Annotated in this window: 44 protein-coding genes and 1 riboswitch (1 of these 45 only partly in view); of the genes, 28 read left to right on the top strand and 16 right to left on the bottom strand. The window is 72.0% G+C overall.

Translation table 11 applies throughout. The features are described from left to right. The 3 genes from ACZ6CV_RS08125 to groL all read left to right on the top strand — a co-directional run. A protein-coding gene (locus tag ACZ6CV_RS08125; RefSeq protein WP_469250089.1) for a polysaccharide deacetylase family protein crosses the window boundary here: on the top strand, window positions 1-361 show its end. Its footprint begins 563 nt before the window's first position; 361 of the gene's 924 nt are visible here — the last part of the coding sequence; its start codon lies off the left edge, out of view; the stop codon is at window positions 359-361. A 627-nt stretch (window positions 362-988) separates the two neighbouring features. Then, window positions 989-1,297 (top strand): co-chaperone GroES, encoded by a 309-nt coding sequence (gene groES / locus ACZ6CV_RS08120; protein WP_006347174.1) that lies wholly within the window; start codon window positions 989-991, stop codon window positions 1,295-1,297. A 139-nt stretch (window positions 1,298-1,436) separates the two neighbouring features. Beyond that, window positions 1,437-3,065, top strand: a complete 1,629-nt coding sequence (gene groL, locus ACZ6CV_RS08115; protein WP_362363515.1) for a chaperonin GroEL — start codon at window positions 1,437-1,439, stop codon at window positions 3,063-3,065. Window positions 3,066-3,311: 246 nt separating this feature from the next. On the opposite strand, the gene ACZ6CV_RS08110 is transcribed toward groL, so the two are convergent. Together ACZ6CV_RS08110 and ACZ6CV_RS08105 are read right to left on the bottom strand one after the other, a co-directional pair. After that, window positions 3,312-4,085 carry an SDR family NAD(P)-dependent oxidoreductase gene (locus tag ACZ6CV_RS08110; protein WP_469250088.1) on the bottom strand — a complete coding sequence of 258 codons (774 nt, stop codon included), beginning with the start codon at window positions 4,083-4,085 and terminating at the stop codon, window positions 3,312-3,314. A 139-nt stretch (window positions 4,086-4,224) separates the two neighbouring features. Beyond that, entirely contained in the window at window positions 4,225-4,908 is a 684-nt protein-coding gene (locus ACZ6CV_RS08105; protein ID WP_469250087.1) for an MOSC domain-containing protein, read from the bottom strand. 91 nt (window positions 4,909-4,999) lie between these two features. Here ACZ6CV_RS08105 and ACZ6CV_RS08100 point away from each other — a divergent pair, with 91 nt between their 5' ends. Further along, a complete protein-coding gene (locus ACZ6CV_RS08100) occupies window positions 5,000-5,896 on the top strand; it encodes a LysR family transcriptional regulator (protein WP_362363523.1) in 897 nt (298 codons plus the stop codon). Window positions 5,897-5,946: 50 nt separating this feature from the next. Here the strand turns inward: ACZ6CV_RS08100 and ACZ6CV_RS08095 are convergent, their stop codons facing one another. After that, window positions 5,947-6,354 (bottom strand): WhiB family transcriptional regulator, encoded by a 408-nt coding sequence (locus tag ACZ6CV_RS08095; RefSeq protein ID WP_469250086.1) that lies wholly within the window; start codon window positions 6,352-6,354, stop codon window positions 5,947-5,949. Between the two features lie 389 nt (window positions 6,355-6,743). Here ACZ6CV_RS08095 and ACZ6CV_RS08090 point away from each other — a divergent pair, with 389 nt between their 5' ends. The 4 genes from ACZ6CV_RS08090 (at window position 6,744) to ACZ6CV_RS08075 (ending at window position 11,069) form a co-directional block, all read left to right on the top strand. Further along, window positions 6,744-7,355: a response regulator transcription factor gene (locus ACZ6CV_RS08090; RefSeq protein ID WP_003948568.1), complete on the top strand. Its 612-nt coding sequence runs from the start codon at window positions 6,744-6,746 to the stop codon at window positions 7,353-7,355. A 245-nt stretch (window positions 7,356-7,600) separates the two neighbouring features. Then, window positions 7,601-8,176 (top strand): sigma-70 family RNA polymerase sigma factor, encoded by a 576-nt coding sequence (locus ACZ6CV_RS08085; protein ID WP_055563244.1) that lies wholly within the window; start codon window positions 7,601-7,603, stop codon window positions 8,174-8,176. Between the two features lie 150 nt (window positions 8,177-8,326). After that, window positions 8,327-9,832 carry an IMP dehydrogenase gene (gene guaB, locus ACZ6CV_RS08080; RefSeq protein ID WP_469250085.1) on the top strand — a complete coding sequence of 502 codons (1,506 nt, stop codon included), beginning with the start codon at window positions 8,327-8,329 and terminating at the stop codon, window positions 9,830-9,832. 112 nt (window positions 9,833-9,944) lie between these two features. Continuing rightward, the gene (locus ACZ6CV_RS08075) at window positions 9,945-11,069 is read left to right on the top strand and encodes a GuaB3 family IMP dehydrogenase-related protein (protein ID WP_362363532.1); all 1,125 of its coding nucleotides are present in this window, start codon (window positions 9,945-9,947) and stop codon (window positions 11,067-11,069) included. Window positions 11,070-11,135: 66 nt separating this feature from the next. Here ACZ6CV_RS08075 and ACZ6CV_RS08070 read toward each other — a convergent pair whose 3' ends face one another. Continuing rightward, window positions 11,136-12,389, bottom strand: a complete 1,254-nt coding sequence (locus ACZ6CV_RS08070; RefSeq protein ID WP_362363535.1) for a nucleotide sugar dehydrogenase — start codon at window positions 12,387-12,389, stop codon at window positions 11,136-11,138. Window positions 12,390-12,616: 227 nt separating this feature from the next. Here ACZ6CV_RS08070 and ACZ6CV_RS08065 point away from each other — a divergent pair, with 227 nt between their 5' ends. The 8 genes from ACZ6CV_RS08065 to ACZ6CV_RS08030 all read left to right on the top strand — a co-directional run bounded on the left by ACZ6CV_RS08065 (window position 12,617) and on the right by ACZ6CV_RS08030 (window position 29,277). Beyond that, complete coding sequence (locus ACZ6CV_RS08065; RefSeq protein WP_362363538.1) at window positions 12,617-14,326, top strand: glycerol-3-phosphate dehydrogenase/oxidase; 1,710 nt, start codon at window positions 12,617-12,619, stop codon at window positions 14,324-14,326. Window positions 14,327-14,794: 468 nt separating this feature from the next. After that, a complete protein-coding gene (locus ACZ6CV_RS08060) occupies window positions 14,795-16,828 on the top strand; it encodes a protein kinase domain-containing protein (protein WP_469250084.1) in 2,034 nt (677 codons plus the stop codon). Window positions 16,829-16,957: 129 nt separating this feature from the next. Then, complete coding sequence (locus tag ACZ6CV_RS08055; protein WP_469250083.1) at window positions 16,958-19,954, top strand: protein kinase; 2,997 nt, start codon at window positions 16,958-16,960, stop codon at window positions 19,952-19,954. 132 nt (window positions 19,955-20,086) lie between these two features. Continuing rightward, on the top strand, window positions 20,087-21,826 hold the full coding sequence (locus ACZ6CV_RS08050) for a serine/threonine-protein kinase (RefSeq protein WP_469250310.1): 1,740 nt from the start codon (window positions 20,087-20,089) through the stop codon (window positions 21,824-21,826). 128 nt (window positions 21,827-21,954) lie between these two features. Beyond that, the gene (locus tag ACZ6CV_RS08045) at window positions 21,955-23,796 is read left to right on the top strand and encodes a serine/threonine-protein kinase (RefSeq protein WP_469250082.1); all 1,842 of its coding nucleotides are present in this window, start codon (window positions 21,955-21,957) and stop codon (window positions 23,794-23,796) included. 144 nt (window positions 23,797-23,940) lie between these two features. After that, complete coding sequence (locus tag ACZ6CV_RS08040) at window positions 23,941-25,653, top strand: serine/threonine-protein kinase (RefSeq protein ID WP_469250081.1); 1,713 nt, start codon at window positions 23,941-23,943, stop codon at window positions 25,651-25,653. A 144-nt stretch (window positions 25,654-25,797) separates the two neighbouring features. After that, complete coding sequence (locus ACZ6CV_RS08035) at window positions 25,798-27,414, top strand: succinic semialdehyde dehydrogenase (RefSeq protein WP_469250080.1); 1,617 nt, start codon at window positions 25,798-25,800, stop codon at window positions 27,412-27,414. 45 nt (window positions 27,415-27,459) lie between these two features. Continuing rightward, a complete protein-coding gene (locus ACZ6CV_RS08030; RefSeq protein WP_469250079.1) occupies window positions 27,460-29,277 on the top strand; it encodes a GMC family oxidoreductase N-terminal domain-containing protein in 1,818 nt (605 codons plus the stop codon). 97 nt (window positions 29,278-29,374) lie between these two features. Here the strand turns inward: ACZ6CV_RS08030 and ACZ6CV_RS08025 are convergent, their stop codons facing one another. Continuing rightward, window positions 29,375-30,406 carry an LPXTG cell wall anchor domain-containing protein gene (locus ACZ6CV_RS08025; RefSeq protein ID WP_469250078.1) on the bottom strand — a complete coding sequence of 344 codons (1,032 nt, stop codon included), beginning with the start codon at window positions 30,404-30,406 and terminating at the stop codon, window positions 29,375-29,377. Window positions 30,407-30,657: 251 nt separating this feature from the next. Between ACZ6CV_RS08025 and ACZ6CV_RS08020 the strand changes: the two genes are divergently transcribed. From ACZ6CV_RS08020 to ACZ6CV_RS08010, 3 genes are all read left to right on the top strand, one after another. Further along, window positions 30,658-31,023, top strand: a complete 366-nt coding sequence (locus tag ACZ6CV_RS08020; RefSeq protein ID WP_469250077.1) for a hypothetical protein — start codon at window positions 30,658-30,660, stop codon at window positions 31,021-31,023. A gap of 189 nt (window positions 31,024-31,212) precedes the next feature. After that, entirely contained in the window at window positions 31,213-31,995 is a 783-nt protein-coding gene (locus tag ACZ6CV_RS08015; RefSeq protein WP_469250076.1) for a hypothetical protein, read from the top strand. A 243-nt stretch (window positions 31,996-32,238) separates the two neighbouring features. Then, window positions 32,239-32,988, top strand: coding sequence for a hypothetical protein (locus tag ACZ6CV_RS08010; RefSeq protein ID WP_469250075.1), 750 nt, complete (start codon window positions 32,239-32,241; stop codon window positions 32,986-32,988). A gap of 812 nt (window positions 32,989-33,800) precedes the next feature. Here ACZ6CV_RS08010 and ACZ6CV_RS08005 read toward each other — a convergent pair. Then, window positions 33,801-34,118 (bottom strand): chorismate mutase, encoded by a 318-nt coding sequence (locus tag ACZ6CV_RS08005; protein WP_469250074.1) that lies wholly within the window; start codon window positions 34,116-34,118, stop codon window positions 33,801-33,803. A 491-nt stretch (window positions 34,119-34,609) separates the two neighbouring features. On the opposite strand from ACZ6CV_RS08005, the gene guaA reads away from it, so the two are divergent. After that, window positions 34,610-36,190: a glutamine-hydrolyzing GMP synthase gene (guaA, locus tag ACZ6CV_RS08000; RefSeq protein ID WP_469250073.1), complete on the top strand. Its 1,581-nt coding sequence runs from the start codon at window positions 34,610-34,612 to the stop codon at window positions 36,188-36,190. Window positions 36,191-36,276: 86 nt separating this feature from the next. Here the strand turns inward: guaA and ACZ6CV_RS07995 are convergent, their stop codons facing one another. Continuing rightward, window positions 36,277-36,756 (bottom strand): pyridoxamine 5'-phosphate oxidase family protein, encoded by a 480-nt coding sequence (locus tag ACZ6CV_RS07995; protein WP_469250072.1) that lies wholly within the window; start codon window positions 36,754-36,756, stop codon window positions 36,277-36,279. Between the two features lie 118 nt (window positions 36,757-36,874). Between ACZ6CV_RS07995 and ACZ6CV_RS07990 the strand changes: the two genes are divergently transcribed. The 3 genes from ACZ6CV_RS07990 (at window position 36,875) to ACZ6CV_RS07980 (ending at window position 39,805) form a co-directional block, all read left to right on the top strand. Further along, a complete protein-coding gene (locus ACZ6CV_RS07990) occupies window positions 36,875-37,660 on the top strand; it encodes a class II aldolase/adducin family protein (protein WP_469250071.1) in 786 nt (261 codons plus the stop codon). Between the two features lie 196 nt (window positions 37,661-37,856). After that, complete coding sequence (locus tag ACZ6CV_RS07985) at window positions 37,857-39,122, top strand: hypothetical protein (RefSeq protein ID WP_469250309.1); 1,266 nt, start codon at window positions 37,857-37,859, stop codon at window positions 39,120-39,122. A gap of 158 nt (window positions 39,123-39,280) precedes the next feature. Continuing rightward, window positions 39,281-39,805, top strand: coding sequence for a DoxX family protein (locus tag ACZ6CV_RS07980; protein ID WP_469250070.1), 525 nt, complete (start codon window positions 39,281-39,283; stop codon window positions 39,803-39,805). Here the strand turns inward: ACZ6CV_RS07980 and ACZ6CV_RS07975 are convergent, their stop codons facing one another. Continuing rightward, window positions 39,806-40,048 carry a hypothetical protein gene (locus ACZ6CV_RS07975; RefSeq protein WP_469250069.1) on the bottom strand — a complete coding sequence of 81 codons (243 nt, stop codon included), beginning with the start codon at window positions 40,046-40,048 and terminating at the stop codon, window positions 39,806-39,808. It abuts the gene before it with no gap. Continuing rightward, complete coding sequence (locus tag ACZ6CV_RS07970; RefSeq protein WP_469250068.1) at window positions 40,035-41,411, bottom strand: PspC domain-containing protein; 1,377 nt, start codon at window positions 41,409-41,411, stop codon at window positions 40,035-40,037. Before ACZ6CV_RS07970 ends, ACZ6CV_RS07975 begins: the two co-directional genes overlap by 14 nt. A gap of 184 nt (window positions 41,412-41,595) precedes the next feature. On the opposite strand from ACZ6CV_RS07970, the gene ACZ6CV_RS07965 reads away from it, so the two are divergent. Together ACZ6CV_RS07965 and ACZ6CV_RS07960 are read left to right on the top strand one after the other, a co-directional pair. Then, window positions 41,596-42,885 carry a PspC domain-containing protein gene (locus tag ACZ6CV_RS07965; RefSeq protein WP_469250067.1) on the top strand — a complete coding sequence of 430 codons (1,290 nt, stop codon included), beginning with the start codon at window positions 41,596-41,598 and terminating at the stop codon, window positions 42,883-42,885. Beyond that, the gene (locus ACZ6CV_RS07960; RefSeq protein ID WP_469250066.1) at window positions 42,882-43,613 is read left to right on the top strand and encodes a LuxR C-terminal-related transcriptional regulator; all 732 of its coding nucleotides are present in this window, start codon (window positions 42,882-42,884) and stop codon (window positions 43,611-43,613) included. Before ACZ6CV_RS07965 ends, ACZ6CV_RS07960 begins: the two co-directional genes overlap by 4 nt. Before the next feature lie 33 nt (window positions 43,614-43,646). Here ACZ6CV_RS07960 and ACZ6CV_RS07955 read toward each other — a convergent pair whose 3' ends face one another. Both ACZ6CV_RS07955 and ACZ6CV_RS07950 read right to left on the bottom strand, forming a co-directional pair. Continuing rightward, window positions 43,647-44,285 carry a hypothetical protein gene (locus ACZ6CV_RS07955; protein WP_469250065.1) on the bottom strand — a complete coding sequence of 213 codons (639 nt, stop codon included), beginning with the start codon at window positions 44,283-44,285 and terminating at the stop codon, window positions 43,647-43,649. A gap of 162 nt (window positions 44,286-44,447) precedes the next feature. Continuing rightward, a complete protein-coding gene (locus tag ACZ6CV_RS07950; protein ID WP_469250064.1) occupies window positions 44,448-45,494 on the bottom strand; it encodes a C40 family peptidase in 1,047 nt (348 codons plus the stop codon). 344 nt (window positions 45,495-45,838) lie between these two features. On the opposite strand from ACZ6CV_RS07950, the gene ACZ6CV_RS07945 reads away from it, so the two are divergent. Then, a complete protein-coding gene (locus tag ACZ6CV_RS07945) occupies window positions 45,839-46,192 on the top strand; it encodes a hypothetical protein (RefSeq protein ID WP_469250063.1) in 354 nt (117 codons plus the stop codon). A 77-nt stretch (window positions 46,193-46,269) separates the two neighbouring features. Here ACZ6CV_RS07945 and ACZ6CV_RS07940 read toward each other — a convergent pair whose 3' ends face one another. Then, on the bottom strand, window positions 46,270-47,517 hold the full coding sequence (locus ACZ6CV_RS07940; protein ID WP_469250062.1) for a C40 family peptidase: 1,248 nt from the start codon (window positions 47,515-47,517) through the stop codon (window positions 46,270-46,272). Window positions 47,518-47,525: 8 nt separating this feature from the next. Beyond that, window positions 47,526-47,682: riboswitch (cyclic di-AMP (ydaO/yuaA leader) on the bottom strand. A gap of 282 nt (window positions 47,683-47,964) precedes the next feature. Here ACZ6CV_RS07940 and pcrA point away from each other — a divergent pair. Then, window positions 47,965-50,517 (top strand): DNA helicase PcrA, encoded by a 2,553-nt coding sequence (gene pcrA, locus ACZ6CV_RS07935; protein ID WP_469250061.1) that lies wholly within the window; start codon window positions 47,965-47,967, stop codon window positions 50,515-50,517. 67 nt (window positions 50,518-50,584) lie between these two features. On the opposite strand, the gene ACZ6CV_RS07930 is transcribed toward pcrA, so the two are convergent. Together ACZ6CV_RS07930 and ACZ6CV_RS07925 are read right to left on the bottom strand one after the other, a co-directional pair. Then, window positions 50,585-52,168 carry a M23 family metallopeptidase gene (locus tag ACZ6CV_RS07930; protein WP_469250060.1) on the bottom strand — a complete coding sequence of 528 codons (1,584 nt, stop codon included), beginning with the start codon at window positions 52,166-52,168 and terminating at the stop codon, window positions 50,585-50,587. Between the two features lie 533 nt (window positions 52,169-52,701). Beyond that, the gene (locus tag ACZ6CV_RS07925; RefSeq protein ID WP_469250059.1) at window positions 52,702-53,640 is read right to left on the bottom strand and encodes an esterase/lipase family protein; all 939 of its coding nucleotides are present in this window, start codon (window positions 53,638-53,640) and stop codon (window positions 52,702-52,704) included. Window positions 53,641-54,106: 466 nt separating this feature from the next. On the opposite strand from ACZ6CV_RS07925, the gene ACZ6CV_RS07920 reads away from it, so the two are divergent. Next, window positions 54,107-54,523: a cobalamin B12-binding domain-containing protein gene (locus ACZ6CV_RS07920; protein ID WP_355804221.1), complete on the top strand. Its 417-nt coding sequence runs from the start codon at window positions 54,107-54,109 to the stop codon at window positions 54,521-54,523. A 270-nt stretch (window positions 54,524-54,793) separates the two neighbouring features. Here the strand turns inward: ACZ6CV_RS07920 and ACZ6CV_RS07915 are convergent, their stop codons facing one another. Both ACZ6CV_RS07915 and ACZ6CV_RS07910 read right to left on the bottom strand, forming a co-directional pair. Further along, on the bottom strand, window positions 54,794-55,564 hold the full coding sequence (locus ACZ6CV_RS07915; RefSeq protein ID WP_469250058.1) for a polysaccharide deacetylase family protein: 771 nt from the start codon (window positions 55,562-55,564) through the stop codon (window positions 54,794-54,796). A 90-nt stretch (window positions 55,565-55,654) separates the two neighbouring features. Next, the gene (locus ACZ6CV_RS07910) at window positions 55,655-57,595 is read right to left on the bottom strand and encodes a DUF5691 domain-containing protein (RefSeq protein WP_469250057.1); all 1,941 of its coding nucleotides are present in this window, start codon (window positions 57,593-57,595) and stop codon (window positions 55,655-55,657) included. Between the last annotated feature and the right edge of the window lie 76 nt (window positions 57,596-57,671).

Raw genomic sequence — 57,671 nt, 5'->3', positions numbered from 1 at the left:
GCCCGGACTCTCGTACGAGGACCAGCGCCACGAGATCTGCGACATGCAGAACGTCATCCAGAAGCACTACGGCAAGCGGCCCGAACTCTTCCGCCCGCCGTACGGCAACTACAACCGGGACACGCTGCGCGCCGCCAAGTCCTGCGGCGTCAAGGCGGTGCCGCTGTGGGCGTCGGAGGCCTTCAGCGACCACATGGAGTGGCGCGAGTGGGACAAGGACCTGCACCCCGGCGACATCATCCTCACGCACTTCCGGGGACGTGAGGACTGGAAGGGCACGATGCCCGACATGGTCCGCCGGGTCATGAAGACGGTCACGGACCGGGGCTACGCGGTGGCCCGCCTGGAGGACTACCTGTGACCCCCCGGGCGCGAGCGCGCCGCCGCCGTCTCCTCGCCGGAGCCCTCCTGTGCGGCCTGCTCGCGCCCGCACTCCTCTCGGGCTGCGCGGAATCCGTGGACCCGATCGAACGCCTGACGAGAAAAGCCACCCAAAAACTCCCCCACAGACCGACCCCGGCCCCAAACCTGCCCTTGGGCCCAGGCCCACACCTGCCCGCGCCCCCCGCCACCTCCACGCCGGAGCCAGGCGCATCCCGCTGTGGGCAGGCGTTCCCATGGGGGTCCCCCCAGGCCCTTGAGGCACTGGGGGAGGAACGGGTGGGCACAGCCCCCGGTGCAGGGCCACAGGAACCAGGGCCCCACGATTCGCAGCCAGGGAACCCAAGGACGCAGAGAACCGTTGCCCCAAAGGGGAAAACCCCCCGCCCGCCCGGCCCAGGGCAACGAACATCCGCTAAAGCCAGACGCAGTCGACTGGCACTCCGCTTGACCGAGTGCTAATCCCCGTCCTAGTCTCACTTCTGGCACTCCCCACTGGAGAGTGCCAACAGCGACGGGCAGGTCCGGCACCCGCGACGACGGATCCACCTGGTCGCCACACTCAGACTCTTAACCCCGTGAGATCTCCGAAGGGGGAGACCGGATCGTGACGACCGCCAGCTCCAAGGTTGCCATCAAGCCGCTCGAGGACCGCATTGTGGTCCAGCCGCTCGACGCCGAGCAGACCACGGCCTCCGGCCTGGTCATTCCGGACACCGCGAAGGAGAAGCCCCAGGAGGGCGCTGTCCTCGCCGTGGGCCCGGGGCGTTTCGAGAACGGCGAGCGCCTGCCGCTCGACGTGAAGGTCGGCGATGTCGTGCTGTACAGCAAGTACGGCGGCACCGAGGTGAAGTACAACGGCGACGAGTACCTCGTCCTCTCGGCTCGCGACGTGCTCGCGATCGTCGAGAAGTAATTCACCCAGCATTTGCTTTCTGAGCTGCGCCCCTGGTCACCCCGCTCTCTGCCGGGCGGCGAGGGGCGCAGTTCGTTGCTGAACATTCCGGGGGTTCCCCCGGACCCCCCTGAGTTTCCGAGAGGGCTGAACCGCTCCCATGGCGAAGATCCTGAAGTTCGACGAGGACGCCCGTCGCGCCCTTGAGCGCGGCGTCAACAAGCTTGCCGACACCGTCAAGGTGACGATCGGCCCCCGCGGCCGCAACGTCGTCATCGACAAGAAGTTCGGTGCCCCGACCATCACCAACGACGGCGTCACCATCGCCCGTGAGGTCGAGGTCGACGACCCGTACGAGAACCTCGGCGCCCAGCTGGTGAAGGAGGTGGCGACCAAGACCAACGACATCGCGGGTGACGGCACCACCACCGCCACCGTGCTCGCCCAGGCCCTGGTCAAGGAAGGCCTGCGCAACGTCGCCGCCGGCGCCTCTCCGGCCGCCCTGAAGAAGGGCATCGACGCCGCCGTCGCGGCCGTCTCCCAGGAGCTGCTCGCCACCGCCCGTCCGATCGACGACAAGGCCGACATCGCGGCCGTCGCCGGTCTGTCGGCCCAGGACCCGCAGGTCGGCGAGCTCATCGCCGAGGCGATGGACAAGGTCGGCAAGGACGGTGTCATCACCGTCGAGGAGTCCAACACCTTCGGCCTGGAGCTCGACTTCACCGAGGGCATGGCCTTCGACAAGGGCTACCTGTCGCCGTACATGGTCTCCGACCAGGAGCGTATGGAGGCCGTCCTCGACGACCCGTACATCCTGATCCACCAGGGCAAGATCTCCTCCATCCAGGACCTCCTGCCGCTGCTCGAGAAGGTCATCCAGGCCAACGCCTCGAAGCCGCTCCTGATCATCGCCGAGGACGTCGAGGGCGAGGCCCTGTCGACCCTGGTCGTGAACAAGATCCGCGGCACCTTCAACGCCGTCGCGGTGAAGGCCCCCGGCTTCGGCGACCGCCGCAAGGCCATGCTCGGTGACATCGCCACCCTCACCGGCGGCACCGTCATCGCCGAAGAGGTCGGCCTCAAGATCGACCAGGTCGGTCTCGACGTGCTCGGCACCGCCCGCCGCGTCACCATCACCAAGGACGACACCACCATCGTCGACGGTGGCGGCAACAAGGCCGAGGTCGAGGGCCGCGTCGCCCAGATCAAGGCCGAGATCGACGCCACGGACTCCGACTGGGACCGCGAGAAGCTCCAGGAGCGCCTCGCGAAGCTGGCCGGCGGCGTGTGCGTCATCAAGGTCGGCGCCGCCACCGAGGTGGAGCTGAAGGAGAAGAAGCACCGTCTGGAGGACGCCATCTCCGCGACCCGCGCCGCGGTCGAGGAGGGCATCGTCTCCGGTGGTGGCTCCGCCCTGGTGCACGCCGTCAAGGTCCTCGAGGGCAACCTCGGCAAGGAGGGCGACGAGGCCACCGGTGTCGCCGTCGTCCGCCGCGCCGCCGTCGAGCCGCTGCGCTGGATCGCCGAGAACGCCGGCCTCGAGGGCTACGTCATCACCTCGAAGGTCGCCGAGCTCGACAAGGGCTTCGGCTTCAACGCCGCGACCGGCGAGTACGGCGACCTGGTCAAGGCCGGCGTCATCGACCCGGTCAAGGTCACCCGCTCCGCGCTCGAGAACGCCGCGTCCATCGCGTCGCTGCTCCTCACGACCGAGACCCTGGTCGTCGAGAAGCCGGCCGAGGAAGAGGCGGAGGCCGGTCACGGCCACGGGCACGGTCACTCTCACTGACCTGAGTTGCCCGAGGCCCGGTTCCCTGCACAGGGAGCCGGGCCTCGGGCCTTTTCGGGGGTGCGTGTGCCGGGTTGCGCTCCCTTGCCGGGTGCGGGTCGTGGTCCGTCCTCGCGCAGTTCCCCGCGCCCCTTACGGGGCGCTCACCGAAGTCGTCTCAGGGGCGCGGGGAACTGCGCGACCAGCCGAAGGCAACTCGCACTCGGCGACGGTGAGGAACCCCGCAGACGCGCCACCCCGGCAGGGCTACTGGGGGCCATACTTACGGCCCGTACGCGACGTCACCCCACCCAGCAGCGCCCGCGGCGTCACCTTCACCACGCCCATCAGGGCCTTGTAGCGCGGATCGGGAATGGACACGGTCCGGCCCCGCGCCAAGTCGGCCAGCGCCGCCGCGACCAGCTTGTCCGCGTCGAGCCACATCCAGCCCGGGATGTTGGACGTGCCCATCCCGGCGCGCTCGTGGAACTCGGTCCGTACGAAACCGGGGCACAGCGCCATCAGCCGTACCCCCGAACCCGCCAGGTCCTTCGCCGCGCCCTGGGTGAACTGCACGACCCACGCCTTCGAGGCCCCGTACGTCCCGCGCGGCACGAACGCCGCCACCGACGCGACGTTCACCACACCGCCCCTGCCGCGCTCCCGCATCGACTCCGCCGCCGCCGACGTCAGCCGCAGCACCGCCTCGCAGTGCACCTTGAGCATGGTGAGCTCGTCGGCCATCGAGACCTCGAGATAGCGGCCCTTGTTGCCGAACCCGGCGTTGTTGATCAGCAGGTCGACCGGGTCCCTGCGGCGGGCGAGGCGCTTCTCGACCGCCTCGATGCCGGCGTCCGTCGCGAGGTCGGCGGTCAGCACCTCCGCCTCGATGCCGTGCCGGTCGTGCAGCTCGGTCGCCTGCTCCCGCAGCCGCTTGGTGTCGCGCGCCACCAGGACGAGGTTGTGGCCGTCACCGGCGAGGCGCCGCGCGAAGGCGGCGCCGATGCCGGCGGTTGATCCCGTAATCAGAGCCGTAGTCATGGACCAAGGCTAGTGACGCGAACCGCGGCCACGGACCAGGGCAGGCGGCCACGGACCTGGGCAGGTGCCCACGGACCAGGGGCGGCGGCGTCGGACGGCCGCCGTGGTGTGCGGACGGGCGGCCGGGGACGGGCCGGCCTCAGCCCACGAGATCCTGGGCGGCCTGCCGCGCCACATACGCGCGGGCGCGCTCGGCCGTCTCGGGGTGCAGGGCGTCTCCCGCCGCGAGCAGCCGCGGCAGCAGCGACGTCTCGGTCGTGATGGCGCGGAACTGCAGGGCGACGGTGACCTCGTGCTCCGGCCGGTGCACGATCGCGATCGCGTCCCCGGCCCGTATCTCACCCGGCTCGATCACCCGCAGATACGCGCCAGGAGCGCGCTCCCCGGTGAACCGCTTCACCCACCCCGTCTCACCGAGATGGCCCTGGAACGTACGGCAGGGAATGCGCCCGCTCGTCACCTCGAGCACCAGGTCGGAGCCGATCCGCCAGCGCTCGCCGATCCGCGCGCCGTTCACGTCGACCCCGGACGTCGTGAGGTTCTCGCCGAACGTGCCGTCGGGCAGCGGCCGTCCGAGGGTCCGCTCCCACACGTCGAGGTCCTCGCGGGCGTACGCGTACACCGCCTGGTCGGTGCCGCCGTGGTGACGCAGGTCCCCGATCTCGTCACCGGCCACGCCGCTGCCGCCGACACCCTTCGCGCCCGGCGCGGTCACCAGGACGGGGCCGCGCACCGGCCGCTTGTCGATGGCGGTGCGGCCGGTGGGGGACGAGGTGTAGTCGACGGCCGTGCGGCGGCCCGCGTTTACCGAAAGAAGCTCCATGGCAAGCAGGCTAGGGCCTTTCGCGCGCACCCCCCTCAAAGTTGTTCGACGGTATTTCGCACCGCGCCCAAGCCTCGCTTATGCTCGAAACATGATCGAGGCCCGACATCTCCGCGTGCTGCGCGCCGTGAGCGCCACCGGCTCCTTCTCCGCCGCCGCCCGCGAGCTCGGCTGCACCCAGCCCGCCGTCAGCCAGCAGATGAAGGCCCTCGAATCCTCCACCGGCACGCCGCTGCTGATCCGCACCGGCCGCGAGATGCGGCTGACCCAGGCCGGCGAGGCGCTGGTCCGGCACGCCTCGGGCATCCTCGCCGGGCTCACCGCCGCGGAGGAGGAGGTCGCCGCCATCGCCGGCCTGCGCGCCGGCCGGGTCCGGCTCGTCTCCTTCCCCAGCGGCAGCTCCACCCTCGTCCCCTGCGCCCTCGCCGCACTGCGCGCCGCCCACCCCGGCACCCGCGTCTCCCTCGTGGAGGCCGAGCCGCCGCGCTCGGTCGAGATGCTGCGCGAGGGCGACTGCGACGTCGCGCTCGCCTTCCGGTACGAGGGGGCGACCGGCCCGGAGGAGTGGAGCGACCTCGTCGTACGGCCGCTGCTCGCGGACCGGCTCGTCGGTCTCGTGCCCGAGGGGCACCGGCTCGCCGGCGCGGAGTCGGTCACCATCGGGGAGTTCGCCGACGAGTCGTGGATCGCGGGCTGCCCCCGCTGCCGCAGGCAACTGGTGGAGGTCTGCGAGAGCGCGGGCTTCGTGCCCCGGATCGACTTCGCGACCGACGACTATCCGGCGGTGATCGGCCTGGTCGGCGCCGGCCTGGGAGTGGCGGTGCTGCCCGAGCTCGCGATCGAGTCGGTGCGCCCCATGGGCGCCCGCACCGTGACGGTGGAACCCCCCGTGCGGCGCGAGATCGTCGCGCTCACGCTGCCGGATCTGGCACAGGTGCCGGCCGTCGCCGCCACGCTGGACCATCTCGCGCGGGCCGCCGCCCGCTGATCGGCACCCTGCGCGGGCCTGCGCGGGCATTCGTTCGAAGAAACGTTCCTTCAGCTGTGCGACACGGCGCTGTGGGACACGGCACCCTGCGAAACGGCGCCATGCGAAACGGCGTGGTGGGACACGGCGGTGTGCGAGACGCCGCTGCCCGCCGTGGCCGGCGACGTCGTGACCAGGCGGTTGCGCGCCCGCCCCATGAGCTCTTCGCGCTCGTCCTCGGTCAGCCCGCCCCACACGCCGTACGGCTCGCGCACCGCGAGCGCGTGAGCGGCGCACTCCGCGCGCACCGGGCACCGCATGCAGACCTCCTTGGCGGAGTTCTCACGAGCACTGCGCGCCGCTCCCCGCTCGCCCTCCGGGTGGAAGAAGAGCGAGCTGTCGACCCCGCGGCAGGCCGCGAGGAGCTGCCAGTCCCACAGATCTGCGTTCGGTCCGGGAAGGCGGGAGAAATCTGCCATTGCTGGTCCCCTTGGTGCCGTTCTGACGCGGATACGGTGCCCATGACCGTACATCTACTGTCTAAGGAGATGAAAATATGACTCATTGCGAATCTAGCCACAGACACCAGGAAAAGGGAAGAAAAGCCGCTAAATGGGGCATAGCTTGTGATGAAAGGTTGAGGGTCTCCCGCGCGCTCTGCTCTGTGTCCGCGCCCTCACGTAGAGTGCCGAAGGTGGCTGACTGCCCCGTAACTCTTTCGGGTGACCGTCGTTGAGAGTGCGAGGCGGTTGAAAGAAGAAGCGCTCGGGCAGGTGTCCGAGAGCGTCAACCGCACAGGTGACGAATATGTACCAGCCTGGAGGCTCAAGGTGACGCGCAGCAGCTGTGAGAGCCGCGGAGGACAGTCATGACATCGGTCCTCGTCTGCGACGACTCCCCGCTTGCCCGAGAGGCGCTCCGCCGCGCGGTCGCGACCGTGCCCGGTGTCGAGCGCGTGACGACAGCGGCCAACGGCGAGGAAGTCCTCCGCCGCTGGGGCGCCGACCGCTCCGACCTGATTCTGATGGACGTGCGCATGCCCGGCCTGGGCGGCGTCGAGACCGTCCGGCGGCTGCTGTCCGCCGACCCCGGTGCGCGCATCATCATGCTCACCGTCGCCGAGGACCTGGACGGGGTCGCGCTCGCGGTCGCCGCCGGTGCCCGCGGCTATCTGCACAAGGACGCCTCGCGCGCCGAGCTGCGCGCGACCGTCACGCAGGCGCTCGCCGACCCGACGTGGCGGCTCGCCCCGCGCAGACTGCGCTCGGCCGAGATGGGCGCCGCGCCCACCCTCACCGCGCGGGAGATCCAGGTGCTCGAAGGCATGAGCCACGGCCGTTCGAACGCGGAGATCGGGCGCGAGCTCTTCCTCTCCGAGGACACCGTGAAGACGCACGCCAGGCGGCTGTTCAAGAAGCTCGGCGCCTCGGACCGCGCCCACGCGGTGGCGCTCGGTTTCCGCTGGGGTCTGGTCCGCTGAATGTGCCGCCGCGGGGGGCCCGCGATCCCCGCCCGCCGTGTGGTGGGCGGGGCGACCGACGCCCGCCGCTGCTTGTTTCGCCGCCGATGCCGCATCCTTGAGATGTGGAGTTCCTCGGGGACGAGTCGATCGAGCGGGAGGGGAGGGCGCAGGAGATGAGTTCCGGCGCACCTGCTCATAACGCTTCAGTGCACAACTACGGACGCGGTGCCGCGGACCAGTCGCCGCCAAGGCACCATGGACCGATGCGCGATGACAAGACGACGGTGATTGGTGCCCTCGTCCTTCGCGCCGTCGAAGGCGACGAGCAGGCCACGCACGACCTTCTCGCCCATGTGCACCCCCTGGCCCTGCGCTACTGCCGCACCCGGCTGTCCCGACTGCCGGGTGACGCACGGCACTTCGTGGAGGACCTGGCGCAGGAGGTCTGCGTCGCCGTACTCCTCGCGCTGCCGCGCTACAAGGACACCGGGCGCCCCTTCGAGGCCTTCGTCTTCGCGATCGCGGCGCACAAGGTGGCCGACCTGCAGCGCGCGGCGATGCGCCATCCCGGCTCCACCGCCGTGCCCTCCGACGAGATGCCCGAGCGGCCCGACGACTCGCTCGGCCCGGAGGAGCGCGCGCTGCTCAGCAGCGACGCGGAGTGGGCCAAGAAGCTCCTCGCCAACCTCCCGGACAACCAGCGCGAGCTGCTGCTCCTGCGGATCGCGGTCGGTCTCACGGCCGAGGAGACGGGCCAGATGTTGGGCATGTCACCCGGCGCGGTGCGGGTCGCGCAGCACCGGGCGCTGAGCCGGCTGCGGGCGCTCGCCGAGCAGTAGGAACCCCCGTAGGAACCCCGCCGGGTGCGTCCGGGGTGCGTACGTGTGAACGTACCAAGCCTTCCGATGATCTTGCTCGTGGAATGAGACACCCGCGCTGGCCGTTAGCATGGACATCCGCACCGATCAAGGCCATTTGGGGAAGGTGTCATGACTGCAAACGTCGACGGAGTGCCCGAGAAGTTCGCGACACTCGGGCTGACCTACGACGACGTGCTGCTGCTGCCGGGCGCGTCGGAAGTGCTTCCCAACGCGGTCGACACCTCGTCCCGCATCTCCAGGAACGTCCGGGTGAACATCCCGCTGCTCTCCGCGGCGATGGACAAGGTCACCGAGGCCCGCATGGCCATCGCCATGGCCCGCCAGGGCGGTGTCGGCGTCCTGCACCGCAACCTCTCCATCGAGGACCAGGTCAACCAGGTCGACCTCGTGAAGCGCTCCGAGTCCGGCATGGTCACCGACCCGATCACGGTGCACCCCGACGCGACGCTCGCCGAGGCCGACGCCCTCTGCGCGAAGTTCCGCATCAGCGGTGTCCCGGTGACCGACGCGGCGGGCAAGCTGCTCGGCATCGTCACCAACCGCGACATGGCCTTCGAGAACGACCGCAGCCGTCAGGTCCGCGAGGTCATGACGCCCATGCCGCTGGTCACGGGCAAGGTCGGCATCTCCGGCGTGGACGCCATGGAGCTGCTGCGCCGCCACAAGATCGAGAAGCTGCCGCTGGTCGACGACGCGGGGCGGCTCAAGGGCCTCATCACGGTCAAGGACTTCAAGAAGGCCGAGCAGTACCCGAACGCGGCCAAGGACGCCGAGGGCAGGCTGCTCGTCGGTGCCGCCGTCGGCGCCAGCCCCGAGGCGCTCGAGCGCGCCCAGGCGCTGGCCGGAGCCGGGGTCGACTTCCTGATCGTCGACACCTCCCACGGCCACAACAGCAACGCCCTGAGCTGGATGTCGAAGATCAAGTCGAGCGTGGGCGTCGACGTGATCGGCGGCAACGTCGCCACCCGCGACGGCGCGCAGGCCCTGATCGACGCCGGTGTCGACGGCGTCAAGGTGGGCGTCGGGCCGGGCTCGATCTGCACCACCCGCGTGGTCGCGGGCATCGGCGTTCCGCAGGTCACCGCGATCTACGAGGCAGCGGTCGCGGCCCGTGCGGCCGGCGTGCCGGTCATCGGCGACGGCGGCCTCCAGTACTCCGGCGACATCGGCAAGGCGCTCGCCGCCGGCGCCGACACCGTGATGCTCGGCTCGCTGCTCGCGGGCTGCGAGGAGTCGCCGGGTGAGCTGATGTTCATCAACGGCAAGCAGTTCAAGTCGTACCGCGGCATGGGCTCGCTCGGCGCCATGCAGTCCCGTGGCCAGGGCAGGTCGTACTCCAAGGACCGGTACTTCCAGGCCGAGGTCTCCTCCGACGACAAGCTCGTGCCCGAGGGCATCGAGGGCCAGGTGCCCTACCGCGGCCCGCTGGCCAACGTGCTCCACCAGCTCGTCGGCGGACTGCGCCAGACGATGGGCTATGTCGGCGCGGCGAGTATCGACCAGATGGAGAGCAAGGGCCGTTTCGTCCGCATCACGTCCGCGGGTCTCAAGGAGAGCCACCCGCACGACATCCAGATGACGGTCGAAGCGCCGAACTACAGCCGGACCAAGTAGTCTCCCGGCTCACGCGCGCCTGGCAGGGGCGGCCCCGGATCGACCGGGACCGCCCCTTCCGTGTGCGTCGGGGATACTGGACGGGCAGACCAAGAGGGAAAGGCCCCACAACGTGACTGAGATCGAGATCGGGCGCGGCAAGCGCGGCCGCCGCGCGTACGCCTTCGACGACATCGCCGTCGTACCGAGCCGGCGCACCCGCGACCCGAAGGAGGTCTCGATCGCGTGGCAGATCGACGCCTACCGCTTCGAGCTGCCCTTCCTGGCGGCCCCCATGGACTCGGTGGTCTCCCCGCAGACCGCCATCCGCATCGGTGAGCTGGGCGGCCTCGGCGTCCTGAACCTCGAGGGCCTCTGGACGCGGTACGAGGACCCGCAGCCGCTGCTCGACGAGATCGCCGAGCTGGACGCGGAGACCGCGACCCGGCGCCTCCAGGAGATCTACGCGGCCCCCATCAAGGCCGACCTGATCGGGCAGCGCATCAAGGAGGTGCGCGACGCGGGCGTCGTCACCGCCGCCGCGCTCTCGCCGCAGCGCACCGCCGAGTTCTCCAAGGCCGTCGTGGACGCCGGCGTGGACATCTTCGTGATCCGCGGCACCACGGTCTCCGCCGAGCACGTCTCCGGCGCCGCCGAGCCGCTGAACCTGAAGCAGTTCATCTACGAGCTGGACGTCCCGGTCATCGTCGGCGGCTGCGCCACGTACACCGCGGCCCTGCACCTGATGCGCACCGGCGCCGCGGGCGTCCTGGTCGGCTTCGGCGGCGGCGCCGCGCACACCACGCGCAACGTCCTGGGCATCCAGGTGCCGATGGCCACCGCCGTCGCCGACGTCGCGGCCGCCCGCCGTGACTACATGGACGAGTCCGGCGGCCGGTACGTGCACGTCATCGCCGACGGCGGCGTGGGCTGGTCCGGCGACCTGCCCAAGGCCATCGCGTGCGGCGCGGACTCCGTGATGGTGGGCTCCCCGCTGGCCCGCGCCACGGACGCGCCCGGCAAGGGCCACCACTGGGGCATGGAGGCCGTCCACGAGGACGTGCCGCGCGGCAAGAAGGTCCACCTGGGCACGGTCGGCACGACCGAGGAGATCCTCGCCGGCCCCTCGCACATCCCGGACGGCTCGATGAACTTCTTCGGGGCGCTGCGCCGCGCGATGGCGACGACGGGCTACAGCGAGCTCAAGGAGTTCCAGCGCGTCGAGGTGACGGTCGCGGACTCGCAGCACAAGCGGTGACGCTCGCGCCGCACGTATGACGTCTGAAGAGGGCCCCGGTACTTTGTACCGGGGCCCTTCTCGTGGTCACAGGCGGTGCGCGGCGCCCGCCGGGGTCGCGCCCCGGGTGTCGAGGAGCAGTTGGGCCTTCACGGCCAGGCCTTGCAGGTCGTACGTGCGGTGGTGCTGGAGCAGGATCGTCAGGTCGGCGTCGGCCGCCGCCTCGTAGAGCGAGTCCGCGCGCGGAACGGGGCGGCCGAGCACGCTCCAGGTGGGCACGTAGGGGTCGTGGTAGCTGACGGCCGCGCCGAGCTCCATGAGACGGGTCGCCACTTCCTGTGCGGGGGCGCCCTGTTGGTCGGCGAGGTCGGGCTTGTAGGTGACGCCGAGGAGCAGGACGCGGGCGCCGCGGGCGGACTTGCCGTGCTCGTTGAGGAGGGTCGCCGAGCGCTGGATGACGTACTGCGGCATGCGGTCGTTGACCTGCTGGGCCAGCTCGACCATGCGCAGGGGGCGGGCGCCGCGGGCCGGTCCCGGGATGTCCAGGGGGACGCCGTGGCCGCCGACGCCGGGCCCCGGGCGGAAGGCCTGGAAGCCGAACGGCTTGGTCTCGGCGCAGCGGATGACGTCCCACAGGTCGATGCCCATGTCGTGGCAGAGCACCGCCATCTCGTTGACCAGGGCCATGTTGACGTGCCGGTAGTTGGTCTCCAGGAGGTGCACGGTCTCGGCCTCGCGGGGGCCGCGGGCGCGGACGACCTTGTCGGTGAGGCGGCCGTAGAAGGCGGCGGCCGATTCGGTGCAGGCCGGGGTGAGGCCGCCGATGACCTTGGGGGTGCCGGCGTAGCCGTGGGCGCGGTTGCCCGGGTCGAGGCGGCCGGGGGAGTACGCGAGGTGGAAGTCGCGCCCCGCGCGCAGGCCGGAGCCCGCTTCGAGGAGGGGGCGGAGGAATTCCTCCGTGCTGCCCGGGTACGCGGGCGACTCCAGGATCACGGTGGTGTGCGGGCGCAGCCGCGCGGCCAGCGCCCGGGCGGCCTCGGCGACCTGGCTCAGGTCGAGCGAGCGGTCGGCGGCGGGCGGGGTGGGGGCGCAGATGACGGCGGTGCGGACCCGGCCGAGCTCGGCCGGGTTGACGGTCGGCCGGAAGCCCCCCGAGAGCATCCGGCGGACGTCGGCGGCGGTGAGGGTGGATTCGGCGCCGTCGCAGGGCAGCCTGCCGCCGGCCAGGTCGGCGGCGCGGACGGGGTCGTAGCCGATGGTGGCGATGCCGCGTGCGACGGCGGCCTGGGCGAGGGGCAGGCCGAGGTGGCCGAGACCGATGACGGCGAGATCTGCGGGCATGGCGGTGGGCCGTCCTCCCAATAGCCGGAGTGAGACGAGTGCGCAAGTCCTGTGGACAAGGCGGACCAGCGCAATGTCAGACTAGGAGTAAATATGACCGATTTGCGGTATTGCGCGGCGTGGGGTTCCGGAGTGTTGTCCACAGGCGGCGGCCGCGATCAGCGGGCGGCGGGGAAATCTGGGCATGATGTGAGTCCGACCACACCCGATCCATGCGGGAGGCAGCGGTGAGGACAGCGACACTGGGGCCGGCGGAGCGCGCCGGGTCACTTGCGGGAATGGCCGAGCGGGAGCTGGACGTCCTGGTGGTGGGCGCGGGCGTGGTCGGCGCGGGCACCGCCCTGGACGCGGTGACCCGAGGCCTGTCCACCGGCCTGGTCGAGGCGCGGGACTGGGCCTCGGGGACCTCCAGCCGGTCCAGCAAGCTGATCCACGGCGGCCTGCGCTATCTGGAGATGCTCGACTTCGCGCTCGTCCGGGAGGCGCTGAAGGAGCGCGGCCTGCTCCTGGAGCGGCTCGCCCCGCATCTCGTGAAGCCGGTGCCGTTCCTCTACCCCTTGCAGCACAAGGGCTGGGAGAGGTTGTACGCGGGCTCGGGCGTCGCCCTCTACGACGCGATGTCGATGTCCCGCGGGCACGGCCGGGGCCTGCCCATGCACCGCCATCTGACGCGCCGCCACGCCCTGCGTGTGGCCCCCTGTCTGAAGAAGGACGCCCTGGTCGGCGCCATGCAGTACTACGACGCCCAGATGGACGACGCGCGCTACGTGGCCACCTTGGTCCGCACCGCTTCGGCGTACGGCGCGAAGGTCGCCAACCGCGCGAAGGTCACCGGCTTCCTGCGCGAGGGCGAGCGCGTCGTCGGCGCCCGGGTGCAGGACGTGGAGGGCGGCGGGGAGTACGAGATCCGCGCCAAGCAGATCGTCAACGCCACCGGCGTGTGGACGGACGACACCCAGGCGATGGTCGGCGAGCGCGGCCAGTTCCACGTCAGGGCGTCCAAGGGCATCCATCTGGTCGTACCGAAGGACCGGATCAACGCGAGCACCGGACTGATCCTGCGCACCGAGAAGAGCGTCCTCTTCGTCATCCCGTGGGGGCGGCACTGGATCGTGGGCACGACCGACACCGACTGGGACCTCGACAAGGCCCACCCGGCCGCCTCCAGCGCCGACATCGACTACCTCCTGGAGCACGTGAACTCCGTGCTCGCCGTCCCGCTCTCCCGGGACGACGTCCAGGGGGTGTACGCGGGCCTGCGCCCGCTGCTCGCCGGTGAGTCGGACGCCACCAGCAAGCTGTCGCGGGAGCACACGGTCGCCCACCCGGCGCCCGGCCTGGTCGTCGTCGCCGGCGGCAAGTACACGACGTACCGCGTGATGGCCAAGGACGCCGTCGACGAGGCGGTGCACGGCCTCGACCAGCGGGTCGCCGAGTGTGTCACGGAGGACATCCCGCTCGTCGGCGCCGAGGGGTACAAGGCGCTGTGGAACGCCCGCGCGAGGATCGCCGCCCGGACGGGCCTTCATGTGGTGCGCGTCGAGCACCTGTTGAACCGGTTCGGATCGCTGGCCGAGGAGGTGCTCGAACTCATCACCGCGGACCCGAAGCTGGGCGAGCCGCTACCGGGCGCCGACGACTACCTCAAGGCCGAGATCGTCTACGCCGCGTCGCACGAGGGCGCCCGCCACCTCGACGACGTGCTGACCCGGCGCACCCGCATCTCCATCGAGACGTTCGACCGAGGCACCCGCAGCGCCCGGGAGTGCGCCGAGCTGATGGCGCCCGTCCTCGGCTGGGACAAGGACCAGATCGAGCGCGAGGTGCAGCACTACGAGAAGCGGGTGGAGGCCGAGCGGGAGTCGCAGCGCCAGCCGGACGACCTGACGGCGGACGCGGCGCGCCTGGGGGCGCCGGACATCGTGCCGCTCAACTGACCCGCCGGCTCCGGACGCACCGCCGGCCCCAGGCGACGCGCCGGCCCGGCTCCTGTCCTCCTTCGGCCGACTTGTCCGTGGCGGCACGGAAAATGACGATCCGTCGGGCGCGGCGGGGGGTGCCCGATGGGGCGTACCGGGACGATCGGTGCCCCTGGGGTGCGGCGCTGCTCAGGGGTGCCGGGGCCGGGGCTTGCCTCGGCCGGTGAGCAGCGGAAGAGTGGCGTCCGTGGCCGGTGCCACGGGTTGTGGCCGGCCCATCGCCAGGCTGACGGACGTCGCCCCGAGGGGGATTGCCGCCAGGGGACGCGGTGTTGGCGCGGCGGCCCCTCCCGTGACGCGGTCCGTCATGAGGGACGGGAAGAGGGACCCTGGACCCTGGGCATCGGCCGGTCCCCGAGTAAGGGACAATGAAGGCTCTGTCAGGGCGGGTTGCTCGGGTAGCAGCGGTAGCAGCAGAGGGGACGCATGTCGGACGCGGAGCAGACGGGTGAGGCCCGTCGGGACAAGAGCGAACGTCTCCTCGCCGGCCGGTACCGGCTGGGAGAGGTGCTCGGCCGCGGTGGCATGGGCACGGTCTGGCGCGCCAAGGACGAGACACTTGGCCGTACGGTCGCGGTGAAGGAGCTGCGGTTCCCCTCGAGCATCGACGACGAGGAGAAGCGCCGGCTCATCACGCGGACGCTGCGCGAGGCGAAGGCGATCGCGCGGATCCGCAACACCAGCGCCGTGACCGTCTACGACGTGGTCGACGAGGACGACCGCCCGTGGATCGTGATGGAGCTGGTCGAGGGCAAGTCGCTCGCGGAGGTGATCCGTGAGGACGGCGTGCTCACGCCGCGGCGCGCGGCCGAGGTGGGCCTCGCCGTGCTCGACGTGCTGCGCTCCGCGCACCGCGAGGGGATCCTGCACCGCGACGTGAAGCCGTCGAACGTGCTGATCGCCGAGGACGGCCGGGTCGTGCTCACGGACTTCGGCATCGCGCAGGTCGAGGGCGACCCGTCGATCACCTCCACCGGCATGCTCGTCGGCGCGCCCTCGTACATCTCCCCGGAGCGCGCCCGCGGCCACAAGCCGGGGCCTGCCGCCGACCTGTGGTCGCTGGGCGGTCTGCTGTACGCGTCCGTGGAGGGCGTGCCCCCGTACGACAAGGGGTCGGCCATAGCGACCCTGACCGCGGTGATGACCGAGGACGTCGAACAGCCCGAGAACGCCGGGCCGTTGGAGAAGGTCATCTACGGCCTGCTCGCCAAGGACCCCGAGCAGCGGCTCGACGACGCCGGGGCGCGGGCGCTCCTCATGGACGTCATCCACTCCCCGGAGATCAAGGCGGAGCCGGAGCCGGTGGAGGCGACCAAGGTCGTCCCGCTCCCGCCGGTCCCGCCCGCCCCCTCGAGGGCACCGAAGACACCGAAGGCCCTGAAGCCGTCCCGGCCCGCGAAGGCGACCAGGCTGACGAAGCCCGCCAAGGCCGCGGGCGTGGCCGGTGGGGCTGCCGGGGCCGCCGGTGCGGCGCAGGGCTCCGCAGGCACCGGTGGCGCCGGGGCCGGGTCAGCCGTCGGTGCCGCCGCCGGGCGTACGGCCGAGGCGGCCACCGACCGGTTCAAGGGCGCCCTGCAGTCCGTGCGCAAGGCGGCCGCCGCGCGCGGCGCCGGAGCGTCGGCCTCGACGCCCGCCGGTGCACCGTCCGGTCCGGGCGGCGGCCGGCCCCGGCCGCCGGTCAAGGCGTCGCTCACCGATGTGGTGCCGCGCCGGACGCTGGTCATCCTCTCCGTGGTGGTCGTCCTCGCGGTGCTCGGCACGGTGCTCGCCCTCGCGCTCGGCGGCGACGGATCCGGCGCCGAGGACAACAAGGGCGGCGACAAGGCCGCGACCAGCGGGGCGAGCGCCGGCGACTCCGGCAAGGGCAGCGGCAAGGACGCCGACAAGGGCGCCGGGACCGGGGACGACCAGGCCAAGGACCCGTCCGAGGACGCGAGTTCCGGCTCGGGCGAGGACAAGGGCAAGGACGACAAGAGCCAGGACGACAAGGGCAAGGGCAAGGACGACTCCGGCAAGAAGCCCGACGACGGCGCGGAGTCGACGTACAAGCACGGCCAGGGCTTCAAGATCGGGCTGCCGAAGGGCTGGAAGTACGGGTCGACGAGCCAGGCGGGAGCGCGGTTCACCGGCCCCGACGGCCAGAAGCTGCTGGTCGGCTGGACGACCTCGCCCAAGGACGACCCGGTGCGCGACTGGAAGAACCAGGAGCGCTACATGGTCCGGTCGCAGTACCACAAGATCCGCATAGAGAAGGTCGGCTACCGGGGCTGGAACACGGCCGACTGGGAGTTCACCTATGTCGACGGCGGGACCAAATACCGCTCCATAGACCGGGGCTTCGTCGTCAACGACGGCCTGGGCTACGGGATGATGTACACGGCCAAGGCCGACGACTGGGGCGGCGAGCAGCGGCGCGCCACCTGGCGGACGCTCACCAAGACGTTCGAGCCGAAGTCCTGAGCCCGAGATCTCGTATCCCCTCATTGTGGTTCACCTCCGGCACGTATCGTGAGTTGTTGCGGACCGTAAGCAGCCACAACGGACCGCAAGAGATACGGATTTGACCACCCGGCGGACGGGGGAGGCGACGTGGACGACTACGCGGGACGGGTGCTCGCCGACCGCTACCGCCTACCGCTGCCGCCGTCGGACGAGTACGAGCTGGCCGAGTCCCGTGCCTTCGACACGTACAGCGGACAGGAAGTCCTGGTCCGGCAGGTGCCGTTGCCCGAGATCGTCGAGGCCGAGGTGGTCGGCGAGGGCGAGCCGCAGGGCGCGGGGCCGTACGACGCCGAGCTCGACGTGGACGACCTGCCCGCCGGTTTCGTGCCACGGGCCAGGAACGGCGGCGCCGGGATCCGGCGGGCCGCGTCGCGCACGACGCGCAGGCCCACGGACCCGGCGGTGCGGCGCGCGATCGAGGCGGCCCAGACCGCCGCGCAGATACCGGACCACCCGCGCCTGGACCAGGTCTTCGACGTGTTCGCGGAGGGCGGCTCGCTGTGGATAGTCAGCGAGCTGGTGGCGGCCCGGCCGCTGGCGGCGCTCCTCGCGGACCGGCCGCTGAGTCCGTACCGCGCGGCGGAGGTCGCGGCGGACGTCCTGGCGGCGCTGCGGGTGCTGCACGCGTACGGCTGGGTGCACCGGAACATCACCGCGCGGACGGTGCTGATCTGCGACGACGGCCGCGTGATGCTGACGGGCCTCGCGGCCGGCGCGGCCGAGGAGGCGCTGTGCGGGTACGACCCCCGACCGGTAGAGGCCGGGGAGGCGGCCGGCTCGGCGGGGTCGGTCGGGAATGTGTCGGGGTACGGGGAGTCCGCCGGGGCCGACGAGACGGGTGAGCCAGGTGAGGCGCGGGAGGCGGGCGGGGCCGGCGGGACGGCCCGTGCGGTGGCCGCGGCCTCGGAGGACGCCCGGTACGACTCCGGGAGCATGGCGCTCGAACCCGCGCCGGAGTCCGCGGGACGGGACCCGAAGGGCGGGCGCGCGGGCGGCGCCATCGCGGCGTACCACGCGGGGGCGCGGGCCGCGGCGCGGGTGAGTGAGGCTTCGGGGGCGTACGAGCGGGGGCGGCGCGAGGCGGGTGCCGGTGGCTCCGATGCTCGTGGGCGCGACGCCCGTGGACGTGACGCCCGTGGACGTGACGCCCGTGGACGTGACGCCCGTGGACGTGACGCCCGTGGTCCCGACGGCGGTGGGCTCGGCGACCGTGGCTCCGACAGTCCGGGAGCCGGTGACGGTGGGTCCGCCGAGGGGGCGTCCGGGGTGGCTGGGGCGTCCGGGGTGGCCGGGCGGATCTCGGACCCGTACGGCGTGGCGGTCACCAAGCCGTGGCACGGCGCGGTGCCGCGGGGCGGCGTTCCGGCGGCACGGCGTGCGGATGTGCCGCAGGGTGCCGACGTGGACGCGGACGAGCGGGACGGCTTCGGACACGGTGACGGAAGCGGCGCGGAGGGTGGCCGCGGGGGCGGTTACGGGAGCCGCTTCGGCAGCGACCGCGAAGGTAGCCCCGAAAACGGCCCCGAAAGCGGTCACGAGAGCCGTCACGCGCCCCGTGACACCCGTGGTGGGTGGGACGACGGACCCGGGGACGGCACCGCCTCCCGTGGCCCCACCACCGCCCTCGCCGCCGAGCGGGCCCGGCACGCGCGCATGGTCGTCGTCGGCCCCGTCACCGAGCGGTGGGCGCCCGAGCAGGCAGTCCCCGTGCACGAGAACTGGCGGCTCGCCGCGCCGATCGGCCCCGCCACCGACCTGTGGGCCCTCGGCGCGCTCCTCTTCCGCGCCGTGCAGGGACACGCCCCCTACCCCGAGGACAGCGCGGCCGAGCTCGTCCAGCTCGTGTGCGCCGAGCCGCCCGCCTTCGCCGAGGAGTGCGGGGCGCTGCGTCCCGTCGTCGAGTCGTTGCTGCGTCAGGACCCCACGGAGCGGATCGACTTCGAGGAACTGAGCGGCTGGCTGCGCTCGTTGGTGCGGTCCGCGCCGGAGCCGGAGGCCGGGGCGCACGTCGTGCCGGTGCCCGCGTACGACGCCGGCCGGCTGCCCGTCGTACGCAGGCGCGGCGAGGTCGTACGCAGGCGGCGCGGCAGTGCCTCGGGCGGCGATACGAGGTTCGGGCACGGGCGCCACAAGCGCGGCAGGGGCAAGGGCAAGGGCAGAGGCGACAAGGGGCAGGGCGGTACGGCGCGGGCCGCCGTCGGACACGGCCGCGAGGCCAGGGAGATGCCCCTGGCCGCGTCGGCGCGACCTCCGCACGAGCCACGGCCGTTACGCGAGCCCCGCCTCTCCCACGAGTCGGACCTGCCCCCCGAGTCCCGTACGCCCAAGGCTGCTCGCAACCCCGGCCGCAACCCGGGCCGCCCCCGTTCGCTCGGGCGGCTGCTGCTGATCGCCATCCTGATCGGGCTGGCCGCCGCCTTCGTGTACGCGATGGTGTTCATGCCCAAGAACGATGACGGTGCGTCGGGTGACCGCGCGGGCGCCGCGGGCGAGGTCAGCTCGGCACCGAGCGCGAGCGGGGGCACAGAGGCCGGTCAGAGCAGCGACCCCGGTGACGACAAGAACAAAGACAAGGACAAGCCCGGCAAGAGCCCCAGCTCCCAGGAACCGCAGACCGGCGGACCCGAAGTGCCGCGTGGATTCACCGTCCGCAAGGACCCCGCCGGCTTCCGCGTCGCCGTCGCGAGCGGGTGGGACCGGCAGCCCAAGAACGGTAGGGGCCAGGTCCGTTACACGCACGGCGACTTCGAGCTGCTGCTCGTCCCGGGGCGCGACACCACGGACGGGTATGGCAGCGATCCGATGAAGTACCAGCGCGAACACGAGCGCGAACTTCAGCCGTTCCGCGACTCCACCTGGGCGACATCCAGCGGCATGCGCCGCATCGACGTAGGCGGACGGACCATGGCGGAGGGCCAGTTCACCTGGCAGGACGACGCGGGCCATGAGGTCTTCGTACGCAATCTGGCGATGGTCGTCGGGGGCAAGTACCACGTGGTCCAGGTGCGCGGACCCGAGGCGGAGAGGGATGAGGTCACGCGTCTGTACGAGCAGGCTTCGGCCACGTATCAGGCCACGGATTGAGCCGATTCCGGCACTCGGGACATGCCTGGCATGCGTCACAGTGCGGTCTCCGTGCACCCCCTGTGGTTCCCTGTCCGCCTCGCGCTCCTTAACCTGGGCCTGTCCAGACCATTGCGGGGGAACGTGAATCAGATGCAGGGCCTGCTCCTCGCGGGCCGCTACCGACTCGCTGAGTCCATCGGCCGCGGTGGCATGGGACGGGTGTGGCGCGCGCAGGACGAGGTGCTGCACCGTGCCGTCGCCGTCAAGGAACTGACGGCTGCCCAGTTCGTGCAGGAGGCCGACCGCGCCGTCCTGTTCGCGCGGACCCAGACGGAGGCGCGCGCCGCCGCCCGCATCAACCACCCCGCCGTCGTCACCGTCCACGACGTCCTCGAGTACGACGAGCGGCCCTGGATCGTGATGGAGCTGGTCGAGGGCCGCTCACTGGCGGACGCCGTCAAGGACGACCACCGCGTCGAGCCGGTGGAGGCCGCCCGCATAGGCCTGTGGACCCTGCGGGCCCTGCGCGCCGCGCACGCCGCGGGCGTCCTGCACCGCGACGTGAAGCCCGGCAACGTCCTCCTCTCCGTCGACCGGCGCGTCCTGCTCACCGACTTCGGCATCGCCGCGATCGAGGGCGACTCCACGATCACCCGGACCGGCGAGGTCGTCGGCTCCGTCGACTATCTGGCGCCCGAGCGGGTCAGCGGCGGCAACCCGGGGCCCGCCTCCGACCTGTGGGCGCTCGGCGCCACGCTGTACACGGCGGTGGAGGGGTTCTCGCCGTTCCGGCGCACCTCACCGCTCGGCACGATGCAGGCCGTGGTCACGGAGGAGCCCGCGGCGCTCGAACACGCGGGCGTCCTCGGTCCGGTCATCAGCGCGCTGCTGCGCAAGGACCCCGAGGCACGGCCGACGGCCGACGAAGCCGAGCAGATGCTGGCCGAGGCCGCCGAGGGCAGGCGCTCGCAGCGGGCGCAGGCGTACGTGCCGACGCAGGTGCATCCGGCCGCCGGGGCGCCCCGGGGCACCCGCGGCCCGACCCACGCGCACGCGGCCGCCCAGCACCCCGACACCCCCACACCGGACAACCCGTCAGGTCACGCGGGCCACGCGGGTCACGCAGACCACACAGGGCACGCAGGCCACTCCACCGACGCCACCCGCACCGCCCACTCCCCGACCGCGTCACCCTCGCCCACGCCCTCGCCCCTCGGCGGCACCGACACCCCCGTGCCGGGAGGCCACGCGGGGCGTGACTCGGTCACGGTCATCGGCCGCGACACGGCCGGCCACCGGCGCCGCCGCTGGCCCGCGGCCGTCGCCGTCGTCGTGGCCGCGCTGCTCGGCGGCGGCGGTGTCTTCGGCTATCTGCAATTCGCCGGCGGCGCTACGAGCGCGGCGGACGACGGCGGGCCCGGCCGGACGGTCGGCGGCATCCCGCGGGACTGGGAGCGGGTGAAGGACCCCGAGGGCTTCAGCCTCATGCTGCCCAAGTCGTGGAAGCGCGAGGTCGACGGCAACCAGGTCGACTACACGCCGGACGGCGGCCGCCGCTTCCTGCGCGTGGCCGTCGACAAGAATCCGCAGTTCGAGAGCTCCTACACCCATCAGCTGTCCCTGGAGAAGGGCCTGCGCGTCAAGCTGCCCGGGTACCGGAGGCTGCAGATGAACTCCAACAACTTCCGCGACCAGCAGGGTTCCCTGTGGGAGTTCAGCTGGAAGGCGGGCGCGAACGACACGACCGCGGGGCCGCGCCGCGCCATCGAGCAGACGTATCGCAGCCGTGACGGCGTCGAGTACGCGATCTACCTGTCGGCGCCGGCCGCCAACTGGCCGGCCACTCGCGAGCAGTTCGACGCGATGCTCCAGGGGTGGCGGGAGCACTGAGAGCCTGGCTCTGACTCCCCCCGACCGCGCTCCGCCGCCCGCCCCCGGGCGCCGCCGCAACGGCCGGAACCCGCCCGCCGCGTGCCGGGGCCCATTTCGTTCGCGCACGTCTGGGGAATGATGGCCGCATGGGGAGCCTGGGAGACCACGCCGGCGGGGCGGGTGCCGGCGGGGTCGGCGGTGTCGGTGCCGGTGGGGGCAACACCCGTGTGATCGCGGGCCGTTACCGCCTGGAGGCGCGGCTCGGGCGGGGCGGCATGGGGCTCGTGTGGCGCGCCAGCGATCTGCTCCTCGAACGTCAGGTCGCGGTCAAGGAACTGGCCCGCGACGAGACCCTCTCCGACGCCGAGGCCGAACAGCAGCGCGAGCGCACCCTGCGCGAGGCGCGGGCGGTGGCGCAGCTGCGGCACCCGCACGTCATCGTCGTCCACGACGTGGTCGTGCAGGACGAACAGCCGTACATCGTCATGGAGTTGATCGAGGGCGGCTCGCTGGCGGGGCGGATCGCGCGCGGCGGACCGCTGGACGCGTACGCCGTCGCGCGGATGGGCATCGACCTGCTCGGCGCCCTGAGCACCGCGCACGAGGCCGGCATCCTGCACCGCGACCTCAAACCCGCCAACGTACTCCTGGAGCGCACGTCAGGACGTGTCGTGCTCACCGACTTCGGGATCGCGCAGCTCAGCGGGGCGACCACGCTCACCGAGGTCGGGTCGTTCGTCGGCTCGCCCGAGTACACCGCGCCGGAGCGGATGGCGGGGGAGCGGACCGGGCCCGAGTCCGACCTGTGGTCGCTCGGCGCGCTCCTCGTCACGGCACTGGCCGGTGCGTCGCCGTTCCGGCGCGACTCGATCGGCGGCGTCCTGCACGCCGTCGTCTACGACGAGATACGCCCGCCCCCGGCCGCCGAGCCGCTCCTGCCGGTCGTGCTCGGCCTCCTCGACCGCGACCCGGCACGCCGGCTCGACGCCGCCGAGGCGAAGAGGCTGCTCCAGGCGTACGTCGAGACGGGGCGGATGCCGACGGTGACGTCGGAGAGACCCCGGGCCGGGTTGCCTGGGTTGCCCGGGCTGCCCCGACTACCCCGACTGCACCGGCTGCCGGGGGCGCGCGGGGTGCCGGGCCCGGCCGGGCTCCCGCGGCGGACCGGGGCCCTGGGGCGGCCGGGGCGCGCGGGGCGGCCCGGCGCCCGCGACGGCGGCCTGCGGCGGGGCGGTCGGCGCCGGGGCGGTCGGCGGCCCGCCGCGTGGGAGCTCCCCGCGGGCCCCTCCGGGGCGGCCCCCGTGAGCCCCTACGGCAGGCAGAGTCCCTACGGCAGGCAGAGCCCCTACGGCAGACACGGGCGGGTCGTCCTCGTCGCCGCCGCACTCGCGGCCGCCATCACGGGCGCCGGCGTCTCCGCGGCGCTCCTGCTGAGCAGGGACGACGACGGGGGCGGCGCGCCGCCCGCCTCCTCCTCCGCGCCGCAGGCCTCGCCGACGCCCACGGTCACCGTGACGACCCGTACCCCGCGGCCGTCGTCGCCGCAGGCGCCCCGGGGCTACCGCATCGCGCAGGACCCCGCCGGGTTCGCGCTCGCCGTCCCCGAGGGGTTCCGCCGCGAGGTGGCGGGGCCCCGGGTCCTGTACGTGTCCTCCGGCGGCACGTACCGGCTGGGCATCGAGGAGGCGGCCGCCGGGCGGGGCGGCCCGCTCGCGGTGCAGCGCCGCGCCGACGCCGCGGGCCCGCGCGAGAACCCCGGCTACCGCGACGGCCGGGTCACGGAGACCACGCGCAACGGCCGCCCCGCCGCCCTGTGGGAGTACACCCGGGACGGCCCCGCCGCGGGGGAGGGCGACCGGCACACCTTCGACCTGTGCTGGCAGGAGGGCGGCCGGATGGTGGACGTGTGGGTCTCGGCACCGGTCGGGGACGCGGCGCAGGCGCGGCGGTACTTCGACGCGGCGGTCGACACGTTCGTACGGCGATGAGTACGGCGGCGAGTGCGGCGGCGAGTACCGCGGTGAGTACTGCGGTAGGTGCGGGCGCGCGGGGCGCCCGGCCCGTGCATCACCCCGGTCACAAGTGGGAGACGTGGCTGGAAACCGGGGTGCCCGGCGGGGTAGGCATGGGGCATGAGCAATGACGGGGGAGCTTCCTACGGGCCGTACGAGCCCACCAGTTTTGAACTTCGGCCACCACAACGGCCGGGCGTACCGGGCCAGTCCGGCGGCACTCACCCCGACAACCCCTACGCACAGCCGCACGAGCCCGCCCTGCCGACCGCCCCGCACACCCCGCACACCCCGCCCGCCCAGGCCGTCCCGGACCCGGCGGCCGGGCCCGAGCCGGGCGCGGGGCGGCTGATCGCGGGCCGCTACCGGCTCCTCGACAAGCTGGGCCACGGCGGCATGGGCACCGTATGGCGCGCCAAGGACGAGACGGTGGACCGCGAGGTCGCGGTGAAGGAGCCGCGCGTCCCCGACCACCTGCCGGAGCGCGAACGGGCCAACGTCCACGAGCGGATGCGCCGCGAGGCGCGCGCGGCGGCCCGCCTCGACCACCCGGCCGTGGTCACCGTGCACGACGTGGCGGTGGAGGACGGCCGGCCGTGGATCGTGATGGAGCTCGTCCAGGGCCGGTCCCTGGGCGCCGCGCTCCAGGAGGGCACGCTGAGCGCCCAGGAGGCCGCGCGGATCGGCCTCGACGTCCTGGACGCCCTCGACGCCGCGCACCGCGCGGGCATCCTGCACCGTGACGTGAAACCGGACAACGTCCTGCTCGGCCGGCACGACCGCGTCGTCCTCACCGACTTCGGCATCGCGCAGATCGAGGGCGAGACCAACCTGACGGACACCGGCGGCTTCGTCGGGTCGCCCGAATTCATCGCCCCCGAGCGGGTGTTGGGCCAGCGGCCCGGCCCGGCCTGTGACCTCTGGTCGCTGGGCGTCGTCCTGTACACGGCGACCGAGGGCGTCTCGCCGTTCCGCCGCAGCAACACCCCCGCCACGCTCCAGTCGGTCCTGAACGCGACACCGGCGGCGCCCGCCTCCGCGTCCGGGCCGCTCGCCGAGGCGATCAACCGGCTGCTGGTCAAGGACCCGGCGCGGCGTCCCGACGCGGCGCAGGTCCGGGCGCTCCTGAAGGAGGCGGCGCGGCCTCCGCAGCCGGCGCCGACCCAGGTCGTCACGGTCACGGACGACGGCGACGGCCGCCGGGGCAAGGGGATCTTCCTGAGCCGCACGGCGCTCGCCGTCGTCGCGGGCGTGGTCGTCGCGGCGGTGGCGGCGGGCGTGCTGGTGGCCGTGAAGCCGTTCGGCGGTTCGGACGCGGAGGGCTGGGAGAAGCACCACGTACGGGAGTTGGCGGCGACCGTCGCCGCGCCCGAGGGTTACACGAAGTCCGCGGACGACAACGCGACCGCGAAGGTGCACTGGGTGCGGTACACCGACCCGAGCGGCAGCGTGTCGATCAGCCTCAGCCTCGACAAGAAGGCGGAGGACGACGGCAGCATCGCGGGAACGGCGGCCGCCGAGATGTACGACGACGACGCGGACTACAAGGAGTCCGGCGACTACAACCTGGGCATGGCCGCCGACCCCGCGCCCAGGACGCAGCCGCAGGAGACCACCTTCCACGGCGAGAAGGCCGCCGAGAACACGGTCGTGTACACCTCGACGGACAGTCAGAACCCCCGCCCCCGCGAGCTCAAGGCCCTCTACTACCGGACGAAGAGCGGCGACATGTACAAGCTGATCGTGAGCTACCCCGGCAAGGGCGACTTCACCGCCCGCGGCCGCGAGGTCGCCGAGAAGGCGATCGCCGACCTGGAACCCGACAAGCTCTGAAAGGACGGCCACGAGCCCTGACGGACGTGACAACGCCCTGATCAGCGGCTTTGTCGCCAGCAATCACTGGCGTCGTACGGGAGAGCCGTGAAGCCCGTTACCGATGGGTACCCAAAACCCGGGCGTGCGCCTACTCTCACCAGCATGACGGACACGCAGGCCACCGCAGCGCCCCTCGGAACGAACCCGACCGCCCCGGCCCCCGACGGCGCCCGCACCGCCGCCGACGTGGTCACGCCCGAGCTGATCGCCCAGCTCACCCGTGACGTCATGGGCTCCGGGCGCACGGCCAACCACACGCCGCTCACCGGCGAGAAGCTGGCCGACCTGCCGGAGTCCACCCCCGAGGACGTGGTCACCGCCTTCGAGCGGGCCCGCACCGCGCAGACCGCCTGGGCCAGGACCCCGGTCAAGCAGCGCGCCGCCGTCCTGCTGCGCTTCCACGACCTGGTGCTGCAGCGGCAGGCCGAGGTCCTCGACCTGATCCAGCTGGAGACCGGCAAGGCCCGCCTGCACGCCCACGAGGAGATCCAGGCCGTCGCGGTCGCCGCCCGGCACTACGGCCGCAAGGCCCCCGCGTACCTGAGCCCCAAGCGGCACACCGGCGTCGTCCCCGTCCTCACCAAGGTCACCGAGAACCGCCAGCCGCGCGGCGTCGTCGGGCAGATAGCGCCCTGGAACTACCCGTTCGAGCTGTCCATCGGCGACGCGCTGCCCGCCCTCGTCGCCGGCAACGCGCTGGTGATGAAGCCCGACACGGAGACCTGCCTCACCGCCCTGTGGGCCCGTGACCTGATCATCGAGGCGGGCCTGCCGTCCGAGGTCTTCCAGGTCGTCATCGGCGAGGGCCCGGTCGTCGGCCCCGAGCTCGTCAAGCACGCCGACTACGTCTCCTTCACCGGCTCCACCCGCACCGGCCGCGAGGTCGCCCAGGGCGCCGCGGCCCGCCTCGTCGGCGTCTCCCTCGAACTCGGCGGCAAGAACGCCATGCTGGTGCTGCACGACGCCGACGTCGACAAGGCCGCCGCAGGTGCCGTGCGCGCCTGCTTCTCCTCCGCCGGCCAGCTGTGCATCTCCATCGAGCGGCTGTACGTCCACGAGTCCATCGCCGACCGGTTCGTGGAGCGCTTCGCCGAGCGCACCAAGGCGATGCGGCTCGGCACGTCCCTCGCGTACGGCGCCGACATGGGCTCCCTCGTCGGCGAACGGCAGCTGGAGACCGTCACCCGGCACGTCGAGGAGGCCGTCGCCAAGGGCGCCACGCTCGTCGCGGGCGGCGTCGCGCGCCCCGACATCGGCCCCTACTTCTACGAGCCGACCATCCTGGACGGCGTCGAGGCCCCGATGGCCCTCTGCACCGAGGAGACCTTCGGCCCGGTCGTCTCCGTCTACCGCTTCACCGACGAGAACGAGGCGGTCGACCTCGCCAACGCCACGCCGTACGGCCTGAACTCCTCGGTCTGGACGAAGGACACCGGCCGCGGCCGCAAGGTCGCCGCCCGGCTGCGCACCGGCACCGTCAACGTCAACGAGGGCTTCGCACCCGCCTACGGCAGCGTGCAGTCCCCGATGGGCGGCATGAAGGACTCCGGGCTCGGCCGCCGGCACGGCTCCGAGGGCATCCTCAAGTTCACCGAGGCGCAGACCGTCGCCACCCAGCGGGTCATGCCGCTCGCGCCGTCCTTCGGCCTGGACGACGAGAAGTACGCGGCGTTCATGAGCACCAGCCTGAAGGTCATGAAGGCGTTCCGCCTGCGCTAGCCGTAGCCCCGCGCGGCCGCGCACCCGTTTTCACGAGGAGAGTCAATGTCACAGGAGAGCTCTGCCCAGAACCAGGTGGGCGACGACGCCGCGTACGACTACGACGTCGTCGTCATCGGCAGCGGCTTCGGCGGAGCCGTCTCCGCGCTGCGCCTGACGGAGAAGGGATACCGCGTCGGCGTCCTGGAGGCCGGGCGCCGCTTCACCCGCGCGACCCTGCCCAAGAACTCCTGGGACCTGAAGAACTACCTCTGGGCGCCCGCGCTCGGCCTCTACGGCATCCAGCGCATCCACCTGCTCGGCAACGTGATGGTGCTCGCGGGCGCCGGGGTCGGCGGCGGCTCGCTGAACTACGCCAACACCCTCTACGTACCGCCCACGCCGTTCTTCCAGGACCCGCAGTGGAAGGACATCACGGACTGGCAGGACGAACTGCGGCCCTACTACGAGCAGGCCCAGCGGATGCTCGGGGTGCGGCTCAACCCGACGGAGACGCCCTCGGACGTCCATCTGAAGGCCACCGCACAGGAGTTGGGCGTCGGCGACACCTTCCACATGGCGCCCGTCGGCGTGTTCTTCGGCGACGAGAAGGACGCGGACGGCCGGGCGAAGGCCAGGCCCGGCGCCGAGGTGCCCGACCCCTACTTCGGCGGCGCGGGCCCCTCCCGCAGGGCCTGCACCGAGTGCGGCGAGTGCATGACGGGCTGCCGGCACGGCGCCAAGAACACCCTCAACGAGAACTACCTGCACCTCGCGGAGAAGGCCGGCGCGGTCATCCACCCGATGACGTCCGTCGTCGCCGTCACCGAGGACTCCCGGGGCGGCTACGCCGTCTCGACGCTGCCCACCGACAACAAGCGCAAGGGGGCGGGCCGCACGTTCCGGGCCCGCAAGGTCGTCGTCGCCGCCGGCACGTACGGCACCCAGACGCTGCTGCACCGCATGAGGGACACCGGCCTGCTGCCGCGCATCTCCCGGCGGCTCGGCGCCCTCACCCGCACCAACTCCGAGGCCCTGGTGGGCGCCCAGACCACCGACCGCCGCTACCGCAAGCGGCACGGCGCACCGAAGGCCGACTTCACCAAGGGCGTCGCGATCACCTCGTCGATCCACCCCGACGCCAACACCCACATCGAGCCCGTCCGCTACGGCAAGAAGTCCAACGCGATGGGCAGCCTGACGCTGCTGCAGGTCCCGTACAGCGTGAAGGGCGGCAAGGACCGGGTCGCCGGATGGCTCGGCAACATGGCGCGCCACCCGCTGCTCGCGGTGCGCTCGCTCTCCAACCGGCGCTGGTCGGAGCGGACCATCATCGGCCTGGTCATGCAGTCGCTCGACAACTCCCTGACCACGTACCGCAAGGAGAGCGGCATCGGGAAGGGGCTGCTCACCGCCCGGCAGGGCCACGGCGCGCCCAACCCGAACCAGATCCCCGAGGCCACCCGCGCGGCGACGATCCTCTCCCAGGAGATCAACGGCTTCCCGGGCTCGAACGTCGGCGAGCTCATGGGCACCCCGCTGACCGCGCACTTCCTCGGCGGCTGCCCGATCGGCGACTCGGCGGAGACGGGCGTCATCGACCCCTACCACCGGCTCTACGGCCACCCCGGCATCTCGGTCGTCGACGGCGCCGCGGTCTCCGCCAACCTGGGCGTGAACCCGTCCCTGACGATCACCGCGCAGGCCGAGCGCGCGATGTCGTTCTGGCCCAACAAGGGCGGCGAGGACCCGCGTCCGGCGCAGGGCCGGGAGTACGTGCGTCTCGCGGCCGTCGAACCGAAGACACCCGCGGTCCCCGCGGACGCCTTCGGCGCGCTGCGGCTGCCGTTCCTGGGGATGCCCGCGGTGCCGCCCAAGAAGTAGCGCGCCGCACCCCCGCGACCCGTCCCCGGATACACGTAAGGACCTGCGCCCCCCTCCGAGCGCAGGTCCTTCCGCGTGATCAGGTGCCGTCAGTGGGTCAGACGGCGGAGTCGGCCTTCCTGCGCCGCACGGCGTACACCGCGCCCGCACCGGCGACGACGGCGACACCGCCGACGAGACCGACGACCGGCAGCATCGAGCTCGAACCGGTCTCGGCGAGGCTGCCGTCGGCGACCGGCGCGTCCTGGGCGCCACCCTGCGGCTGGTCCGCCGCGGCCTCCGCCGACCGGGACGGGTTCGGCGACGACGTGGGCGTCGACGTCTCGGAAGGCGTCTTGTGGCCGCCGCCGGCCTTGACGACCTTCAGCGGGTGGTAGTCGAACGACTCGTGCGTGCAGTCCAGTACGGAGTCCACGTACTTGCCGGTGCCGACCGCGTAACCGTCGACGGCCGGAGCCTTGGCGGCGACGCGGAACCGCAGCTTGACGGTGGTCTTCGCCTCGGCGTCGAGCTCGACGGTGCCATAGGCGAGGCCGTCGTTGAGCTTGCTGTCGACCGTGGTCCACTCCTTGGTCTCCGGGTCCATGAACTGCACGTCCGTGAAGTACCGGAGGCCGTCCTTCTTGGCCTTGTCGTCACCGAGGTTGTTCACGAACGTGGTCCAGTCGACCTCGCCGAGCGGCTCGTCGGTGGGGTTCTCCGCGGTCAGCTTGAACTGGTGCCAACCGCTGCCCGCGACAACCTTCTTGGGCAGGCCGACGAGGGCGAGCTCCAGCTCGGAGTCGACGTCCTCGTCGTCGTCGGGCGAGCACGCGGCCGGAAGCGGCTCGTCCTCCTCCGGGTCCTCGGGGATGTCGACGTCCTTCTTGGTCCTGCCGGGGTCGGCGGGGGTCGACGGTGCCGGGGGCGGGGTCGCGGTGCCGGCCGCGGGCGTCTCGGGGGTCCCCGGCGTCTCGGCCGGGGGCGTCGCGGTCTGGCTCGGCGTGCCGGTCGGCGTGGACGAGTCCGAAGGCGTCGCGGACGGGGTGGGCGCCTCCTCGGTCGCGAAGGCGGCCGGGGCCGACAGCAGCGCGAGCGGGGCCAGGGCGGCCGTAGCGGCCGCGGCAGCCATGGCACGACGAAGCTTCATGAAGACCTCAGGAAGTCCGGCGCACTGCCCTTTCGGCAGTACGGAGCTGGAGGCCTCCGCGAAGGGACGCGGGTGTGGCCGTAGTTACGCATGCATGACCCGTGATCCCTGTGAATGGTTGTCCTCATTTCACAGAACCCTTATGTGGTGTGACTCACACCGCTTGTGCCGCCGTGACGAGGTGCCGTAGAACTGCCCCCGCTCCAGGGCCCGTCGGCGCCGGAGCAGTCGACCCAGGGGAGGGATTCAGGGTGGCCATACCCGACGAGGTGTGGGAGAGGTTCGAGAACGACAGCGAGCGGGAGATCCGCTCGTCCGCGCCGAAGGAGCCGTCCGCACGGGCCCGCATGGTGGCCGAGCGGCTGCGGCGCCTCGACGAGGAGGCCGCGCGCCAACAGGTCGAACAGGCGGGGCGGTTGCGCCGCAGGCGCGCGCGGCGCGCGGCGGAATCGGCGCGGTGGAGCCCGGACGAGTGGCGCGCGGCGCCCACGGGGCCGTCCCGCGGCGGGCGGTCCGAACGGGCCCGCCGGGTATGGAGCGTGGTGATCGTCGTCGGCGGCATGGCACTCGCGATCGTGCTGCTCAGCCCGTTCCGCTTCTGGATCTGGGGCTGGTGAGGGCGGGTCGGGGAACGGGCCGGAGGGCGGGGCGCACGCGCCGCCGGGACCGGCGGGCCAGAGGCCGGAACCAGATGTGATCTTCCTCCGTCGTACGTCGTGGCGGCGCGGGCCGGCGAGTGATTCCGCATCGCCTGACTCCGCAGCGCGCGGGACGTACTGGACGGAAAGCAATCGGGGGATCAGAACGTGAAGTCGGCTGTGTCGCGTGTGGTGGTGGCGGTCTCGGTCGTGGCGGCCCTCGGGGCGAGCGCCGCCTGCAGCGGTGGCGGGGGCGGTGACGGGGGCGGTGGCGCCGGCAAGCGGTCGAAGCGGTACGCGGACGCGGCCGCGAAGCTGGAGAAGGCTGCCCTGACGTCGGGTGACGTCAAGGGCTACAAGGTCGAGAAGCCGCGGTCGTCGGGTGGGGCGCGCGGGGCGGAGGGCTCCGAGGCCGGAGGCGAGCCGCCGGCCGGGAAGCCGGCGCCCGCCGAGTGCGCCCCGCTCGCCGCCCCGGCGGTGCAGGCTCCGGTGAAGGCCCATGTGTCCCGCACCCTCACCGCGACCTCGGACAAGGACGTCACGACCACCGAGGTCGGCCTGTCCGGCTACACCGAGGCGGACGCGAAGCGGGCCATGGCGGAGCTGCGCGCGGCGGCGAAGTCGAAGAAGTGCGGAAGCTTCCACATCGGCGCCCGGCGCTACCTCGGCGTCGAGCGCCTGCCCGCGCCGGACCGGGGCGACGAGGCGGTCTCGTACAAGATCGCCCACCGCACGGGCGACTACGTGACACGGCGCAGCGTCACGGTCGTGCGCAGCGGCTCGACGCTCGCGGTCTTCGACGCGTCGAACCTGTACGACCCCGAAGGCGTCCAGAGCGACCGGGAGGCCGAGAAGGACGGACTCGGGGGCGCGGGGACGCCCACGGCGGACGAGGCCCCGAAGGTGTCCCCGCGGATCGTCGACGCACAACTCGCGAAGCTCACGCGCTGAACGAGGGTGTGCCCTACGGGCGAGGGTCTGCCGTACGGACGACGGCCTGCCGTACGTGCGACGGCCTGACCCCGGACGACGATCTTCCTCACACACGCCGCGTACAACCTTTTCGGCGGTTCCCGATCGTTACGGAAAACGCTGGTGGGAGCCGTGCTGTTGCCGCTTTCATAACGCCTCGGCGCGTTCGTGGCGCCTCGGCCCGGGCCATCGTCCGCGCCGTGAGACCTGAAGGTGGGAAACGTGAAGTCAACTGTGTCTCGGGCCCTTGTGGCCGCGTCCGTCACGGTCGCGCTGGGCCTGACCGCAGCGTGCGGCAGCGACAACGGCGACGGCGGTGACAAGGGCGGCGACGGCAAGAAGGCGTCGCACTCCGCCGGGTCGAAGGCGGAGTCCAAGCCGAAGCCGAAGCCCGAGACGGAATCCGGGTCGACCGCGCTCTCCGCCGCCGACCTGGAGAAGGCGGTGCTGGCCAAGGGCGACCTCAAGGAGTACAAGGTCGAGAAGATGTCCGCGGAGGACATGCCCGCGGAGACCGTCCCCGCGGACCCGGCCGCCTGCCAGCCGCTCGCCAACATGTTCATGTTCACCACCGACCCGGCGGCGAAGTCCCGCGTCGGCCGGACCCTGACCGGCGTCGACGAACTGGACGCCACGGTCATCTCCGTCGCCCTGCTCGCACACGAGCGCGCCGACGCCGAGAAGACCATGGACGAGCTGCGCACGGCCACGAAGAAGTGCACGGCGTACGAGCACGCGGGTTCCAAGTACCGCGAGGTCGCCGCGCTGCCCGCCCCGAAGGCGGGCGACGACGCCGTCGCGTACAAGGTCGTGGGCATGATCGAGGGCCAGAAGACGCCGATGAGCTTCACGGTGGTGCGCAGCGGTCCGACGCTCGCGGCGTTCTACTCGATCAACCTGTTGCAGCCGAAGAAGTTCGGCGTACCAGCGAAGCTGGTCGAGAAGCAGGTGGAGAAGCTGAAGAGCCGGTAGGCGAGCGGTGACCGGTGGCCCGGGTGACGGGTGATCCGGTGGCCCGGGTGAGTGGTGACCCGGTGCTCGGTGCTCGGTGGCCGATGGCCGGTGGCCGGTGGCCGGTGGCAGAGCGAAGGGCCCCGCGGGACGGATCCGCGGGGCCCTTGGCTGTCGGCACCGACGTCAGGGCTGTGTCGGTGCCTCGGGACGGCGCCGGGGGGAGTGCGCCGCTGTGGTCGTGGGCGCCGGTGGCCGACCCGGCGCGCGAGGGGCGCTCACGTGGTATCGACCATTGGCGGTGAGGCCGTGGACGGGGGGCTGGGTGCCCGCCTCCTACGCATCGTGCTGGATGTGTTGTTGCCTACGCAACCGTTTGGACCACATCTGATTTCGGCCACATCGTCGATGTCGGCACATCGGGGGTGTCGGCCGCATCTGGGATGAGGGAGCGGGGGGGGGAGCAGTGCGGGAGTGGGAGGGACGGAAGCGGGAGGGACGGAAGCGGGAGGGACGGAAGCGGGAGGGGCGGGGCGGAACCTGGGACGGAGGCCGGTCGGCTCCGGGCGTCCCCGAAGCCGACCGTTCTCTTGGGTGACCGGGCTGCTGTCCCCTGCCGTCCGGTCACATCACTGGAGCGAGGTCCCACGGCGCCCGGACACGATCCGAACGCCTCATCGCTCCAGCGGAGCCACGCGTGGTTCTTGCGGGCCCGCACCTGGCTGACACGGACACCGGGACCAACGAAGCCCGCCCGGACCCGGTCACGCGCCGTACGGGTGAGAACGGATCCGAACTCAGTTCCGCAGGCGCCCACGGTCCCGGTGGCCGGGTCAGACCCGGCCCCGGCACAGCTCCAGGAGCGTCATCGCGAGGGCGGTGCCGGGCTTGCCGAGAGCGTCCCTGTAGTGGGCGAGGACCTCCATCTCGCGGGAGAGGTTCACGCGGCGGCCGCCGGAGGTGATGCGGGCCTCCTGGATGACGGCCGAGACGGCCATCCGTTCCTGGACGAGACCGATGATCCGGTCGTCGAGCGCGTCGATCCGCTCGCGCGCGTTCTCGATGACACCGGCAGCCTCGGCGGTACGGGCACCGGTCTTGTCGGTGGCGGCGACGGGGGCGGTGGCGGTGGTGGCGGTGACGGTGGTCATGCGGGGCTCCTTGTGTTCCGTGGGGATTCCGGAGGGTCCGGGGATCCGTGGTGTCCGAGGTGCCCCGGAGCGGCAAGGCCCGCGTACGACAGAGCGCCCCGGGCCTTGTCGGCCCGGGGCGCCCGGTAAGTCGCTTGTCAGTGGATCAAGCAGCTCGACCATGGCAGCCGGCAGGCCGGTCGCCATAGGTAAAGAGGAAGCTGAGGTGCTTGGTCACGAGGCCAGTATGCCCCCACGCGCGCCCACCCGGTCAATCCGTCTCCCGTACGGCCCGGATGCTGAGACGGTCCGTCCAGCCGGACCGTGACCGCGACGACGTGCCGTCGGATGTGACGAACGGTGTCATCGGAATCGGATGTGACGAACGGAGCCGTCGGATACGACGAGGGGGGCCGCGTCCGGGCCGGTAGAATCGACAAATACAGACCCCCTGCTCACGCACGAGCCTCTGCTCACACACCGCTCACGCTCAACGCCGGAAGGCCGCCGCCGTGCCATCAGCGCCCCCCGCTGCCGCCGCTCCCGACACCGTTCTGGTCGTCGACTTCGGAGCGCAGTATGCCCAGCTCATCGCCCGTCGCGTCCGTGAGGCCCGCGTCTACAGCGAGATCGTGCCGAGCACGATGCCGGTCTCCGAGATGCTCGCCAAGAAGCCCGCGGCGATCATCCTCTCCGGCGGCCCCTCGTCGGTGTACGCGGAGCACGCCCCGAGCGTCGACCGCCAGCTCTTCGAGGCCGGCGTCCCCGTCTTCGGCATGTGCTACGGCTTCCAGCTGATGGCGACGACCCTCGGCGGCACCGTCGACAACACGGGCGCGCGGGAGTACGGGCGGACGCCGCTGGCCGTCTCCAAGGCCGGCTCCACCCTCTTCGAGGGCACCCCGACCGAGCAGTCCGTGTGGATGTCGCACGGCGACGCGTGCAGCGCGGCGCCCGAGGGCTTCACGGTCACCGCGTCCACGGACGTCGTGCCGGTCGCCGCCTTCGAGGACGACGAGAAGAAGCTGTACGGCGTGCAGTACCACCCCGAGGTGATGCACTCCACGCACGGCCAGCAGGTCCTGGAGCACTTCCTCTACCGCGGCGCCGGCCTCACGCCGAACTGGACGACCGACAACGTCATCGACGAGCAGGTCGCCGCGATCCGCGAGCAGGTCGGCACCAAGCGCGCGATCTGCGGTCTGTCCGGCGGCGTGGACTCCGCCGTCGCCGCCGCCCTCGTCCAGAAGGCCATCGGCTCGCAGCTCACCTGCGTGTACGTGGACCACGGCCTGATGCGCAAGGGCGAGACCGAGCAGGTCGAGAAGGACTTCGTCGCCGCGACCGGCGCGAACCTGAAGGTCGTCGACGCGCAGGAGCGGTTCCTCGACGCGCTGGCCGGGGTCTCCGACCCCGAGGAGAAGCGCAAGATCATCGGGCGCGAGTTCATCCGTGTCTTCGAGCAGGCGCAGCTGGAGATCCTCCAGGAGGACGGCCCCGAGGTCGCCTTCCTCGTGCAGGGCACCCTCTACCCGGACGTCGTCGAGTCCGGCGGCGGCGCCGGCACCGCCAACATCAAGTCCCACCACAACGTGGGCGGCCTGCCCGACGACATCGAGTTCGAGCTCGTCGAGCCGCTGCGCAAGCTGTTCAAGGACGAGGTCCGCATGGTCGGCGCCGAGCTGGGCCTGCCGGACGAGATCGTCCAGCGGCAGCCCTTCCCCGGCCCCGGCCTCGGCATCCGCATCGTCGGCGAGGTCACCAAGGAACGCCTCGACCTGCTGCGCGAGGCCGACGCCATCGCCCGCGAGGAGCTGACGTCGGCCGGTCTCGACCGGGAGATCTGGCAGTGCCCGGTCGTGCTGCTCGCCGACGTCCGCAGCGTCGGCGTCCAGGGCGACGGCCGCACCTACGGCCACCCCATCGTCCTGCGCCCCGTCTCGTCCGAGGACGCCATGACGGCCGACTGGACCCGCATGCCGTACGACGTCCTCGCGAAGATCTCGACGCGCATCACCAACGAGGTCGCCGACGTGAACCGCGTCGTCCTCGACGTGACGTCGAAGCCGCCGGGCACCATCGAGTGGGAGTGACCTCACCGCGCTCCCCGCGCGATCGAGGCCACGCTTGAGGCGGCGCCGTCCACAGGTCTGTGGGCGGCGCCGTTCGCGTACCCGGGTCAGGTCCGCCTGGTGACGCGGACCGGGGCGCCCGGCCTCCACCACTGCACCGCGAGATACTTCCCGTCCTCGATGTACGTGCGGACCACCTCCGTCAGCTCGGCGCGGAAGAGGTGGAACGAGTCCGGGTCCGGCGGCTCGACCGCCTCCGTGTAACGCGCCACGGTCTCCCGGTCCCGCACCTCGACCGCGCGGCCCGCGATCCGGACGTCGCCGCCCGCCATCTCCGTGCCCGGGCCCGGATTGGCCTGCAACGCGAAGCGCGGGTCGCGGCGCAGGTCGAGCGCCTTGAGCGAGCCCGGCATCATGCCCAGCCACAACTCCCCGTGCAGGAAACGGACTTCGATCCCAGTGGTGCGGGGCGAGCCGTCCTTGCGGAGCGTCGCGAGGACGTGGTGGGTGAACGCGGCGAAGCGGCGCTCGACGGTCTCCGCGAGCTCCGGCTCCGCCGCGGTGAAGGCTTCCCAGGTGTACGACATGCGCCGAGTCTCGCGCCGATACCCGACACCTCCTGTCGCCTTTGCGTGAGCCGCCCCTCTGTTCTCCTGTACGTACCACCGGTACCTTCCGCCTCGTACAGCCAGGGATGGAGGAAACATGCACGCGCCCACACCGATACCCGTCGAGCGGTTGCAGTTCGCCATGCCGCCCGTCCACGCATCCGTGGCGGACGAGCGGCGGCACCGCAAGGAGCGGCTGGCCGGCGCGCTGCGGATCTTCGGCAGGCTCGGGTACGAGGACGGGGTCTCGGGCCACATCACCGCGCGCGACCCGGAGTACACCGACTGCTTCTGGGTGAACCCCTTCGGGATGCCGTTCAAGCACGTCACCGTCGGCGACCTCGTCCTCGCCAACGCCGACGGACAGGTCGTCGAGGGCCGGCACCACGTCAACCAGGCCGCGTTCACCGTCCACGCCCAGGCGCATCTGGCGCGGCCCGACGTGGTCGCCGTCGCCCACTGCCACTCGCTGCACGGCCGCGCGCTCTCCACGCTCGGCGAACTCCTGGACCCCATCACCCAGGAGGCCTGCGCCTTCTACGAGAGCCACGCCCTGTACGACGGCTACACGGGCGTCGTCGTGGACGCCGAGGAGGGCCGCAGGATCGCCACCGCGCTCGGCAGCCACAAGGCGGTCATTCTGCGCAACCACGGGCTGCTCACGGTCGGAGACTCCGTCGACGCCGCCGCCTGGTGGTTCATCTCCATGGAACGCTCCTGCCAGGTCCAGCTGAGCGCGCGCGCCGCCGGCCGGCCCGTACTGATCGGCCACAAGCAGGCGGTGCAGACCCGCGAGCAGCTCGGCAGCGACCTGGTCGCGTGGATCAACTACCAGTCGCTGTGGCAGGACATCAGCCGCAGCGAACCCGATCTGCTGGCCTGACCGGGTTGACCGGGGCTTCTCCGCACCCGCCGACCGGTGGACGGGCCCGGCCGTCAAGGCCGGGCCGCACCTTTCACCCTCGCTGACCTGACCCCGGGGATTCGTTCGCCTTTCAGTACGGCACAATTCGCCTCCTCTGCAAGGAAGTTCGCGGGAAGCCCCAGGGGCTTCGAGGGTGGGGAAGGCGGCGTACGCGGTGGCGGTGCAGGAGGCGGAGCAGGGCGCGCACGGGGGCGGCTGCACATGCGGCGGTTGTCCGCACGGGGCGCGCGAGGGGCACCGGCGCGCCGTGGCCGCGTTCCTCGCCAAACGCGAGGAACTCGCGGCCGGACAGGGACTCCCCGCGGCCGTCGCCCACTCGGCGGGCGCCTCACGGCAGTGGGTGTCGGACGAGCTGACGCAGTCCGCGCACGACGTCGCCGAGCGCGGCCGGGCGGAGGGCGAGGCCTGGCTGCGCCGGCTGTGGACCCGCACGCTCGCTGTGGTCTGGGGCGGCTGCGGCGTGCTGCTCCTGGTCCAGGCGCTCACCGCGATCGGCGCGGGCTGGACGTCCGCGCGCACGGCCGGGCTCCTGGCCGCCCTGGTCGTGGGCGGACTGCTGAGCGCCGCGGCGTACGCCCACCGGGCGCGCGGCGGCGTCCTCGCGCCGGTCATCGGCGAGGACAACCGGCTCTCCACCTCGCGCACCGTGGCCGCGGGCTGGGTGCTCCTCGTCGTCTTCGCGGTCCTCGTCCTCGCGGGCGAACTGGCCGCCGCCTCCGACCACCGGGAGCGCGACGCGCTGATCGACGGCCTCGAACTCGCCCGCGCCGCCGCCACGGTGACCGTCCTCGCCGTGGTGTGCGCGGTGGCCGTGCTGGTGCGCAGGGTCGTCGGCCTGCGGGTGCTCGGCCAACGCCTGCAGAAGGTGCGCGCGGACCGCCCACGGGCCGCCGACCCGCTCACCGACGACGCGGGCCGCGGCAGCTTCGCCGACGCGCAGTACGTCCTGGTCGGCGCCGTCGCCGCCGTCTTCGCCGCGGTGCGCCTCGCGCGGCGCCCCGAGCAACTGCCGGAACTGCCCTGGGGACTCGCCGTGCTCGTCCTGGTGTCGGCCGCGACATATCTGGCCGGGAAGTACGCCGAGGGCGGACGCCCCGTGATCCTCTCCGTCGTCCGCGCCCGGGAGGCCGGTGACCTCGACGCCCCCATCCGCACGGGCGACGACATCGAGATCCGCGGCGCCGGCTTCGTCCCACCCGGCGCCGGAGAGGCGGACCGACTCTCCCGCACGGTCGTTCGCATCGGCGCCGTGCACGTCCACGTGCCCCTCGTGCCGGTCCCCGGCGGCTTCACCAACCCCAGCGACACCGTCCTGACCGTCCCCGTCCCGGTCGACGTCGAACCCGGCCGCGTCGACGTCCAGGTCGTCACGGCCGCGGGCGTCGAGACGAACCGCGTCACCATCGACGTCATGGACTGACCTCCCCCCACCGAAGCCCGGGATCACCGAGCTGCTCGGCCCGCACACGAGCGCGGGCTCTTCGGAACGTCGCCGAGGAATCCACCGCCCGTAGGTGAGCAGCGGGCCTGCCGCGTACGTATGGTCAAAAGACGGGACCACGCGAGAGGCGGAGTGCCATGACGCACGGCATCCGGGCCGACAGCCCCACCCACCACACCAGCCACGTCAGGCGCGACGACTGGCGGCAGTCCGCCTCCCGTTACGCCCTGCTGCCCCTACGGATCTTCCTCGGCGTCACCTTCATCTACGCCGGCCTGGACAAGCTCACCGACAGCACCTTCATGCAGTCCGACGGCGCGGGCTCGATCGGCGCCCAGATGGAGGGCGTGCGCGACATCTCCGCCATCCCCGCACTCGTCGACCTGTCCCTCAAGAGCCCCGTCGGGTTCGGCTACGCCATCGCCCTCGGCGAACTGGCCGTCGGCATCGGCACACTGATCGGCCTCTTCGCCCGCCTCGCCGCGCTCGGCGGCGCCCTCATCTCGCTCAGCCTCTGGCTGACCGTGAGCTGGAACGAGGAGCCCTACTACTACGGCAACGACCTCGCGTACCTGATGGCCTGGCTGCCTCTGGTGCTCGCCGGTGCCGCGGTCTGGTCCGTGGACGCCCTGCTCGCCGCCCGCCGCCGAAACGGGCCCTAGCTAGGGCCGGTCCGGCGCCGCCGAGGCATCCCGGGAGCGTCCGCCCGGACGGGTACCTCTCGGGCGTATGCCATGGATCGCCGCCGCCACGCCCGCGAGGAACAGGCCCGCCATCACGAGCGGCAGCGCGACGAACCACGGTGCGTCCCACGCACCGCCCGCGTCGCCCGCGTACACGGTGGCGACCGTCAGCAGGACGAGGCCCGCCACCAACTTGCCGGGGTGGAATTCATGACGTAGCACGGGTCACCTTCGCTTGTCCGACGCCCACTTCGAGGTGCAGATCGATCGTGCCGCCGTCCTTGGCGCCCGCGGGCGGCTCCAGCGTCACGTTCTTCTCGCGGCCCGGCGCGATGTCCAGGTCCTTGCCCTCGTCCTGCGGCAACACGATGTCGCCGAGGCCCACTTCCGCGTTCAGCCGCACCGTGGCGTCCTTCGGCACGATCACCCGGAGGTCGCCCACGCCCACCTCGGCACCGGTCGTCAGGGACTTGCCCTTGCCGATCTCGACCTTGCGCAGATCGAGCGTGCCCGTGCCGAGCCCCACCTCGTACCGGGGCCGGACGTCCGCCGCCGCGACGGGTATCCAGTCCGTGCGGGCGTAGTGCGTGGTGATGTTCTTCGGCAGGGCCGCCGCGCCCGCCAGCAGGCCGGCCACGAGCACCGCGAGCACGATCGATCCCGCCCCCGTGCGCCCGAGGAAGGCGCTGATCGCGATGCCGAGACCGAGCACCGCCAGGGCACACGCGAGGCCGGTCTGCAGCGTGGTGCCGAGCGGCTGCTCCTGCCAGGTCAGACCGGTGCCCAGACCCCCCGCGAGCAGGGCGAGGAGGAACACCCAGCCGCCGATCCAGCGCGGCCCGCGAGGCTTCGGCGGGGGAGCGGGAGCGGTCCTGGTGGCTCTGCGGAGCGGTCCTCGGTGCCCCACCACCTGATACTCGATGTCGAGGCCCTCCATGCCCGGGGGACCCCAGAAATAGCCCGTCATGCCCTCGTGCGTGCCGTCCTTGACGATCGGGTCGCGCCACCACGACGGGCCACCGGCGACCGGCGGGGCCTGCGCCTCGGGCGGGGCGTCCGCCGCGGCCTGTGCCGCCACCGGGTCGGTGTCGAGGGTGTCGCGCTGCCGCGACCAATACCCCGCGCCCGCGAGGAGCAGGGCGAGGACCGCGGCGAAGGTGAGCGCCCCGCCGTTCCGCAACAGGGTGAGGAAGACGCCGCAGCCGACGAGTGCGAAGAGCACGGCGGTGAGGGCCTGGCCGTCGACCCGGCCGGAGAGGAGCCTGCGCGCCTCGTTCTCCTCCTCGTCCTCGTACGGCACGAAGAGCCACGCGAAGCCGTAGAAGACCAGGCCGAGACCGCTCGTGATCGCGAGCACGGCGAGGCCGATGCGGAAGATCACCGGGTCCATGTCGCACAGCCGGCCGAGCCCGGCGCACACGCCGCCGATCTTCTTCTGCCCGCGGTCGCGACGGAACTTCCGCTCCGGCGCCGGTGGGGCCGCCGCGTGACTGCCCGCGGGACCGCCCGGCCTGCCCTGCGCGGCGCGCACGGCATCGCGGAGGGCGGCCTCGGTCGCCGTGTCGGCGGGCTGCTGATCTGTCATGCGTCCATGGTGACGGCCGCGGGCCCGCCGCGGCAGTCGGGACGACCCTGGACGAACCCTGATATCGCCCCTGAGACGCCCAGGGGCACACCCCTGACAGGGCCGGGCCGGGGTCCGAGATCAGGGAAGTCTCGGGGATCGACCCTGATGCCCGTTCTCGTCCCCCCGTGTGAACATCGATGACATGCCGGAAGCCGCTGCACCACCCCTCGACGACGTCCGACCGCTGCGCAAGCTCTACCGCAGCGGCGACGGGCGCTGGCTGGGTGGGGTCGCGCGCGGTCTGGCGGGGCACATCGGACTGCCCGTGGTCTGGGTCCGGCTGATCTTCGTCGGACTCTTCACGGCGGACGGCCTCGGCGCCCTGCTGTACGCCGCGTTCTGGTTCTTCGTCCCGCTCGGCGTGGGCGGCGTGGACTCCGAGCGCCCACCGGCCGCCGTCACCGCCGAGACGGCGCCGGACGGCCGCCGCAGACTCGTGGCCCGCAAGCCCGACAAGGGGCAGCTCGTCGCGCTCCTCGCGATGGTCGTCGTCGCCATGGTCTTCGTGGGCAACGTGGACCTGGACGGCTCGACCCAGGCGTACGTCGTCCCGACCCTGCTCGTCGCCGCCGGTGTCGCCCTCGTCTGGCGGCAGGCCGACAACGCCCGCCGGGCCCGCTGGATGGCCGTCGGACGCCGCCGGCGCACCCTCACGATCGCCCGATCCGCGGCCGGAGTGCTGCTCGTCGGCGCGGGCGTCTCCGGCATCTTCGTGCTCCAGGGCTCCGCCGCCCACCTCGGCGCCGTCCTGCAGGCCTCCCTCGCCGTGCTGGTCGGCGTCGCACTGCTCGCCGGCCCCTACCTCGTCCGCATGATGCAGGACCTCTCCGAGGAGCGCCTGATGCGCATCCGTGCCCAGGAGCGAGCCGAGGTCGCCGCCCATGTGCACGACTCCGTGCTGCACACCCTGACCCTGATCCAGCGCAACGCGGAGAGCGCGAGCGAGGTGCGCCGCCTCGCCCGCGCCCAGGAGCGCGACCTGCGGGCCTGGCTCTACAAACCGGAGGGCACCGGCAAGGACGAGGACGAGGAACCCGACACGCTCGCCGAAGCGGTCCGCCGCAGCGCCGCCGAGGTCGAGGACAAGCACGGCGTCCCCATCGAGGTCGTCGTGGTCGGCGACTGCCCGCTCGACGAGCGGCTGACCGCGCAGATGCAGGCCGCGAGGGAAGCGATGGTGAACGCCGCCAAGTACGGTGGCGAGGGCGGCGCGGTGCAGGTCTTCGCCGAAGTCGAGGGCGAGACGGTGTTCGTGTCCGTCCGGGACCGCGGCCCCGGATTCGACCTGGACTCCGTGCCCGACGACCGCATGGGCGTACGAGAATCGATCATCGGCCGCATGCAGCGCAACGGCGGCACGGCGCGACTGCGCGCGGTGCCCGGCGGCGGTACGGAAGTCGAGCTGGAGATGGAGAGGACGGCGACGACATGAGCGACGCGACCGGGGTCAACGGGCCCACGGAGCCAGCCGGATCGGACGAGGGCGGCGGTGCGGACGGGCGTCGTGTGCGGGTCGTCCTGGTCGACGACCACCGGATGTTCCGCACCGGGGTGCAGGCCGAGATCGGCCGGACCGACATCACCGGCGTCGAGGTGGTCGGCGAGGCCCCCGACGTCGACCAGGCGGTCACGGTCATCACGGCCACCCGACCGGAGGTCGTCCTGCTGGACGTGCACCTTCCGGGCGGCGGAGGGGTGGAAGTCCTGCGCCGTTGCGCGCCGTTGATGGCCGACGCGGGGAACCCGGTGCGCTTCCTCGCGCTGTCCGTCTCCGACGCCGCCGAGGACGTCATCGGTGTCATCCGGGGCGGCGCCCGCGGTTATGTCACCAAGACGATCACCGGCACGGACTTGGTCGACTCCATCTTCCGCGTGCAGGACGGTGACGCGGTGTTCTCGCCGCGCCTGGCCGGCTTCGTCCTGGACGCCTTCGCCTCCACCGACGCGCCTCCGGTCGACGAGGACCTGGACCGCCTCACCCAGCGCGAGCGGGAGGTGCTGCGGCTCATCGCGCGCGGGTACGCGTACAAGGAGATCGCCAAGCAGCTCTTCATCTCCGTGAAGACGGTCGAGTCGCATGTGTCGGCGGTCTTGCGGAAGTTGCAGCTGTCCAACCGTCACGAGCTGACGCGGTGGGCGACGGCACGGCGGCTGGTCTGACGGTCGGCCGCCGTGGTCAGGGCGCGGCCGGGGTCAGGGTGCGGCCGGGGTCGGGGTCAGGGTCGGGGTCAGCATCCGTACCGCCCACCGGTAGTGGCCGACGGCCTTCGCGGCGCCGAGGAGGCCGGTCAGCCACACGATGAGGCCGACGCCCATGCCCTGGACGACGTCGGCGTAGGTGTCGCGGCCCGGTTCGGCGTACGCGGCGGCGGCGAAGGACGCCCACAGGCCGAGCGTGCAGACGGCGAGGGACGACAGGAGCCAGAGGAGGCTGAGGGCGGGGGAGCGCAGCCGGGCGTCGGACGCCGGGTGGTGGTCCAACGCGAGCCAGGCGGCGGACAGCTGACGGATGCGTCGGTCGTGCCGTATCGCGAACACGACACCGATCACGGAGGGCGCGAGCACCGCCAGGCCGAGGACCCCGAAAACGGGGCCCAGGATGAAGCCGGAGGAGTCCCTGTCCGCGAGCATCTGGATCGGCTGGACCAGCAGCGCCCAGCCGATGGCGCCGCCGAGGCCGCAGAGCCACAGCAGCAGGAGCCGGCCCACACCCAAGTGGCGCCTGTGCAGCTCCTCCAGGGCCATGCCGCGGTCGGTGAGCAGTGTCTGCCGGTCCGGCCAGGTGCGCAGATACACGGGGGGTGGAGGGGGCGGCAGCGTACGGCTAGGCATGGACGTGACAGTAACGGGTGACGGCGCATGGGATCACGGGGTCACGGGGTCACGGGGTCACGTGTGACGGTGCGGGTGATCACGTCTGAGTCGGTGCACCGGCTCAGGCACCGGCTCGCCCCACGCGAGCCGTTTCACGCCGCGCGGGGCGCGCGGGCCGTCTCACGCCACGCGGGTCGCGCCCGCGAACGGCATCTGGTCGATCGGTGCGAGCCGTACCGGGGCGCTCGGGTTCGGGGCGTGGATCATCTGGCCGTGGCCCACGTAGAGGCCGACGTGGCTGATGCCGGGGTAGAAGAACACCAGGTCGCCGGGGCGGAGTTCGGAGCGGGTGACCCGTCGGCCGGCGTTGATCTGGGCATAGGTGGTGCGAGGCAGGGAGACGCCCGCCGCGCGGTACGCGGCCTGCGTGAGGCCCGAGCAGTCGAAGGCGTTCGGGCCGGTGGCGCCCCACACGTACGGGCTGCCGAGCGCCTTGTACGCGTAGGAGACAGCGGACGCGGCACGGGTGGTGGGGGCCTTGGCGGTGCGCGGGGAGGCGTCGCGGGTGTGGGTGCGGGTGGCGCGTTCGCTCGTCGGGGCGGCGAGTTCCGCGCGCTGGTGGGCCGTGAGCCGGGACAGCAGCCGTCTGGCTTCGCCGAGCTTCTCGGTGACCGTCTTCTTGTGCTTGCGCAGCTCCGCCTGGCGGGCCCGGAGGGTGGCGAGCCGGTCGTCGGCTGTGTCGCGCAGCTGTTCCACTCCGCGGAGCTGCTTGCGGACGTCCCGCACGGCCACGGCCTGTCGGCCGCCGGCCCGGTCGGCGCGCGCCGCACGGTCCAGGAACTGCTCGGGGTCGGAGGAGAGGGCGAGCTGTACGGCGGGGTCGATGCCGCCCGCGCGGTACTGCGCGGTGGCGTACGAACCCAGGGTGTCGCGGGCGGAGTTGAGCTTCTCCGTCCTGCGGGCCGCCTCGTCGCGCAGTGCGGTCAGCGACTTTTCGGCTTTCTCGGCCTTCTCCTTCGCGCCGTTGTACTTCTCGGTGGCCGTCTCCGCCTCGCGGTAGAGCGCGTCGACCTTGGCCTTCACCTCGGTGGGGCCGAGCGGTGGATCGGCGTGCCCGACGCCGTCGAACGCGGTCGCCGACGCGGCTCCCGCCAGGGCGAGGGTGAGAGCGGTGCGGAACGTGCTGCCGCTGAGCGAGCGCGGGCGGGGCTTGCGGTGCGCTGCCACGAAGAGGGCTCCTTACCTGTCCGGCGGCGGCCCGCCACAGGGGGAGCGGGCCGCCGCCGGGTTTCTCGGCGGTGGTGTCCGACGAGCCGCCCGGTCCGGACGGCGACGGGGAGCCGGTCACCTGGTGGAGGACGCTAAACCTGACCGTCACGGGTTGGTGACGGATTGTGCGGAACCGACGGAAGTGAGTGCCTGAATGACCGACCTTGACCGGGTCGACCGGTCACGGGCGCCTGCTTCGAACGCGGCTGTGACCGATGGCTCGATTGCGCCGCGTCCGCGAGGGAGCGGTGGTACGGGGGTGGCTGCCGGAGCGGTGGGCGACCGGGCTAGGCTCCGGCCCCATGGACCTACTCATCCATCTCTTCGTCGGCCTGCACATCATCGGCATCGCTTCGCTCCTGGGCGGTTTCCTCACCCAGATGAAGCAGATGGGCCAGGGTGCCGCCCGTTTCAGCCCCGCGATGCTGCACGGCGCGCTCGTGATGCTCGTCACCGGTGTGGTCCTGGTGGGCCTCAACCAGGCGGACGACAACGCGGTCAACAACCTCAAGATCGGCATCAAGCTGGCCCTGCTGATCGTGATCCTCGCGCTGGTCTACGTGAAGCGGGACGAGGAGAAGATCGAGAAGCCGCTGTTCGGCGCGGTCGGCCTGCTGACCGTGACGAACATCTTCATCGCGGTGCTCTGGACCTGAGAGCCGGCCCTCCAGCCGTCACGTACGTGTGGCCCGCATCCCCCCGGGATGCGGGCCACACGCGCGTGGGGGTGCGGTTACGCGGGGCGCACCACACTGTGGATGGGCATGTAGTAGATCGACTCGACGCGGACGTTCGCGCCCGGCTTCGGGGCGTGGATCATCTTGCCGTTGCCGATGTAGATCCCGACGTGGCTGATGTCGTCGTAGAAGAACACCAGGTCACCGGGTTTGGCGTCGGCGGTCTTCACGGTCGTGCCGACCTTCACCTGGTCCCACGTGGTGCGCGGCAGGGAGATCCCCGCGGCCTTCCAGGCGTCCTGCGTGAGGCCGGAGCAGTCGTAGGAGTCGGGTCCGGTGGCGCCCCACACGTACGGCTTGCCGATCTGTGCCCGAGCGAAGTCGATGACCTTCGCGGCCTTCGTGGCGTAGCTGCCGTCCGTGCTCCCGGATCCCGTACCGGATCCCGTACCGGACCCCGTACCGGCATCCGAGCCCGCACCGGTGCCTGAACCCGACCCCGACCCCGACCCCGATCCGGAGCCGGAACCGGAATCACCCTTCTCCTGCTCCTTCTTCCGCTGCGCGGCCTCCTCCGCCTTGCGCTTGCGCTCCGCCTCCGCGGCCTGCTCGCGGGCCAGCTTCTCGGCCTTGCGCTTGGCCTCCTGCTTCTTCTGCCGCTCGATCTCCGCCAGTCGCGCCTTCTCCTGGGCGGTGAGCTTCGAGAGGAGCTCGCGCGCGTGGCCCAGCTTCCGCTGGACGGTCTGTTTGCTCGTCTTGAGGTCCTCCCGCGCGTCGCTCAGGGTCTTCAGGCTCGTCGCGGCCTTCGTGCGCTGCTTGGTCGCCGACGCCTGCTCCGCCTCGTACGCGTCGACCGCCTTCTTCTGGCGCGTGGTCAGCCGGTCCGTGAGGTGGTTCTGGTCGAAGTAGCCCTGTGGGTCGTCGGCGAGCATCATCGTCGCCGTCTCGGAGACGGCACCGGTGCGGTACTGCGCGGCGGCGAACGAGCCGAGTTCCTTGCGGGCGTCGTTCAGCTTGTCGGCGCGCGCGGCCACGTCGTCGAGCAGGCGGTCGACCTTCTTGCGCTGCTTGTCGGAGCGCTCCTTGGCCGCGTTGTACTTCTGGGTGGCCACGCCGGCCTGCTGGTAGAGCTCGTCGACCTTCTTCTGGACCTCTTCGAGGCTGGGCTTCGCCGGTGTGGAGGGCGCTGCCTGCGCGCTCTGCGACAGGAGGGCGACGGAGGTGAGGGCCGCCGTCGTGATGCCGAGGGCGGGGGTCGTGCGGAGTGCGGATGCCCGGGTCCGCGGCTTGCGGTGCGACGCCAAGGGAGGCGACTCCTTCCGTAGACCGCCTACCGGGTTAGCTGTCGGGTTCGGGCGGCTGGTCCGGAAGGTTGCCCTACGGTCCCGTACTACGTACGGGACCGATTCACCCCAAGTTTTTCGGTGGGTCCCCGGCTCCGAGCACGTCGGACTCGGCGGAGGCCACCCGTTCCCGGCGGGGTTCGCCGGTGGGGGACGAGAGGCCCGCGGAGCACGCTAGCCAACTCGTGTGGCCCGTGTGAAGGTTGATGTTCGTTATGCCCGATACATTTTCGTGACTTTGCGAGGGGCCCGGTGCGAACATCGGAATGGTACGCACCGGCAAATGCGGAGGGTGATCGTCCGCGGGCGTGGGGTAGCCGGGCGCAGCCGGCCGGGCGGGGCGGCCGGATGTGAGGTGACCGGAACCCGCAGCGGGTTGTCAGTGGGGCCGCCTAGACTCGGGAGGCGATGAGCAGCCTCTTTGATGACAGCTTCCTGGCGGACCTGCAGCCCTCCCGGGCCACGGACGAAGCGCCCCCGCCGCCGCCCGAGGACAGCGCTCCGGAGCCCATTCCGGATGACCTGTTCGACGGGAAGTTCGACGCGCCCATGACCCGGGAGACGCACTACCGCGACGGCGCCCCCCGCCCGGTCATCGACCCGGCGTCGCTCCTGGAGGGGCTGAACGAGAACCAGCGCGCGGCCGTCGTGCACGCCGGCGCCCCGCTGCTCATCGTCGCCGGCGCCGGCTCCGGCAAGACCCGCGTGCTGACCCACCGCATCGCGTATCTGCTCGCCGAGCGCGGTGTGCACCCCGGCCAGATCCTCGCGATCACCTTCACGAACAAGGCCGCGGGCGAGATGAAGGAGCGCGTCGAGCAGCTCGTGGGCCCGCGGGCGAACGCGATGTGGGTGTCGACCTTCCACAGCGCCTGCGTCCGCATCCTGCGCCGCGAGTACAAGAAGCTGGGCTTCACCTCCTCCTTCTCGATCTACGACGCCGCGGACTCCAAGCGTCTGATGGCCCTGGTCTGCCGTGACCTGGACCTCGACCCGAAGAAGTTCCCGCCGAAGTCCTTCAGCGCCAAGATCTCCAACCTGAAGAACGAGCTGATCGACGAGGAGGACTTCGCGGGCCAGGCGGCCGACGGCTTCGAGAAGACCCTCGCCCAGGCCTACGCGATGTACCAGTCGCGCCTCCGCGAGGCGAACGCGCTGGACTTCGACGACCTGATCATGACGACGGTCCACCTGCTCCGCGCCTTCCCGGACGTCGCCGAGCACTACCGCCGCCGCTTCCGGCACGTCATGGTCGACGAGTACCAGGACACCAACCACGCGCAGTACGCGCTGGTGCGCGAGCTGGTCGGCCCCTCCGGGGGCGAGGGCGACGACCCCGCCGAGCTGTGCGTGGTGGGCGACGCCGACCAGTCGATCTACGCCTTCCGCGGCGCCACGATCCGCAACATCCTCCAGTTCGAGGAGGACTACACCGACGCGACGACGATCCTCCTGGAGCAGAACTACCGCTCCACGCAGACGATCCTCACCGCCGCGAACGCGGTCATCGAGCGGAACGAAAGCCGCCGCCCGAAGAACCTGTGGACCAACCAGGGCGCGGGCGCGCGCATCACCGGGTACGTCGCCGACACCGAGCACGACGAGGCACAGTTCGTCGCCGACGAGATCGACCGCCTCACGGACGCGGGTGACGCCAAGGCCGGCGACGTGGCGATCTTCTACCGGACGAACGCCCAGTCCCGTGTCTTCGAAGAGATCTTCATCCGCGTCGGCCTGCCCTACAAGGTCGTCGGCGGCGTCCGCTTCTACGAGCGCAAGGAGGTCCGCGATGTGCTGGCCTACCTGCGCGTTCTCGCCAATCCCGAGGACGCGGTCCCGCTGCGCCGCATCCTCAACGTGCCCAAGCGGGGCATCGGCGACCGCGCCGAGGCGATGATCGACGCGCTCTCGCAGCGCGAGAAGATCTCCTTCCCGCAGGCGCTGCGCCGCGTCGACGAGGCGTACGGCATGGCGGCCCGCTCGGTCAACGCCGTCAAGCGGTTCAACACGCTCATGGAGGAGCTGCGGACGATCGTCGAGTCCGGCGCGGGCCCGGCCGTCGTCCTGGAAGCCGTCCTCGAACGCACCGGCTACCTCGCCGAGTTGCAGGCTTCGACCGACCCGCAGGACGAGACGCGCATCGAGAACCTCCAGGAACTCGCCGCGGTAGCCCTGGAGTTCGAGCAGGACAACAGCCAGGCGGGGCAGCAGGGCGACACCCAGGCCGAGGGTGCAGGCACGGCGGAAGGTGACCAGGCCGAGGGTGACGAGGGGGCCGCCGCCGCTCCGGCCGGGACGCTCTCCGACTTCCTGGAGCGCGTCGCCCTGGTCGCCGACTCCGACCAGATCCCCGACGAGGAGGACGACGGATCCGGAGTCATCACCCTGATGACGCTGCACACCGCCAAGGGCCTCGAGTTCCCCGTGGTCTTCCTGACCGGCATGGAGGACGGCGTGTTCCCGCACATGCGCTCCCTCGGGCAGGTCAAGGAGCTGGAGGAGGAGCGCCGTCTCGCGTACGTGGGCATCACGCGCGCGCGTGAACGGCTCTATCTGACGCGGTCCTCGATGCGCAGCGCCTGGGGCCAGCCGTCGTACAACCCGCCGTCGCGCTTCCTCGAGGAGATCCCGGACACCCATCTGGACTGGAAGCGGACGGGCTCCATCGGCGCCCCGGCGTCGTCCGGTTCCGGCGGATCGGGACCGGCCGGGGGCATCGCCTCGTCGCTGTCGTCCTCGCGCTCGCGGGCCGGCGGCGCACAGGGCTTCGCCACCCGCCGCGCCACGGAGAAGCCGGTGGTCGCCCTGGCCGTCGGCGACCGGGTCACGCACGACCAGTTCGGCCTCGGCACGGTCGTCGGGGTGAAGGGCACGGGAGCGAACGCGGAGGCGACGGTCGACTTCGGCGAGCCCAAGCCGAAGCGGCTGCTGCTGCGGTACGCGCCGGTCGAGAAGCTGTAGCGCGCGCCCGCGCGCGTGGCGGCGGTGCTGTGTGGCCGCGGCGGGATCGCCGCGGCGGCCGCCGGCGTTACGTCGGGTCGAGGTCGTGGCTGCGCAGCCACGGCAGCGGGTCGATCGCCGAGCCGCCGCCGGGACGCACCTCGAAGTGCAGGTGCGGGCCGGTGGAGTTGCCGGAGTTGCCGGAGAAGGCGATGACCTCGCCGGCCTTCACCGGGCCGGAGGAGATCTTGTGCGAGGAGAGGTGGCAGTACCACGTCTCCGTGCCGTCCTTCGCGGTCACGATCGCCATGTTGCCGTAGGCGCTGTTCCACTTCGTGGAGACGGTGCCGTCGGTCGCGGCGCTCACCTCGGTGCCGTACGACACCGGGAAGTCGATGCCGGAGTGCGCGGACATCCAGTTGACGCCGGCCTGGCCGTAGTACGCGCTCAGCCCGCGCTGCTTCACCGGCAGGGAGAACTTGGGGCGCAGCCGTTCCTTGCGCGCCGCCTCGGCCGCGGCCTGCTTCTGCGCGGCCACCTTCTGGGCCTTGAGGTCGATGCGCTCCTGCGTACGGCTAGCGCGGTCCGCGAAGTCGCCCGCGTCGGCGGAGAGGTTCGCCAGCTGGGTGTCGAGCTTGTTGTTGGCGGCGGAGGGCTGCACGGACGTGGGGTCCGGGGCCGACGCCGTCGTCTCCTTGCTGTCCTCGTCCCCGCCGAAGCTGCCCACGGAGGCGGCGGCCACACCGGCCACTCCCATCACGCAGACCGAAGGCACGGCGACCGTGAGCAGGGCCGAACGCTTGGCGGGGCTGCGGCGGCGGGTCCGCGAACTCCCCGAACCGGAGGCGCCCTTGCCGCGGGAGGCGCGGCGGGAAGACGGGGGGCCGGCGGGGGAGTCGGTGGTGGCGGCGGTAGCGGCGGTGGCGGGTGAGGCGCTGTCGCTGTCGCTGTCGAGGTCTGCGGTGGCCGAGCGTTCTATGGCGTCATAGGGGGCGTCGGTCCCGTTGTTTTCGTACGCGGTGGGGCTGCCGGTGTCCGTATCGGTGGCGGGGTCGGTGTCGGTGGCGTACGCGGACTCCGGGGAGATCTCGTACGGGTCCGTGACCTCGTACCGCTGGGTCTCCGGCTCCGGGGACCCGTGCGTCTCGCCGCCCGCGACGTTCCAGGTCGTCGCGTCGTACGCGCCCGTCTCGAAGGCCTGCGTGTCCCACTGGCCGGGCTGCGGCGCCGGGTTCCAGGCACCGACGTCCCACTGGGCCGTGGTGTCGGGGCCCGGCTGCGGCGGGATGTCGGCGAGCTGCTGGTGCCCGCCCGTCGACCACATCGAGGTGGTGTCGTAGCCGCCGGTGTCGTACGTGGCGGCGTAGTGCTGCGCGGCGTACGCGTCGTGGGTGAGCGTCTGTTGGGGGGCTGTCGTGGTCGCCCACTGGCCGGTGTCGTGGCCGGTGCCCGGCATGTCGCCGAAGAGGGGGTCGGTGGCGAAGGTGCCGGTGTCGTAGCCGCCGGTGTCGAAGCCCCCGGTGTCGAATCCGGCGCCGGCGGTGGAGTACGCGTCGTAGCCGTAGCCACCGTGCTCGGCGCCCTGTTGGCCGTACGTCGCGTAGTGCGCGTAGTCGGCGCCGGGAGCCGAGGGCGGGGGAGCGGAGCTCCCCGACGGGTGACGGTCGTTCACCAACTTCTCTTTCGCCTCGGCAGCAGGGGCAGAGCAGTGCGGCGACTGTACCCGGCGGTATACGGGCGCGACAATCTTCGGCAGGTTTCGTGCTCGCAGGAAACGGGCATTCGGCCGTCTTTCGGTGGACTGTGGGCACAGCCTTGGCCCTGCGTTCGAGGCTCGTTCGACGCGGGTGGGGTGGGGTGCGCGGCCTGGTGCGGGGCGTGACCGGGGGTGCGGTGGGGTGACTTTGTGCCGGTGGGGGGCGGGGTGTGTGGGGGTGAGGGCGTGCTGCGGTGGTGGTGCGGGGGTGGTGAAGGTGTGAGCTCGGGGCGGCGGGGCGTTGCGCGGGGGCCGTGGGGGTGGGGTCCGCGTCAACGTGCCGTTGTTTCGCGTCAGTAGGGCGTGTTTCCGGTTCTGGACCTGACTCTGGAACCGTTCTCGATCCGGTTCGGGGAGGCGTTGTTCGGGGTGGGGGTGGGCGGTTCGGGGCTGTGTTGTTGGGGATGGGGTTGTACGGGGTGTGGCTGTTCGGGGCGGGGCTTTTGGGGTCAGGCGACCGTGAGTCCGTCCGCGCTGCGTGCGTCAGCTCCCGGGTTCGCCAGGTCGAGCGCCTGACGTATGCCGGTCGCGACCGCCGGGTGCACCGGCAGGGCGAGATGGCCGATTCCGGTCACGCGGACGTTCTGCGCGGTGAGGTCCGGGTGGTCGACGCACGCCGTCTCCAGCGGGACCATGATCTGGTCCAGATCGCTCCAGAAGCTCACGAACTGGGTGCGACAGCCCGGCGCCGGCTCCTTCAACTCCTCGATCACGTGCGAGCCCGGCCGCATCTGACGGACGATCGGGTGGGCGTCGGCGAGCGGCGCGACGCGGGTGCCGGAGTGCGGGGTGCCGAGCGTCACCAGGGTGCGGACGTATGCGTCGCCGCCGAGCCGCTGCGCGTAGTAGCGGGCGATCAGGCCCCCGAGGCTGTGGCCGACGATGTCTATCCGGTCGTGTCCCGTGCGCTCGCGGAGCTCTTGCACATGGCGGCCGAGCAGTTCCGCCGCGACGCGGATGTCGCAGGTCAGCGGGGAGTAGTTGAGGGACTCCACGCGGCGGCCGCCGCGCTGTGACAGCGCGCGACGGAGCAGTACGAAGACGGAGCGGTTGTCGATGAAGCCGTGCAGGAGGAGGACCGGGGGCCTGCCGTCCGGCGGGAGGCGGGGGGCGTCCGGGGGTGGCTGGACCGGGGTGGCGCGGCGTTCCTGCGCGATGCCGGAGGGATAGAGGACGAGGTGGCCCGCGAGGATCGTCAGCTCCAGGGCCGTCGCCTTCAGGAGGGCGGTGGAGGGCGTGAAGGGTAGGCGGGCGAGGCGGGGGAGTGGGAAGGGTCGGAGGGGGAGGGGCGGGAGTGAGAGGGGTGGGAGCGCGGTGCGGCTGAGGCTGAGGAGTTTCGGCAGCAGCGTGCCGAGGGGGCGAAAGGGGCGGGCCCCTGTGATCGGCATCGTCGACCTCCCGATCGGCGCACGGGAGACGGCTCTGTCCCCCGTACCGCCGCCGTTGCGTCGCCGATCCGCGGTGTCATCGCGCCGTGCGGCTGCGGCTGCGGCTGCGGCGGCCGGTGGGGGCTGCCGGTTGTGGCGCGGTGGTCCGGCGAACTCGATGTGGCTTCCCTCGCGCGGGTCCGTACGCGGAGCGTGAGCCCCGGGGTGGCGGGCGGGCGCGCGCGGTGAAGGTGAAGGTGTCCCTTCGTGTGATTTCCCCCTCCCTCTCCACCGCGAAACTGCCGCTTGCGCGATGCTGGAGATAACGTTCGTTCACTTCCCCGGCCGGTGTGGTGCGGGGTGTCCGTGCCCGGCGCAGACTGTGACTGTCGTCGGTCGTCGGTCGTCGGTAAGGATCGGGTGGCTCGGGTGACTGTTGTCGGTCGTCCGCAGTGATCGGGATGGATATCGGTACATGGAGGCAGTGATGGGTGTGGCAGCCGGGCCGATCCGCGTGGTCGTCGCCAAGCCGGGGCTCGACGGGCACGATCGGGGGGCCAAGGTGATCGCGCGGGCTCTGCGTGACGCCGGTATGGAGGTCATCTACACCGGGCTGCACCAGACGCCCGAGCAGGTGGTGGACACCGCGATCCAGGAGGACGCCGACGCGATCGGACTGTCCATCCTGTCCGGTGCGCACAACACGTTGTTCGCGCGGGTTCTGGAGCTTCTGAAGGAACGGGACGCGGAGGACATCAAGGTCTTCGGCGGCGGCATCATCCCGGAGGCGGATATCGCGCCGCTCAAGGAGAAGGGTGTCGCGGCGATCTTCACGCCGGGGGCCACGACCGCGTCGATCGTGGAGTGGGTACGGGGGAATGTGCGGCAGGCCGCGGGGGCCTGAGCGGGGGCGTGGGCGTCTGCGCCTGGGGTTCGTTTGTGGGTGCGGGGCCGCGGGGGTATGTGCGTACTCGCTATCCACTGTTCGCCACGCCTCTTGAAGGGCAGGGCTACCGTGCGCTCGGTGCTCCGTGCGCACATACCCCCACGTCCCCTCCCGTCTCGTACGCGAGTGCGGGCCGGTGGACGCCTGACCCCCCGGTGTGAGTGGTCGTGCGTACGCGGATGCCGTCGAGGCGTCTCGGCGGCGTCTGATGTAGGGGCGTTGAGTGGGTCAGCGGACCGGGAAGCCGAAGGTGTGGCCCTGGGCCTTGAGGCGGGGGAGGATGCGGCGCAGGGCCTCTACGGTCTGGGTGCGGTCGCCGCCCGCGTCGTGGAAGAGGAGCGTCGGGCCGTTGGGCAGTTCGCGCTCGACGGTGGCGACGATCGCGTCCGTGCCCGGCCGCTCGAAGTCCTTGGTGTCCACGTTCCAGCCCAGCGGACGCATGCCCCGTGAGGCGGCGAGCTTGCGGCTGTACGGGGTGAAGGCGCCGCCGGGCGCCCGGTAGTACATCGGCCGTACGCCCCCGGACGCCTTGGTGATCATGCGTTCGGCGTCGAGTATCTGCTGGGACTGGTAGGCCTGCGTGTCCTTGTCCATGGCGGTGTTGTGGGACACCGTGTGGTCGCACAGCCGGTGGCCGGCGGCGACCACCTTCTTGACGAGGTCCGGGTGGGCCTGCGCCTGCGTCCCCACCATGCAGAACGTGGCCTTCACCTTGTACTGCGCGAGCAGGTCGAGGACTTGGGGGGTCCACTTGGGGTCGGGGCCGTCGTCGATGGTGATGTTGACGCCGCCCTTCCCCTTGTCCGAGGCGTGCGCGATGGACGTCGAGACCGGCTTCACGCTGCCCGGCCGCGCGGAGGCGCTCGCCTCCGGTGACGCGTCGTGCGAGGTGCCGGCCTGGGCGGTCCACACGGAGGCACCCGTGGCGAGCATCGTCACGCCGAGCGCCGCCCCGATCAGCTTGCCGTACCAGCCGCGCCCGCTGCTGTGCCGTGCCATGTCCGCCCCTTTTCGCCAGTCCCTCGCCGGTCCCCGGTCGCCGTACGACCACCTGGCAGGACGAGACATGGTTGCCCCGGGATCCGTCTGTTACAGATCGCGGACAATCTCGGGAGAGTTCGCGGACAACTCCCCGTGGGCTGTGGCCGGAAGGGCTTCCGATGGCCCGATCGCGGGGGTTGGCAAGGGGAGTTCGGTGCGTATCGCCTCGCGGAGACGGAGTGTCGTCACCAGGCGCTGGAACGCCTCGGACCAGTAACCGCCCGCGCCGGGCGACGCGTCCTCCGTTTCGTCGGGGACCGCGGTGAGCGCTTCCAGGCGTATCGCCTCCGCCGGGTCCAGGCAGCGTTCCGCGAGGCCCATCACTCCGCTGAAGCTCCACGGGTAACTGCCCGCGTCCCGCGCGATGTTCAAGGAGTCCACGACCGCGCGTCCCAGCGGCTCGGCCCAGGGCACCGCGCAGACGCCGAGCAACTGGAACGCCTCGGACAGGCCGTGGGCCGCGATGAATCCGGCCACCCAGTCCGCCCGCTCGGCGGCGGGCAGCGAGGCGAGAAGTTTGGCGCGCTCCGCGAGTGAGACGGAGCCCGGGCCTGCCGCGTCGGGTGACGCGGGGGTGCCGAGCAGCGCCCTGGACCAGAGGGCGTCCCGCTGCCGTACGGCCGCGCGGCACCACGCGGCGTGCAGCTCGCTCCGCCAGTCGTCGGCCACCGGGAGGGCCACGATCTGGGCCGGGGTGCGGTTTCCCAGACGGGACTGCCAGGTGGTGAGCGGGGCCGACTCCACCAATTGCCCCAGCCACCAGGAGCGTTCGCCGCGCCCGTTGGGTGGTTTCGGGACGACGCCGTCCCGTTCCATGCTCGCGTCGCACTCGTGCGGCGCCTCGACGGTGAGCGTCGGGGTGTCCGAGGTGTGGTCGAGGGCCACGCAGGAGGCCGCGCGGGCCGACATCCGGCCGGCGAGCGCCGAGTCGGGGAGCGCGGAGAGGAGCTCGGCGGCCGTGGCCCGGACGTTGCGGCTCCGGTCGGTGAGGGCCTGCTCCAGGAAGGGCTCGTCCTCGGCGGACAGGCCGGTGCGCAGCGAGTCGAGGAACATCAGACGGTCCTCCGCCCGCTCCGTCGACCAGGTGGCGGCGAGCAGCGCGCGGGCGGTGCGGGCGGCGTGGGTGTCGTGTGCGCGCAGGGCCGTGAGCAGGGCGACGCGTTCGGCGAAGAGGCCCTCTTCCCAGAGCTGGTTGACCTGGTGCGGGTCGTCGGTGGAGGGGAGCGCCATGCCGCCGCCCGGGGCCGAGCGGAGCGCGAACTTCCAGTCCGGGTTGAGGCGGGCGAGCCAGAGGGCTCTCGGGCCCGCGAAGGTGAGGGCCTGGGGGCGGAGATCCGTGCGACCGCGTGCCGCGTTCAGGAGGGCGGGCAGCAGTTCGGGCGGAGCGCCGTAGCCCCGGGAGTTGGCGAGGGCCAGCCACTGGGGGAGGAGCTCCATCAGATCCGGCGCCGCGCCTCTACGGCCGCCGCCGGGGGTGCCGGGCTGGTCGGTGAGGAGTGTCGCGAGCCGGCGCCGGGCCTCGGGCGGCAGCGGTGGCCTGGGGTCGTCCGTGGCGGGCTCGGGCCGGGGGGCGGCGGGGACGGGGCGCAGGCCTGCTCTGCGGCGCACGGTCTGCACGGCTGCCGCGTCCAGGAGGGCGGCGGGGGGTTCTTTGGGGGGGATGTGGGGTGGGTGGAGTGAGTGGGGTGCGTGGGGTGTGTGGGGCGCGTGAGGCGTACTGGGTTCACCGTGGGTGTGGTGCTCGCTGGGGGCGCCGGGTGCCTTGGGTTCGGGGGGCGGCGTGCCGTGCGTTTCCGGTGGGTTGATGCCGGGGGGTAGGGGGCGTCGGTCGGTGCCCAGTAGGGCGGCTGTGACGAGGTCGTCCCAGGTGGGGTGGGGTGTGGGGGGCGTGGGCTCTGTGGGAGGGGTGGGCTGCGCGGAGTGCGTGGTGGGTGTGGACTGCGCGGACTGCGTGGCGGGTGTGGGCTGCGTGGAGTGCTTGGTGGACATGTCCCTCTCCTGGTGTGCGGGTGCCGGCGCGGCGGCTTGGCGGGAGTTCGTCACCTCAGCGGCGGCGGCGGTTGGG

This window comes from Streptomyces sp. NPDC041713 (assembly GCF_055591085.1).
The sequence above is the reverse complement of the archived record's forward strand: the minus strand, read 5'-3'. Positions and strand labels throughout refer to the sequence as shown.

Coding starts and splice junctions, on each gene's coding strand:
- groL (WP_362363515.1), top strand. CDS start 1,437: ATGGCGAAGATCCTGAAGTTCGACGAGGACGCCCGTCGCGCCCTTGAG.
- ACZ6CV_RS08110 (WP_469250088.1), bottom strand. CDS start 4,085: ATGACTACGGCTCTGATTACGGGATCAACCGCCGGCATCGGCGCCGCC.
- ACZ6CV_RS08105 (WP_469250087.1), bottom strand. CDS start 4,908: ATGGAGCTTCTTTCGGTAAACGCGGGCCGCCGCACGGCCGTCGACTAC.
- ACZ6CV_RS08100 (WP_362363523.1), top strand. CDS start 5,000: ATGATCGAGGCCCGACATCTCCGCGTGCTGCGCGCCGTGAGCGCCACC.
- ACZ6CV_RS08095 (WP_469250086.1), bottom strand. CDS start 6,354: ATGGCAGATTTCTCCCGCCTTCCCGGACCGAACGCAGATCTGTGGGAC.
- ACZ6CV_RS08090 (WP_003948568.1), top strand. CDS start 6,744: ATGACATCGGTCCTCGTCTGCGACGACTCCCCGCTTGCCCGAGAGGCG.
- ACZ6CV_RS08085 (WP_055563244.1), top strand. CDS start 7,601: ATGCGCGATGACAAGACGACGGTGATTGGTGCCCTCGTCCTTCGCGCC.
- guaB (WP_469250085.1), top strand. CDS start 8,327: ATGACTGCAAACGTCGACGGAGTGCCCGAGAAGTTCGCGACACTCGGG.
- ACZ6CV_RS08070 (WP_362363535.1), bottom strand. CDS start 12,389: ATGCCCGCAGATCTCGCCGTCATCGGTCTCGGCCACCTCGGCCTGCCC.
- ACZ6CV_RS08060 (WP_469250084.1), top strand. CDS start 14,795: ATGTCGGACGCGGAGCAGACGGGTGAGGCCCGTCGGGACAAGAGCGAA.
- ACZ6CV_RS08050 (WP_469250310.1), top strand. CDS start 20,087: ATGCAGGGCCTGCTCCTCGCGGGCCGCTACCGACTCGCTGAGTCCATC.
- ACZ6CV_RS08045 (WP_469250082.1), top strand. CDS start 21,955: ATGGGGAGCCTGGGAGACCACGCCGGCGGGGCGGGTGCCGGCGGGGTC.
- ACZ6CV_RS08040 (WP_469250081.1), top strand. CDS start 23,941: ATGAGCAATGACGGGGGAGCTTCCTACGGGCCGTACGAGCCCACCAGT.
- ACZ6CV_RS08035 (WP_469250080.1), top strand. CDS start 25,798: ATGACGGACACGCAGGCCACCGCAGCGCCCCTCGGAACGAACCCGACC.
- ACZ6CV_RS08030 (WP_469250079.1), top strand. CDS start 27,460: ATGTCACAGGAGAGCTCTGCCCAGAACCAGGTGGGCGACGACGCCGCG.
- ACZ6CV_RS08025 (WP_469250078.1), bottom strand. CDS start 30,406: ATGAAGCTTCGTCGTGCCATGGCTGCCGCGGCCGCTACGGCCGCCCTG.
- ACZ6CV_RS08005 (WP_469250074.1), bottom strand. CDS start 34,118: ATGACCACCGTCACCGCCACCACCGCCACCGCCCCCGTCGCCGCCACC.
- ACZ6CV_RS07995 (WP_469250072.1), bottom strand. CDS start 36,756: ATGTCGTACACCTGGGAAGCCTTCACCGCGGCGGAGCCGGAGCTCGCG.
- ACZ6CV_RS07990 (WP_469250071.1), top strand. CDS start 36,875: ATGCACGCGCCCACACCGATACCCGTCGAGCGGTTGCAGTTCGCCATG.
- ACZ6CV_RS07980 (WP_469250070.1), top strand. CDS start 39,281: ATGACGCACGGCATCCGGGCCGACAGCCCCACCCACCACACCAGCCAC.
- ACZ6CV_RS07970 (WP_469250068.1), bottom strand. CDS start 41,411: ATGACAGATCAGCAGCCCGCCGACACGGCGACCGAGGCCGCCCTCCGC.
- ACZ6CV_RS07965 (WP_469250067.1), top strand. CDS start 41,596: ATGCCGGAAGCCGCTGCACCACCCCTCGACGACGTCCGACCGCTGCGC.
- ACZ6CV_RS07960 (WP_469250066.1), top strand. CDS start 42,882: ATGAGCGACGCGACCGGGGTCAACGGGCCCACGGAGCCAGCCGGATCG.
- ACZ6CV_RS07955 (WP_469250065.1), bottom strand. CDS start 44,285: ATGCCTAGCCGTACGCTGCCGCCCCCTCCACCCCCCGTGTATCTGCGC.
- ACZ6CV_RS07945 (WP_469250063.1), top strand. CDS start 45,839: ATGGACCTACTCATCCATCTCTTCGTCGGCCTGCACATCATCGGCATC.
- pcrA (WP_469250061.1), top strand. CDS start 47,965: ATGAGCAGCCTCTTTGATGACAGCTTCCTGGCGGACCTGCAGCCCTCC.
- ACZ6CV_RS07925 (WP_469250059.1), bottom strand. CDS start 53,640: ATGCCGATCACAGGGGCCCGCCCCTTTCGCCCCCTCGGCACGCTGCTG.
- ACZ6CV_RS07920 (WP_355804221.1), top strand. CDS start 54,107: ATGGGTGTGGCAGCCGGGCCGATCCGCGTGGTCGTCGCCAAGCCGGGG.
- ACZ6CV_RS07915 (WP_469250058.1), bottom strand. CDS start 55,564: ATGGCACGGCACAGCAGCGGGCGCGGCTGGTACGGCAAGCTGATCGGG.
- ACZ6CV_RS07910 (WP_469250057.1), bottom strand. CDS start 57,595: ATGTCCACCAAGCACTCCACGCAGCCCACACCCGCCACGCAGTCCGCG.